At 40.7% G+C, this 57,671-nt stretch carries 43 protein-coding genes (2 of these 43 cut by a window edge); 18 read left to right on the plus strand and 25 right to left on the minus strand.

The features are described 5' to 3' along the window. A protein-coding gene (locus CWB65_RS00290; RefSeq protein WP_138739548.1) for a catalase crosses the window boundary here: on the minus strand, positions 1–532 show its beginning. 1,001 nt of this gene lie to the left of the window's left edge; the window shows 532 of its 1,533 coding nt (coding positions 1–532); it begins with the start codon at positions 530–532; its stop codon lies beyond the left edge, outside the window. Positions 533–896: 364 nt separating this feature from the next. On the opposite strand from CWB65_RS00290, the gene CWB65_RS00295 reads away from it, so the two are divergent. From CWB65_RS00295 to CWB65_RS00315, 5 genes are all read left to right on the plus strand, one after another. Further along, positions 897–1,565: an HAD family hydrolase gene (locus tag CWB65_RS00295; protein ID WP_008128555.1), complete on the plus strand. Its 669-nt coding sequence runs from the start codon at positions 897–899 to the stop codon at positions 1,563–1,565. A gap of 134 nt (positions 1,566–1,699) precedes the next feature. Then, on the plus strand, positions 1,700–3,421 hold the full coding sequence (locus CWB65_RS00300) for a purine-cytosine permease family protein (protein ID WP_039037534.1): 1,722 nt from the start codon (positions 1,700–1,702) through the stop codon (positions 3,419–3,421). 40 nt (positions 3,422–3,461) lie between these two features. Continuing rightward, positions 3,462–4,982: a mannitol dehydrogenase family protein gene (locus CWB65_RS00305; RefSeq protein WP_138739549.1), complete on the plus strand. Its 1,521-nt coding sequence runs from the start codon at positions 3,462–3,464 to the stop codon at positions 4,980–4,982. Positions 4,983–4,984: 2 nt separating this feature from the next. Next, a complete protein-coding gene (locus tag CWB65_RS00310; RefSeq protein ID WP_008128560.1) occupies positions 4,985–5,902 on the plus strand; it encodes a carbohydrate kinase family protein in 918 nt (305 codons plus the stop codon). A 301-nt stretch (positions 5,903–6,203) separates the two neighbouring features. Continuing rightward, the gene (locus tag CWB65_RS00315; protein WP_006792628.1) at positions 6,204–7,670 is read left to right on the plus strand and encodes a carbon starvation CstA family protein; all 1,467 of its coding nucleotides are present in this window, start codon (positions 6,204–6,206) and stop codon (positions 7,668–7,670) included. A gap of 67 nt (positions 7,671–7,737) precedes the next feature. On the opposite strand, the gene CWB65_RS00320 is transcribed toward CWB65_RS00315, so the two are convergent. Next, on the minus strand, positions 7,738–8,265 hold the full coding sequence (locus tag CWB65_RS00320; RefSeq protein ID WP_008128564.1) for a TetR/AcrR family transcriptional regulator: 528 nt from the start codon (positions 8,263–8,265) through the stop codon (positions 7,738–7,740). A 204-nt stretch (positions 8,266–8,469) separates the two neighbouring features. Between CWB65_RS00320 and CWB65_RS00325 the strand changes: the two genes are divergently transcribed. The 4 genes from CWB65_RS00325 (at position 8,470) to CWB65_RS00340 (ending at position 10,921) form a co-directional block, all read left to right on the plus strand. After that, on the plus strand, positions 8,470–9,093 hold the full coding sequence (locus tag CWB65_RS00325; protein ID WP_008128566.1) for a glutathione S-transferase family protein: 624 nt from the start codon (positions 8,470–8,472) through the stop codon (positions 9,091–9,093). A 77-nt stretch (positions 9,094–9,170) separates the two neighbouring features. Next, on the plus strand, positions 9,171–9,863 hold the full coding sequence (locus CWB65_RS00330; RefSeq protein ID WP_008128569.1) for a cupin domain-containing protein: 693 nt from the start codon (positions 9,171–9,173) through the stop codon (positions 9,861–9,863). Positions 9,864–9,966: 103 nt separating this feature from the next. After that, positions 9,967–10,347: a SpoIIAA family protein gene (locus CWB65_RS00335; RefSeq protein WP_008128571.1), complete on the plus strand. Its 381-nt coding sequence runs from the start codon at positions 9,967–9,969 to the stop codon at positions 10,345–10,347. 169 nt (positions 10,348–10,516) lie between these two features. Then, entirely contained in the window at positions 10,517–10,921 is a 405-nt protein-coding gene (locus CWB65_RS00340; RefSeq protein WP_006792633.1) for a hypothetical protein, read from the plus strand. A 95-nt stretch (positions 10,922–11,016) separates the two neighbouring features. Here CWB65_RS00340 and CWB65_RS00345 read toward each other — a convergent pair whose 3' ends face one another. The 3 genes from CWB65_RS00345 to CWB65_RS00355 form a co-directional block, all read right to left on the minus strand. Further along, on the minus strand, positions 11,017–11,964 hold the full coding sequence (locus CWB65_RS00345; protein WP_138739550.1) for a carbohydrate kinase family protein: 948 nt from the start codon (positions 11,962–11,964) through the stop codon (positions 11,017–11,019). Positions 11,965–12,091: 127 nt separating this feature from the next. Next, positions 12,092–14,488 (minus strand): TonB-dependent siderophore receptor, encoded by a 2,397-nt coding sequence (locus CWB65_RS00350; RefSeq protein WP_138739551.1) that lies wholly within the window; start codon positions 14,486–14,488, stop codon positions 12,092–12,094. A gap of 167 nt (positions 14,489–14,655) precedes the next feature. Beyond that, entirely contained in the window at positions 14,656–15,885 is a 1,230-nt protein-coding gene (locus CWB65_RS00355) for an MFS transporter (RefSeq protein WP_138739552.1), read from the minus strand. A 176-nt stretch (positions 15,886–16,061) separates the two neighbouring features. Here CWB65_RS00355 and gtfA point away from each other — a divergent pair, with 176 nt between their 5' ends. After that, positions 16,062–17,531 (plus strand): sucrose phosphorylase, encoded by a 1,470-nt coding sequence (gene gtfA, locus CWB65_RS00360; RefSeq protein ID WP_138739553.1) that lies wholly within the window; start codon positions 16,062–16,064, stop codon positions 17,529–17,531. Positions 17,532–17,583: 52 nt separating this feature from the next. On the opposite strand, the gene CWB65_RS00365 is transcribed toward gtfA, so the two are convergent. Then, positions 17,584–18,615 (minus strand): LacI family DNA-binding transcriptional regulator, encoded by a 1,032-nt coding sequence (locus CWB65_RS00365; RefSeq protein WP_138739554.1) that lies wholly within the window; start codon positions 18,613–18,615, stop codon positions 17,584–17,586. Positions 18,616–18,841: 226 nt separating this feature from the next. Here CWB65_RS00365 and CWB65_RS00370 point away from each other — a divergent pair, with 226 nt between their 5' ends. Both CWB65_RS00370 and CWB65_RS00375 read left to right on the plus strand, forming a co-directional pair. Continuing rightward, entirely contained in the window at positions 18,842–19,144 is a 303-nt protein-coding gene (locus tag CWB65_RS00370) for a hypothetical protein (protein WP_138739555.1), read from the plus strand. Between the two features lie 24 nt (positions 19,145–19,168). Then, positions 19,169–19,585, plus strand: a complete 417-nt coding sequence (locus tag CWB65_RS00375; RefSeq protein WP_249365002.1) for a nuclear transport factor 2 family protein — start codon at positions 19,169–19,171, stop codon at positions 19,583–19,585. A 54-nt stretch (positions 19,586–19,639) separates the two neighbouring features. Here the strand turns inward: CWB65_RS00375 and CWB65_RS00380 are convergent, their stop codons facing one another. Continuing rightward, positions 19,640–21,301, minus strand: coding sequence for an asparagine synthase-related protein (locus tag CWB65_RS00380; RefSeq protein WP_138739556.1), 1,662 nt, complete (start codon positions 21,299–21,301; stop codon positions 19,640–19,642). A 203-nt stretch (positions 21,302–21,504) separates the two neighbouring features. Here CWB65_RS00380 and CWB65_RS00385 point away from each other — a divergent pair, with 203 nt between their 5' ends. Both CWB65_RS00385 and CWB65_RS00390 read left to right on the plus strand, forming a co-directional pair. Next, positions 21,505–21,804: a hypothetical protein gene (locus tag CWB65_RS00385; protein ID WP_138739557.1), complete on the plus strand. Its 300-nt coding sequence runs from the start codon at positions 21,505–21,507 to the stop codon at positions 21,802–21,804. 111 nt (positions 21,805–21,915) lie between these two features. Next, positions 21,916–23,382, plus strand: coding sequence for a S41 family peptidase (locus tag CWB65_RS00390; protein WP_138739732.1), 1,467 nt, complete (start codon positions 21,916–21,918; stop codon positions 23,380–23,382). Positions 23,383–23,474: 92 nt separating this feature from the next. On the opposite strand, the gene CWB65_RS00395 is transcribed toward CWB65_RS00390, so the two are convergent. The 10 genes from CWB65_RS00395 to CWB65_RS00440 all read right to left on the minus strand — a co-directional run bounded on the left by CWB65_RS00395 (position 23,475) and on the right by CWB65_RS00440 (position 40,119). Then, entirely contained in the window at positions 23,475–26,468 is a 2,994-nt protein-coding gene (locus CWB65_RS00395; RefSeq protein ID WP_138739558.1) for a TonB-dependent receptor, read from the minus strand. A gap of 74 nt (positions 26,469–26,542) precedes the next feature. Further along, on the minus strand, positions 26,543–29,206 hold the full coding sequence (locus CWB65_RS00400) for a glycoside hydrolase family 16 protein (protein ID WP_138739559.1): 2,664 nt from the start codon (positions 29,204–29,206) through the stop codon (positions 26,543–26,545). Between the two features lie 240 nt (positions 29,207–29,446). After that, the gene (locus CWB65_RS00405) at positions 29,447–30,259 is read right to left on the minus strand and encodes a sterol desaturase family protein (RefSeq protein WP_138739560.1); all 813 of its coding nucleotides are present in this window, start codon (positions 30,257–30,259) and stop codon (positions 29,447–29,449) included. Then, on the minus strand, positions 30,252–30,896 hold the full coding sequence (locus tag CWB65_RS00410; protein ID WP_138739561.1) for a CDP-alcohol phosphatidyltransferase family protein: 645 nt from the start codon (positions 30,894–30,896) through the stop codon (positions 30,252–30,254). Before CWB65_RS00410 ends, CWB65_RS00405 begins: the two co-directional genes overlap by 8 nt. A gap of 27 nt (positions 30,897–30,923) precedes the next feature. Continuing rightward, positions 30,924–31,562 carry an ATP-binding cassette domain-containing protein gene (locus tag CWB65_RS00415; RefSeq protein WP_138739562.1) on the minus strand — a complete coding sequence of 213 codons (639 nt, stop codon included), beginning with the start codon at positions 31,560–31,562 and terminating at the stop codon, positions 30,924–30,926. Positions 31,563–31,584: 22 nt separating this feature from the next. Next, positions 31,585–33,339 (minus strand): ABC transporter permease, encoded by a 1,755-nt coding sequence (locus tag CWB65_RS00420; RefSeq protein WP_138739563.1) that lies wholly within the window; start codon positions 33,337–33,339, stop codon positions 31,585–31,587. Next, positions 33,336–34,613, minus strand: a complete 1,278-nt coding sequence (locus CWB65_RS00425; RefSeq protein WP_138739564.1) for an ABC transporter substrate-binding protein — start codon at positions 34,611–34,613, stop codon at positions 33,336–33,338. Before CWB65_RS00425 ends, CWB65_RS00420 begins: the two co-directional genes overlap by 4 nt. Further along, positions 34,600–35,418: a DUF547 domain-containing protein gene (locus CWB65_RS00430; RefSeq protein WP_138739565.1), complete on the minus strand. Its 819-nt coding sequence runs from the start codon at positions 35,416–35,418 to the stop codon at positions 34,600–34,602. The genes CWB65_RS00425 and CWB65_RS00430 overlap by 14 nt, the downstream gene beginning before the upstream one ends. Position 35,419: 1 nt before the next feature. Beyond that, positions 35,420–37,573, minus strand: a complete 2,154-nt coding sequence (locus CWB65_RS00435; protein ID WP_138739566.1) for a dihydrolipoyl dehydrogenase family protein — start codon at positions 37,571–37,573, stop codon at positions 35,420–35,422. 191 nt (positions 37,574–37,764) lie between these two features. After that, positions 37,765–40,119: a TonB-dependent receptor gene (locus CWB65_RS00440; RefSeq protein WP_138739567.1), complete on the minus strand. Its 2,355-nt coding sequence runs from the start codon at positions 40,117–40,119 to the stop codon at positions 37,765–37,767. 245 nt (positions 40,120–40,364) lie between these two features. On the opposite strand from CWB65_RS00440, the gene CWB65_RS00445 reads away from it, so the two are divergent. Further along, the gene (locus CWB65_RS00445; protein WP_138739568.1) at positions 40,365–40,778 is read left to right on the plus strand and encodes a hypothetical protein; all 414 of its coding nucleotides are present in this window, start codon (positions 40,365–40,367) and stop codon (positions 40,776–40,778) included. A gap of 85 nt (positions 40,779–40,863) precedes the next feature. Here CWB65_RS00445 and CWB65_RS00450 read toward each other — a convergent pair whose 3' ends face one another. From CWB65_RS00450 to CWB65_RS00480, 7 genes are all read right to left on the minus strand, one after another. Next, positions 40,864–41,289: a hemerythrin domain-containing protein gene (locus CWB65_RS00450; protein ID WP_006792655.1), complete on the minus strand. Its 426-nt coding sequence runs from the start codon at positions 41,287–41,289 to the stop codon at positions 40,864–40,866. 247 nt (positions 41,290–41,536) lie between these two features. Further along, positions 41,537–43,456, minus strand: a complete 1,920-nt coding sequence (locus CWB65_RS00455) for a tetratricopeptide repeat-containing diguanylate cyclase (RefSeq protein ID WP_138739569.1) — start codon at positions 43,454–43,456, stop codon at positions 41,537–41,539. Positions 43,457–43,740: 284 nt separating this feature from the next. Next, complete coding sequence (locus CWB65_RS00460; RefSeq protein ID WP_138739570.1) at positions 43,741–45,393, minus strand: RluA family pseudouridine synthase; 1,653 nt, start codon at positions 45,391–45,393, stop codon at positions 43,741–43,743. Between the two features lie 139 nt (positions 45,394–45,532). Further along, a complete protein-coding gene (locus CWB65_RS00465; protein WP_138739571.1) occupies positions 45,533–47,581 on the minus strand; it encodes a S9 family peptidase in 2,049 nt (682 codons plus the stop codon). Between the two features lie 145 nt (positions 47,582–47,726). Next, positions 47,727–48,953, minus strand: a complete 1,227-nt coding sequence (locus CWB65_RS00470) for a threonine/serine exporter family protein (protein ID WP_138739572.1) — start codon at positions 48,951–48,953, stop codon at positions 47,727–47,729. A gap of 107 nt (positions 48,954–49,060) precedes the next feature. Continuing rightward, entirely contained in the window at positions 49,061–50,290 is a 1,230-nt protein-coding gene (locus CWB65_RS00475) for a glycosyltransferase (protein WP_138739573.1), read from the minus strand. Further along, positions 50,287–51,291, minus strand: coding sequence for a LacI family DNA-binding transcriptional regulator (locus tag CWB65_RS00480; protein WP_138739574.1), 1,005 nt, complete (start codon positions 51,289–51,291; stop codon positions 50,287–50,289). Before CWB65_RS00480 ends, CWB65_RS00475 begins: the two co-directional genes overlap by 4 nt. 164 nt (positions 51,292–51,455) lie before the next feature. Between CWB65_RS00480 and CWB65_RS00485 the strand changes: the two genes are divergently transcribed. Beyond that, positions 51,456–53,918 (plus strand): alpha/beta hydrolase family protein, encoded by a 2,463-nt coding sequence (locus tag CWB65_RS00485; protein WP_138739575.1) that lies wholly within the window; start codon positions 51,456–51,458, stop codon positions 53,916–53,918. Between the two features lie 71 nt (positions 53,919–53,989). After that, the gene (locus CWB65_RS00490; protein ID WP_008129686.1) at positions 53,990–54,607 is read left to right on the plus strand and encodes a LysE family translocator; all 618 of its coding nucleotides are present in this window, start codon (positions 53,990–53,992) and stop codon (positions 54,605–54,607) included. Between the two features lie 52 nt (positions 54,608–54,659). On the opposite strand, the gene uvrA is transcribed toward CWB65_RS00490, so the two are convergent. Beyond that, positions 54,660–57,242, minus strand: a complete 2,583-nt coding sequence (gene uvrA, locus CWB65_RS00495) for an excinuclease ABC subunit UvrA (protein WP_138739576.1) — start codon at positions 57,240–57,242, stop codon at positions 54,660–54,662. Positions 57,243–57,435: 193 nt separating this feature from the next. Between uvrA and CWB65_RS00500 the strand changes: the two genes are divergently transcribed. After that, a protein-coding gene (locus CWB65_RS00500; protein WP_138739733.1) for a hypothetical protein crosses the window boundary here: on the plus strand, positions 57,436–57,671 show its 5' portion. It continues 169 nt past the right edge of the window; only the first 236 of its 405 coding nucleotides appear in the window; the start codon lies at positions 57,436–57,438; its stop codon lies beyond the right edge, outside the window.

The raw sequence follows: 57,671 nt of genomic DNA on the forward strand, positions 1-57,671 counted from the left end.
CTACCGGAGATGGCTTTAACGAGTGAACCATATCTGGGAATTTAATCGCGTCACGAATAAAGAACACAGGTAAGTTGTTACCTACTAAATCCCAATTACCTTGGTCTGTGTAAAATTTTGTAGCAAAACCACGAGGATCACGCAGCGTTTCAGGGCTACCTTTTGAGTGAATTACTGATGAAAAACGAACAAATACGTCTGTTTCTTTACCTGCTTCTGCAAATGGCGCCGCAATTGTTAAATCGTCTAGTTCTTTTGAGGCTACAAACACGCCGTGTGCGCCAGTTCCTCGCGCATGCACTACACGTTCAGGGATACGCTCGCGTGCAAAACGTTGCAGCTTTTGAATAAGGTGTACGTCTTCAAGCAATACACTGCCGCGCTCACCGGCGGTCATTGAGTTTTGATTATCGCCAACAGCTGCGCCGTTGTCTTTTGTAAGAGTGGTAACCGCACTTGCAGGTAATGCCACTGCAAGGGCTAATGCGCTTAAAGTTAATTTAGTTTTTGTTGTGTTTATTTGAGTTTTCATTGTCAACCTCATTATTTAAAAGTGCCGGCAGTGTTGCTGGCTGTTTAACTGTTAACGAGTGTATGGGTTAAATTTATTTCGGTAAAATTGATTGTTTAGATTACAACAATCAAAAAAGTAGATTGGCATCTGCAGTAAATACACTTGTTGTGAATACGGCATGCGATTTTAGTCGTAACAGCTAAAATCAAAACTAATGAAAATCAACAGCTTTTTTATTGAGGTGTTGATTATTTGAACTATGTGGCGGGTTTTTAAGTTCACAACGTGTTGACATATTATAATAATAAAGAGGATATGCTCACTCTTTGGGCTTATGCTCAGGTTTGTGTTTGCATAAAACTAAATGCAATAAGGTAAAAAAATGAACCCTAAAATTGAACTGGTTATTTTTGACTGTGATGGCGTTGTAATTGATAGCGAAGTTTTAAGTGCGCAAGTGCTCATCGATATGCTTGTTGATAAAGCGGTGTTTATTGACCGTGCTTATGTACAAGAACATTTTTTAGGGTGCAATTTTAAAGCGGTTACTCAAAAGATAGCTGATGCATTTAATGTTGAATTGCCTGAGCGATTTGAAGCTGATTATAGAAACGCACTTTTACATGAGTTTGAAACAGCCCTAATGCCCACAAATGGCATTAAAGAGGTATTGGCTAATTTAGCTACACCTAGCTGTATAGCAACTAGTAGTAGCCCTGCACGAACAGAAAAGGCATTAAGCGTCGTTAAATTGAGTCATTATTTTGATGAGGTGTTTACTTCAAGTGAAGTAAAAAATGGCAAACCTGCGCCGGATTTATTTTTACACGCCGCTAAAAAAATGGGGGTTAACCCAGCCCATTGCTTGGTAATAGAAGACTCTATAGCGGGCGTGAGTGCGGCGCTTGCCGCAAACATGCAAGTACTTCATTACAGCGGTGGAGGGCATATGCAAGGAGCTGTTAATTTTGTTCACAAGGCATACCCCGAGGTTGCTCATTTAACAGCTTGGAAAGCGTTTTATGAAATGTATCCAACCCTAAAAATATAAAAACAGCGTTGATTTAGTCCCACACTGACATGAATGACGTTGTTTAAGAATTTTCGAGGTTGTGTGCTTAGCCGCACACACAACTAAATGCACGTTTTTGTGATTATTATCGTGTTAAAACAATAGGAAGTACCATGGCAACGAGTCCACACACACACACATTTAAAGATGTAAACGAAGAGCAACTTCCCGTTGCTAATAATAAGCTTCATGGTTGGAAGCATTTTGCCGGATTATACGCGGGTGAGCATGTTGCAGCCACTGAGTTTGTTATTGGTGCAACATTTGTTGCACTGGGTGCATCAACCATCGACATTTTACTAGGTCTATTAATTGGTAATTTATTAGCAATGTGTTCTTGGTGGCTAATTACAGCGCCAATTGCAGTAGAGACGCGTTTAAGTTTATATAATTATTTGAACAAAATTGCTGGTAACTCAATGACTAAGCTCTATAACTGGGCTAACGTCATTATTTTTAGTGTTATATCGGCTGCGATGATTACGGTATCGTCCACTGCGGTTCGATTTTTATTTGATATTCCCGCACAGTTAGATTGGTACCCAAATAGTTTAGCGTTTGTGGGTATTGTTTTAGCCGTTGGCTCTATTGTTGTATTTGTGGCTATGTATGGTTTTTCTACTGTAGCTGACTTTTCTAAAATTTGTGCACCTTGGCTATTTGTTATTTTTATAGCGGGCTCGTTTGCACTTTTCCCTGAACTTTCAAATCATGTAATTGGGTCAACCACTTTAACCAGCTTTAGTGACTTTATGACCATTGGCGACTCATCCATATGGACAGGTACGAATGCAGAAGGGGAGCAGGGAATTGGCCTACTAGAGGTAATTGGTTTTGCGTGGGCTGCTAACTCTATTACTCACTTTGGTTTAATTGATATGGCGATTTTTAGATTCGCCAAGCGCAAAAGCTATGGTTTGTTCTCGGGCGTAGGCATGTTTTTTGGTCATTACTTAGCGTGGATCTCTGCCGGTATTATGGGTGCAGGTGTTGCGGTATTACTTAAAACAACTATTTCATCACTCGATCCGGGCGATGTGGCTTACCACGCATTAGGTTGGACTGGGTTTGTTATTGTAATTATTGCCGGTTGGACTACTGCTAACGCAAACCTTTATCGTGCGGGGCTTGCGGCGCAATCTATTTTTGTAAACCACTCTCGTGAGCGCACAACCGCTATTGTAGGGATTGTGACCGTAGTTATTGCATGTTTCCCGTTCGTATTTTCTCAAATGCTACCTTTACTTACTTACGCTGGCTTATTGGTTGTGCCTGTTGGGGCGATTGTATTTGCCGAGCATGTATTATTTCCTAAAATTGGCTTAACGCGCTACTGGGCTAAATACAAAAACATAACTCGAAGTGTGCCGGCCATTGCGTCTTGGGCGTTAGCGTTAGTGTTTGGCTTTGGTTTAAATGCGCTAGATGTTATGTCGTTTTATTACTTATTTATACCTACCTGGTTTTTTACCATTGTTGTTTACACGCTGTTAGCGAAAAAGTATGGCGCTGGTGAAGACTACAAACAACATATAGCTGCCGAGGAACAAGAGCAACGTGATATTAAAGCGTATCAAGCAGCGCAGGCGAAAGACATTCCAAAACCTGTAGTTGATGGTTCCATGTTTACTAAAGTGCTTAATGCGGTTTCGACTATTTCACTTGTCATTATTTGTATATTTGCAAGCCAAGTCATGTTTTTTAGCGACACAATGAGCATATATAGCGCAAACAAATTGCAGTTTGAGATAGCGTGTTTCATCTGTACGGTTATCTATTTTGTTACCGCTTATTGGTCATTAAAACGCCATAAAGCGCTCAATGCTGCATTGTAATTTACACGTTTTTTAATTTTTGTTTTAGTAAGGCCGCACCATGACACAACATCACACTAATGCCCTTGTTAAAGGGCTAAACCAACAAAGCTTGGCATATATGCCAAGCCATGTAGACACCCCTAGCTACGACCGCAGAAAAGTAAAAGCAGGTATAGTTCACATTGGCGTTGGCGGTTTTCACCGTGCTCACCAAGCCATGTATATTAATGAGTTATTAAAAACGCCAGGTTCTGAGCAATGGGGTATTTGTGGTGTAGGCTTGCTTGAAGCAAATCGTGTACTTCGCGATGTATTAAAGCAGCAAGACTACCTTTACACATTAACGGTAAGACACCCAAATGGGACAATAGACAATACCGTTATAGGTTCTATGATTGATTTTTTGTTTGCGCCTGAAAACAAACAAGCTGTTATTAATAAGCTCGCACACCCTGATACTAAAATTGTGTCTTTAACTATTACTGAAGGCGGATACAACTTTAACCCAGTAACGGGTGAGTTTGATTATGCAAACCCAGACATAATTAATGACATTAATAATCCAAACGATCCTATTACTGCATTTGGATATATAGCAGCTGCGTTGAAGCTACGTAAAGAACAAGGCCTTAATGCGTTTACAGTACAGTCTTGCGATAACATTCAACATAATGGCAATGTAACGCGCAAAATGTTACTCGCTTTTGCCGCAGAGCAAGATGCAGCATTAAGTGAATGGATTGCTGCTAATGTAATGTTTCCCAATGCTATGGTAGACCGAATTACGCCAGTATCTAAACAAAGTGATATTGAATACGTTGTTGATGCTTACGGTGTTAGCGATGAATGGCCAATAACGTGTGAATCGTTTACACAATGGGTAATTGAAGATTCATTTTGTGACGGGCGGCCAAATTGGGATAACGCTGGTGCTCAATTTGTAAAAGATGTAACCCCTTTTGAAACCATGAAAATTCGCTTATTAAATGCAGGCCACTCAGTACTGGGTTTACTGGGGTCTGTACATGGCTATGGCACAATTGACGAAACAGTATCAGATCCCTTATTTGCAAAGTACTTACGTGCGTTTATGGATAAAGAAGTAACGCCTAACCTAGAGCAATTAGAAGGCATTGATCTTGAAATCTACAAAGACACACTTATTGAGCGTTTTGCAAACCCTAATATTAAAGACAGCTTATCGCGTATTTGTTCGGAGAGTGCAGCTAAACTACCTAAGTTTTTAATTGCCACTATTAACGAAAACCTAGCGCAAGGGCGAGATGTATCACTAGCTACACTCGTTATTGCTGCATGGTGTTTTTATAGCGACAAAGGGGAAGATGAGCAAGGCAATACGCTTGAAGTCATTGATGCAATGCAAAGCGAGCTTCATGAAGCTGCTGCTAAAACGACGACTGATAACCTTGCATTTTTATCGCTAACAAGCTTATTTGGCGATTTAAACACGCAAAGCGCCTTTACGTCTCACTACAAAAACAATGTAGACGCGTTATACGCACCAGCAAGCAAAATAAAAGCAATTATGAAAAACGTGCTTGAGCCTAAAGGTAACTAATAATGAGCATTTTAATTGATTCTAAACAAGGTAAAGACGTAAGCGTAAGTTGTTTTGGCGAAGTGCTATGGGATTGTTTTGCAACAGGTAAACGCTTAGGTGGTGCACCATTAAACATGTGTGTGCGCATTAACTCATTAGGTATTAAAGCCGACATGATAAGCGCAGTAGGTAACGATGAATTAGGTACTGAGCTTCTTGGCGAAATTAAAGCAAAAGGCGTTAGTTGCGATTATATTGCCGTTAATAACGACAAAAAGACCAGCACCGTACAAGTTACTTTAGACAAAAGTGGTTCAGCCAGCTACGAAATAGTCGCTGATACGGCATGGGACAACATTACTCTTACTGATTCACTTATTGAAAAAGTAAAAGCCAGTGATGTATTTGTATTTGGCAGCCTAATTGGCCGCAGTGAAGCTTCACTTGCTACGCTAAACCAGCTAGTTGATGTAGCTAACTTTAAAGTGTTTGACGTAAATTTACGCGCCCCGCATTACACATTAGACACGCTAGTAGATTTAATGAATAAAGCAGATTTTATCAAGTTAAACGATGAAGAGCTTTACGAAATTGCCAAAGCAATGGGGTGTAAGTTCCATTCGCTTGAGCAAAACCTAGCATTTATTGCAGAGCAAACTAACACTGAATATTTATGTGTAACCAAAGGCAGTCACGGCGCACTGTTAACTGTTAAGGGCCAAAATTATTATAATTCAGGCTATTTAATTAGTGTTGTAGACACAGTGGGCGCTGGGGATTCATTCTTAGGTTCATTGATATATCAGTTATGTAGCAGCGATTGTGCTCAGTATGCGGTTGATTTTGCCTGTGCGATAGGGGCTATGGTTGCAGAAAGTGCAGGTGCTACACCTACATTGACTCATGAAAAAATTAACGAATTTATGCGTCCTCTTTAAAAAAATTGTGTGTTGAAAGCGGCTTAAGCAATATGCTTAGCCGCTTTTTTTTGCCTAAAAATAGTGTGGTAAACATACATTTTGAACGTTTAGACAGCGGTATTCGTCAGGTTTCTAAACGAGTTATCAAATTACTTCATAAAGTGAACAAATCATGAACGATTGCGACTAAGGTATTAGCTAAACGTCTAATTGTTTGTAATAAATAGCTTTGATATTGTTCCAAAGTTATTAAGTCACATTTATGCGAAGCGATACACACTGCGCTTCTAAATACCCATACAAAAGAGAAACGTGCTTTATGATTATCTTTTTTATTTGCCTCACCATATTAATTCTGGGATATAAGTTTTATAGCCCATTTGTAGAAAAACAAGCAGGCATGGATTCAACGGTTGATACACCACAAAAACGCTTTAGTGAAGGTGTTGATTACGTGGCTATTCACCCTGTTCGTGCTTTTTTAATTCAATTTTTAAATATTGCGGGTGTGGGTCCAATTTTTGGCCCTATACTGGGCGCTTTATATGGTCCGGTTGCGCTCGTATGGATTGTGTTAGGAAATGTATTAGGTGGCGCTGTTCACGACTTTTTCTCAGGTGTAATGAGTATAAAAGAAGACGGTAAAAGCTTACCTGAAATAGCTGGTCACTATTACAATGTTGTATTTAAAGGCTTTATGCTTATTTTCACCGCAATGCTGTTATTTTTTGTTGGTGTAGTATTCATAATGAGCCCAGCGGGTTTACTTAGTAACTTAAATTTATTTGAAGGTACATTTTTAGCCAATAATACTTTTTGGGTATTGGCTATTTTGGCTTATTACTTTTTAGCGACGCTGCTACCAATTGATAAGATCATTACACGTTTTTACCCTATTTTTGGTTTGTTAATGATTGTTATGACAGTCGCTGTTGCCGTGTCGTTACTTATTAACGCGCCACATTTACCGGTTGCTGGCGACTTTTTGGCGTATTTTGAAGCCGATCACGCGCATGACTTTTTAGCACCAAACCCCGACGGGTTACCAACTTGGCCCCTATTATTCATAACCATTACCTGTGGTGCTATTAGTGGTTTTCATTCAACGCAAGCACCTATTATTGCTCGTTGCTTAACAAACGAAAAATATGTACGCCCGGTGTACTACGGTGCCATGATGTGTGAAGGCATTGTTGGTTGTGTTTGGGCATTGGCTGGTATTGCGGCTTTCCCTGAAGGTTATGCTGGTTTAAAAGCAATGCTTGATCAAGGTGGTCCAGGCTTAGTTGTAAACCATATTGCAAATAGTTACTTAGGTGTATTTGGCGGTATTATGGCAATTATTGCGGTTGCTGTTTTCCCTATTACCTCAGGCGACACCGCATTTCGTTCACTGCGCTTAACGGTAGTTGATGCCTTTAATATTCCGCAAAGTATACGTAATCGCCTGTTGTTGGCTTTACCTATTCTAACTATTGCTTACTTTATGACCAAGTTGGATTTTTCATTAATTTGGCGTTACTTTGCGTTTTCAAATATGTTGCTTTCTACCAGTGTACTATGGCTTGCTACTAAGTATTTGTTTGACCGTGGCACCTTTCATTGGATTGCAAGTATACCTGCGGTTATTGCAACGGCTGTGACCTTGTCGTATATCACAACAGCTGCAATTGGCTTTAACTTATCGAGCGATTTAGGTAAACCCATAGGTGCAGGGGTCGCGGTGGTTGGCCTGATCATACTTGCCATCGTGCATGCTAAGCATAAAGCGAGCCCAGCAGTTTAAATTATTTCCGTGTAAAACTAAAAAGCGAGCTAATTAAGCTCGCTTTTTTATTCGTCAAATCGTCTGGTTAAATACTGTCTCGCGTTGCTAAATCAAAGTAGCTGTGATCGTCGAGTGTTTTACTGATCATCATCGCACCCTCAAGCATACTTACCGTTTGAATAGCTGCTTTTTGTGGGTTTATTTCACCGTTGACCGAATGCGCTGCGCTTAGCCAGGTTAAATTTTGAGTGAAAAAGCGCTTTACTTCTTCACGTACTTTTTCAGGTAAGCTGTCACTCTCGGCGCCAAGTAAACCGCATAAGCACATTTTTTTATCGGTCACCAATGCGCCCCTAAATAGCGACGTATAAAAGTCGATAGGATTTTTTCCTTGCGCTTTTAACTCAGCGGGTTCCCCTAATGAAAGCAAAAACGCATCAGTATATTGATGTGCAAGCTCTGCGCCTAAGTCGGCTTTAGTAGGGAAGTGATAATGTACACTGGCGCTTTTTATACCTACTTCGTTAGCAAGTTCTCTAAAGCTAAAATTGCTGTATCCGCCTAGGCGTACTTTATTCTCTGCCGCTTTGAGTAGGGCCTCTTTTTTGCTCATACATCTTCATCCTATTGTTGACCATAAAATTATCGACCAGTAGGTAGTTATTTTCAAGCCTTATTATTTTTATAAATAAAATATTAAGTTTCATGCGGTTAGCAACTACTCTGCTTATGTAGTTATTTTAAAGTTTGACTTAGTTTGGTATAAAGAATATAAATACCTATCAGTAGGTAGTTAAATTAAAAAAGGTCACACTCAATGAAAATTTATGATGTAGAAAACTTTCCAAACCCGCTTCGCATTCGTATTGCGCTAGCAGAAAAAAATGCGACAACTGAAGTTGAATTTATTGCGGTTGACTTGCTTAATGGTGAACACCGGACAGAGGCTTTTATAGCTAAAAACCCATTAGCTGGTGTGCCAGTATTAGAGCTTGATGACGGAACATTTATATCAGAATGCACAGCAATTACTGAATATATTGATGCTGCTTTTACAGGACCATCATTGATGGGCATTTCGGCAAAAGAGCGCGCAGTAATAAATATGATGCAAAAACGTGCTGAGTCTATGGTACTTGATGCTGTTGCAACGTATTTTCATCATGCTACTGATGGATTAGGCCCAGAGCTTGAAACATATCAAAATATTGCATGGGGCGAAAAGCAAGGTGAAAAGGCGCGTACTAACTTAAATTATTTTAACGATATACTTGCTAAATCAAGGTTTGTTGCGGGCGATAATTTTAGCATTGCCGATATAACTCTTTATGCTGGATTAGTGTTTGCTGGGTTTGCCAACATTGCGCTACCGAGTCATTTAACTCATTTGCTAGCGTGGCAAAAAGCAGTTGCAGCTCGACCAAGCGTAGCGGGCTTATAAGTAAAAGTGGGTTCAATAGGCCAATTAAACTCGGTATATTGAGTTTCATTGGCAAAACAAAAATTTAAGGGGCAAGCATGAAAATAGCAGCCGATTTTAGTCAGCGTATAGTGGTGAACAGTAATACATTACCGTGGGTAAAATCGCCTATGGCAGGCGTTGATAGGCGACCTCTTGATCGCATAGGCGATGAGGTTGCGCGTGCAACGAGTATTGTTCGTTATGCACCAGGTAGTGAGTTTTCGCCACATGTTCATACCGGCGGGGAAGAGTTTGTTGTGTTAGAAGGTGTTTTTCAGGATGAACATGGCGATTTTCCTGCTGGCTCGTACATTAGAAACCCGCCGCAATCACAACATAAGCCGGGTTCAAAAGAGGGATGTATTATTTTTGTTAAGCTTTGGCAGTTTCAGCCACAGGATAGAACACACGTTCGGTTGCAAACTCACTTTATGGGAAGCGTTGAACACTCAACACAACAAGGGGTTGCGGTAACACCTTTATACAAAGATGAGTTTGAGGAAGTTAGCTTAATTCATTTAGCGCCTAATGCGCAGTTTGTTTTAGATGCTGAGTGCGGAGCTGAGTTGTTAGTAATTGAAGGCGCCGTAACAGAAGGGCAAGATTTGCTTGAAAAAAGTAGCTGGTTGCGTACGCCTGTAAATTCTAATGTTTTAGCAAAAGCAGGCAAGCTGGGTGCGAAGTTATGGGTTAAAGAAGGGCATTTAAACGATGTAGATAACCAAATTGCACGAGTGCAGCAAGCTTAACTAACTTAAGCTCAGCTTAAATACGGTTTTGCTGATTTGCTTCATCATTGATTAATATAAAGTGCTTTATGCTCAAAACTTACTATAAGAATGAGCAAATGTAATGGTAAATTTAACTCCTAGTTTAACACTTGATATAGAAGGCGCTGGACGCGAAATTTTTATAACGTTAAAAGCCGTGGGTAATTTAAAGCACGCTGATTACAATGCAATCACCCCTAAAATTGAAGCCGCGCTTTTAAAGGTAAACAACCCGATTATTAATTTATTTATAGATGGCATTGAGTTAAAGGGCGTGGGTTTTAAATCGATATTTGACGATTTGAATTTAGGGATAAAGCATAATAAAGCGCTAAGTAAAGTAGCTATTTACGGTAATAAAACATGGCAAGCAACCGCTGCAAACATTGGGAATCGTATTATTTGTGGTGAAATGGCTTACTTTGAAAATGCCACTGCGGCAATTGATTGGCTTGAACACTAGTTTTAAATGGGCCTATTATTTTGGGTTTAGGCTAGTGTTATTAGACTAAAGTCTATAGGTTAGATTTCTTCACTTATTAGTTTTTTTTTATCGTTTGTCGGTTTTATAGGGATCCTCTAAAGTTCAGTTGTCGGCAACAAGCACGACTTAACTTAACAGGATTATGACCATGAAAACACTTATCAAAACTATCGCTCTTGGCTCACTATTAACATGTTCAGCTGCTGCAATGGCTGATCAAAGTGATTACAAATTAATGGTTATTGAAGCGCAAACCGCGCCGCAGCCACTTGAGCAATCTTTTAATAGCTGTGCACTTAATGTTAAGTCAAAAAACTATGCTGAAGCAGAACAAATTTGTACTAAAGCAATTGCACTATTACAAGATGCCGATGCCCCTAAATTTAAAGTTCGTCAGCTTACATCATTTGCATTAAGCAATCGTGGTGTAGCGCGCCTAAAAGCTAAAAACGAAACGGCCGGCCTTGCTGACCTATACGAAGCAAAACAACTATCTAACAACGATATGGTATCGCATAACTTAACGCGCGCTAAAGAAGAGCTTGCTTTATAGCACTCAGATTAACAATAGTTAAAAAAGCCCCTGTAGGTATTTATCTACAGGGGCTTTTTTAGATTAATTTTTAAAATGTTGCAGGGTGTGTTAGCTCAAAGTACATCGTCTAAAACGGGCAATGCAGGAAAAGCACCCTTTGATAAACAGGCTTTTGAGCCACAGCGAAGGCCAAAACTTAATGCGTCTTTAATTACTTGTTTATTATTGAGTTTGTCGCTTGGTAATAGCGTCTCGTTGTAATGATTTAAATGATATAACACACCTGCAATAAACGCGTCTCCGGCACTGGTTGTATCTATTGCATTAATAATCGGTGCAGCTTCACTTACGTTAAACGTTTTATGGTAAACAGTGGCAGGCTCGGGTCCATCGGTTAAGAAAATTAAACTAACGCCTAACTCTAATAGCGATTGTAAATATTCATCACCTGATTGACTGGTGTGTTCCGCTAAAAAATTTAACTCATCACGTGATAGTTTTATAATGTCGCAATGGGCGTAGCAGGCACGCACATTAGGCTCAATATCACGAATATTATGCCAAAGGCTGTATCGTAAATTTACGTCAAAGCTAACAAGTTTATTATGAATTTTTGCTTGTTTTAAAGCGCTCAATGTTGTGTTTGCAATGGCAATACTTGTTAGCGTATTTGAGCAAAAGTGTAGGGTACTTATTTCATCCCACTGAATTTGCTGTAAATGTTCAGGAGCAAGGAGTAGGTCGGCGGTGTTATGGCGGTAAAAATTAAAGCTGCGTTCGCCAGTTTCATCTAAGCTGACAATAACCATCGCTGTTTGCGCATTTTTTATAGTAAATAAATACTCGGTGCCGACATTATATTGCTTTAACGCGTCGGTAAGTTGTTTGGCAAAGTAATCATCACCCATACCACCACAAAAAGCTGCGTTTCCACCTAACTTTGCATAGCCTACTGCTACGTTTGCAGGTGCGCCACCAGGAATAGGTAAATACGCTGTGTTGTGTGAGTCTTGTGGCAACATATCAATAAGCAGCTCGCCAAGGCTTAGTAATTTGGTCATGTTATAAATCCTAAAAAACCTAGCAAGGCTAGGTTAAATGTAAGGGAGAGTAATAAAATTTAAGTTGAGTAGGGAATAAAGCGCTGAAATAAAACTGCATTTCAGCGCTCAACACACTCAGACTCGGTTAGTTAAACGCGTATTTAAGCGTTAGTGATGTTGTACGGCCATTAATTGTACGTGCGCGTATAATATCGTTTGCTGGTACAGAGCCTTCCTCTGCTTCTGTAATACCTACTGTATCAAATAGGTTATTTACATTCAGTGCTAGGCTAAGGTTTTCAGATAGGTCGTAGCTTACAAAGCCATTTACCTGTGTGTAACCATCGAATTTAAGGTCGTTATTATCTTGAGCGTAAGCGTCAGTTGTACCAATAAAGCTCAGACCTGCTGCCCCTTTCTCATAGCTGTAGCGAGCCATTAGTGAGTAAATTAAATCCGCTTGACGGCGTGGTGTGTTACCTACAACGTCAGGAGATAGTGCATCTTTAGCAATTTCAGCATCAGTCCACGTCAAGTTACCACGAAAATCCCACGCATCCATGAAGTACGTTGATTCAAGTTCAATACCTTTGGCTTCGTACTCACGGTCGAAGAACTTTTGTGATGTTGCTTCAAAGTTTTGTTCTTCAGTTTCTGCGTAGAACGCTGTTGCAAATACCGATAGCGAGTCAAAACGCTTTTTAACACCAAACTCAAATTGATTTACTTCATCAATTGCATCTTCATCAGCTACTGAGCCATCTGAGCGTACTTTACCAAATAAAAGACGATCAGCGTTTGCACGTCCGCCTTTACTGATACGCGCAAATGTTGCAAGGCTAGGGTCTATTTGGTAGTTGGCACCAATTGAGTAAGACGAGTAGCTCCAGTCGTAATTTACTGGGCTTGAGTTAGCATGATCAATACCGACAACATTCTGCTCGGGTACTGAAATAACACCATCACGGTTCATATCAACAGTAGATGTTACTGCTCCTGCGTAGTTGCCGCGTGCTTCACCGCTGTCGTAACGCGCACTTGCATCAATGCTTAAGTCACCAAGTTTAGTTGAGAAAGCAACATAGGGTGCACGTGTGTCGTATTCAGTGTCGTAGTCGCGCTGACAACAGTTACCCCAAAATGGCGTGCCGTATGCGTATAAACCATTTTCTGAAAACTCAGTGCCGTCGGCAGCCGTTACATTTAACAGTGCTGCGTTGTCACCTTTAAGCTCCATAACGTAAGAGTTCCACAACCACGACATCGCTATGTTTTGCGTTGATGCGTAGTAACCAAACGTAAGGCTTGTGTCATCGTCAAACGATTTTGTTAGTTTAAAGTCGTTAACAATAGAGTCAAAGTCATTCATTGTTACGTCAAACGTATGAATGCGCATAGCTAAATCGCCATTGAATGCGTCACCTGTGTTTGCATTGCTCAGTGTTGCGCCTGCTCCGCCAATGCTTGCAGCCATTGCCGATGCATCGCCTACTTCAGCTGGAATAATAGAATTAAAGTTTCCGCCAACTGACGATTTACGAAAACGGTTTTCAATACGCCAATCGTTGTCTAAGTCGAATACAGCTTCAAAGCCAATAGAATCAACATTTGGGTTCATACCATCGCGAATGTCACCATTGCTAATTTGGTTTTGACCATTTAAGCGAACTGTTTTAGTGAATAGTGCTGAATGCGGTGTATCTGACTGAGAATCAAACCCAGGAACTGAATCACCATTTGAGTACATTGGCATTGGAAGGTAACCAACGCTTTTGTCGTCTAAGTGCTTGTAGTAAAGACGCACATAGCCGTTTTCGAAATCTTTAGTCAAATTAGCTTTTATTTGACCACCTTTATTTGATGTGTAACCCGTTTCACGTGGGCCTTCACCTTGGCGTACAAAGCCACCTACATGAAAGCGAACGCTGTCGGTTAAATAAGTACCGTATTCAAAATCAGTACGTACACTGTCAAAATCTAGGCCAACAGTGGTTGCAACGCTGCCCGATTCGTTTTCGCCGTTTTTAGAGATAAAGTTGATGATACCGCCCGGTGCATTACTTGCTGCTGTAGACGCTGAACCACCACGAATTGACTCAACCGTTTGTACCGTGTTGTCAAGGCGCATAAAAATATCAGCATTACCAAAAGCGATGTCACCGTATTGCAGTACAGGTAAACCGTCTTCTTGTAACTGTAAAAATTTAGCGCCACCTGATGCAACAGGTAGACCACGAACTGCAATGTTTGCATTACCTTCACCGCCAGTAGATTCTGAACGGATACCCGGAATGATTCTAAATGCCTCAGCGGTAGAGCGAGGTGTTGAAACTTGAACTTGTTCAAGCGAAACACTGCTTACAGATACGCTTGAAGCCATAATTGTTGTACGGCGTGGAACACCGGTTACAACGATTGTTTCAAGTCCTTTGTTTTGTGATGCTTCTGGCTGTGTAGTTTCTGCTTCTTGAGCATTAATGCCTTGGCTTACTGCAAGTGCTAATGCACTGATTAAATATAAAGGAGTGTTGTGTGTTGTCATGTGAACGCCTCGTTATGTTGAACCTAAATGGTTATTTATTTTTACTTAATCGATTAAGTAAAAATAACAAAATTTTTACAAGATGCAAATTATTTTATTATTAATTTGCTCTTTTTTTACTCACCCATTGATTTTTAGGGTAATTTTTTTGTTAAATAATTATCAAATTAATTAGTAACTACGTTATTTTGCTCTAAAGCTGATGCTGATGGGTCACGAAAATAATTAAATAGCATAGCCAAAAATAAAATAACTGCAAAACCAGTTGCTAAGTAAAAACCGTAACGCACATGACCAAAGTAATCACTGATCATGCCCATCAAAAGCGGGGCTAATGCTGCTGACAATGCGGTAAAAAATAATATAACGCCGGCTACAGCACCATGTTGTTGAACAGGGAAACAGGAAATGCCCTTAGAGTTTAAAGTAGGGTAAACCATTGACATAAATAAACCTGAAAGCGGAAGCAATCCAACGGCCCAATCTACACCGCCAATTAATGTGCCTACATAACATAGTGCTATGCCAAGGCTTAGGTAGGTCATTACGCCTTGCCAGCTAAAGCGATTTAGTAACCATACCGCTATAAAACGACCCGCCGCGCGAAGTATAAAGAATATGGTTAATGCGTAGGTTGCAAGTAATGGCCATGAACCAGTGTAATCTTGTAATAGTGTTGGCATCCATACATAAATAGCCACTTCGGTTGCAACGTATAGTGCGATAGCCATTGAAAAGCCCAGTGCATAAGGGTTTTTAATCATTTTCATGGTGGTGGCAAGTGAAGCGGGTTTTTCGGTTGTTTTTACAACTGGCGGATAATCTGCGCGCCACGCCAGAAGCGCAAGGATCAAACACATAACACCAGCAATAATGTAAAGGTATGTCCAGCTAACATTTTGAACGAGTAAAACACCTACCAGTGCAGGACCAACAATAGCACCTATTCCAAAAAAGCCTTCTACCTTGTTCATTGTTTTGGTGTGTTCTTCGTTACTGTGTGAAATATCACCCAATAAAGCTAATGCACCTGTTTTAAATAAACCGATTGCCAAACCAATACAGCAAAGAAGTACCAAGAAAAAATTAAAACTAGAACTTACTGCAAATAAAAAACAACTCGCAGAAAAAATGAGTAACCCCAGCATAATGGTTTGCTTTCGTCCAAGGCTGTCGGCTAAAAAGCCTAAAAATAGTCCACTAAAAGCAATTAAAGCCATTGGCGCATAATGAAAGGCACTGGCTTGGGTCATACTTAAGCCAAAGTCTTTTATAAGCTCAGGGATGATCATGCCGACCGCATCAGAGGTCATGGCAAACATAAAAAACATCATGTATGTGAGCCAGCGTATTTGTCGCAACGGATCGCTGCTTACTTGTGTGTGTGGTTTTGTCATTTTATTTAATCCTCGTTAAATGCAGACTAATACGCGCTAAGTCAGTTAGTTACTTAGTGAAGTATTATTCATGCAACGATATTTGTATGTAAAATTTTTAAAAATTACTTGTAAATTTTCACTCTCTAGTTAAAGATATATCTTAATCGATTAAGATTCAACATGGTAATCACACAATGATGCAAAACAAAGTTCAATTGATCACATATGCTGATCGAATCACTGGCCAAGACATTAATGCACTCACTACACTTTTAAATGGATCTTTAAAAGGCGTATTTGGCGGTGTGCATTTGTTGCCATTTTATAACCCAATTGACGGCAGTGATGCTGGCTTTGACCCAATAGACCATAGTGAAGTAGATTCAAGAATAGGTTCTTGGGAAGACATTAAAGCGCTTGGTAACAACCATGATTTAATGGCCGACTTAATTGTTAACCATGTTTCGGCGCAATCTTTTCAGTTTCAGGATGTGCTTGCTAAAGGTAAAGCCTCTAAATTTTGGGATTTGTTTTTAACCAAAGAAGACGTATTTCCAAATGGTATGAGCGACGCAGAGCAAAAAGCAATTTATCGTCCTCGCCCTGGTAGTTGTTTTACACCAATGAAATGTGGTGATGGCGAAACGTACGATTTTTGGACTACGTTTACCGATAATCAAATTGACATTAATGTAAAGGTAGAGGCTGGCGTTGCGTATTTAAATAATGTACTCACCAAGTTCTCTGCTAATAATGTAAATATTATTCGCTTAGATGCAGCGGGTTACGCTATTAAGCAAGCGGGTACTAACTGTTTTATGCTAGATGAAACGTTTGGTTACTTAGATAACTTATCTAAGCAAGCAAATGAATTAGGTATGGAAACAATTGCTGAAATACACAGCCATTATCAAACTCAGGTTGAAGTGGCTAAACGCGTAAACATGGTTTATGACTTTGCACTGCCGCCGCTTATTTTACATAGCTTGTTTAATAACGATGTTGATGCACTTTTGAAGTGGCTAAAAATATCACCACGTAACTGTTTAACTGTACTCGATACACATGACGGCATAGGCATTATTGACGCTGGGCCAATGGGCGACAAACCAGGTTTATTAAACGCTGAGCAAATTGATAACCTTGTAGAAACCATGCATGCAAACAGTAATAACGAAAGCCGACAAGCAACTGGGGCTGCAGCCAGTAATGTTGATTTGTACCAAGTTAACTGTACTTATTACAACGCATTGGGGGCAAAAGATTTTGATTATTTATTGTCTCGCGCCATTCAGTTTTTTGCACCAGGTGTCCCACAAGTTTACTACGGCGGTTTATTTGCATGCGAAAACGACATGGAGCTTTTAGCCAAAACAAATGTTGGCCGTGATATTAACCGCCCATATTTAAATGCAGATAAAATAAGCGAATCACTTGATAAGCCCGTTGTAAAAGGCTTAATTGAACTGATTAAAATTCGTAACGAACACCCTGCGTTCTCTGGTGAGTTTTCAGCGCAAGGTGAAGGCGGTATGTGTTGTTTAACGTGGCAACTTGGTGAGCAATCTATTTCATTAAGTGTAGATTTTGAAGCAAGAACCGCCCTTATAACGCAAGTAAATGGTGATGAAGAAACATCGATAAGTTTAGATTCTTTATTGTAACGAATAGAGTTTTGCTTAACAAAAAGCCAAGCTAGTTAGCTTGGCTTTTTTATTAACTGCTGGCACCAATGTCGAGTTCGTAGCTGACTTCTTGTATTTTGTTTTCTTTAGAAATAAATAAGTTTGCAGCAATTACGCCTTTTTCTTCACTGTTTTGATGAATAGTACTTAACCTAGGCACGAACCGTGCTGCTTCATCAATCCCATCAAATCCAACAATACGTAGGTCTTTTCCAATTTTTATACCTTGCTTGATTGCCTCTCGCATTGTGGCGAGTGCAATTAAATCACTCATACAGATAATAACGTTAGGGCGAGGTGAAGCTGATAATACTTCTTTTGCAGCTATATTAGCAAAGCGCTCACTGCTTTCAGGTATGTTCCAAATGCGGTCGTCAGCAACACTGATATTTGCCTCAACTAATGCACGTTGATAGCCACGTAAACGCTGATGAGATATTGACTCTCCGGTTTGAAACTCGTGATGTTCATAAACGCGGCATAATACGTTTTCATCGAGAAGTCTTAGCCCTAGAATGGCGACTTTATCGTTTATATTGTGCAAAACATGCTTGGCAATTTCGTAGCTAGCTTGTTCGTTATTAATATTAACCGACGCATTGCGGTTAATGTCAAAATCGACTGTGACGACGTGTTTTGGCGTAGTTTTAAGTTGTTCTACTAATGCGTGGTTACGAGGGCGACCGTAGCAAATAAAACCATCTACAAAATCAACAACACTATTGAGGTTATTGTTACTACCAGAGAGCAATAAAACGTTAATATTGTTTTTTTCGAGTACAGAAGTCACGCCTCGCATAAAGCTGCTGGCAACTGGGTCTGATACCATGTATTCAACGCTGTCGGGTAGCACCAAAGCGACAATGTTAAATGTACCGCTTCTTAATGATTGCGCTGCTTTATTTGGGCCAAAGTAACCAAGTTCTTTACAGGCTTTGAGTATCGCTTCTCGGCGTTTTTCAGAGAGCTGATCTGGTCGATTAAATGCATTAGATACCGTTGCATTAGACACACCTAACTCTTTAGCAATACTTTTTAGGGTCCATCGAATTTGTTTACTCATTAACTACTCTTTGCCGTAAAACTACACTACACAAATTAACATATTGAGCTGTTTAACATAATAAAAAATTTGGGTTTTATCGTTAATATATGTATTGATTTGGTTAATAAGGAGGTTGCGTTATTATGTTTGGACGTGTTTTACACAAAAATTATTAATTAAAGTTCGTGTTTTTAATTTAGGCTTGATTGAATACTTACTTTTAGAGTATTGAGGAGCTAAGCAAATGATTATAAAAATTGTTATTTTGCTATGGGCATTATTTATGGCTCGCGCAGTAATTGCTGAATATAAATATTATCAAGCAGTTAAAATGTTTGAGCCTGAAATATGGCAAGCGCTTGGGCAGCCAAAATTTTTAATGATTCCCATAATGTTCGTCTCAGGGGATGGTTTAAATCACTTAAAAGGTGCGACCGATAAAAGAGTGTGTAGGCTTGCTATTAAGCATCGCCAAGCTGGTAAGCTGTTTATATTTTATGTTGTGTTTGTTTTGCTTGCTAGTATTGTATTTTTTAAGTTTTCGTAGTCATTTTCAAGGATGTTTATTGTTATGAAAGCTGCCTCAATGCTAATGTTATTTAGCCTCTTTTATGCGAGTGATGCGTCAGCGTGCTCGGCAAGTACCGATCCTGAACAAGTAGTGCAAGCGCAACTAGAGGCTTATAACGCACGAAATATAGCGCTATTTGCAAGCTGTCACTCGGCAGATATAAAAATTAAAAATAGCCAAGAAGGCGCTCCTGACATTATTGGGCAAGAAAGCTTAAGCAAAGCGTATCAGTTTTTAAAAACAGCGCCAAAATCATTTAAAGTGATTCTTGAAAATCGAATTGTGAATGGGCCTGTGGTTGTTGATTATGAGCGGTTAACTGGGCTTGGTGGGGGTCGAGATGATATGTTTACCGTTGCGGTGTATGAAGTGCGTAATGGCAAAATTGTTAGCGTATGGTTCCCACCAACTAAATAACAACAGCTTGCTTAAAACACCTTGAGTAGAGGCCTACAGCAAGGTGTTTTAATGTTACCACTTAAGCATATTTTCAATAACCTTTAGCTTATCGTTATAGCTTCTAATGCCACAAGCATGCAGTAAGGCAACCGCACTAAACGAGGCTAGGTTAACTAACTGCTTATGTTGGCTTGTCATTAACTGAGTGAAAATATGGTACACCTTAGTGGGTTTAAACTGCTTGGGGCGTTTAATTTGCCACTGATCAATACCTTCTTTTGGTAATAAACATGGAACATGGCCAGGGTATGCTTGCCAAGGCGAATCTAGGGCTTCGGGGAATGCATAGCGTAAAAAATCATGATAAAAGCGATGCTTTCTTACTTGTGACGTTGGCTGCGACAAAACATGTCGAAGTACTTTCCAGGAATAAAAGGGCAGGCAAAAATCCATTTGATACTCGTCCACTTTATCGAATGGAATGGCTAAATGGTGATGCTGATCGTTAAGTAATAAAAACAGGTAGTAAGCTTTTTCAAGAGGAATATCCCCAAACTCTTTTAATGACGTTACGATATTAGCTTTTAGTCTGGCTTGCATTTTATCAGCGTTATGGATTATTGATTTGGGGATATAAGCAAATTGTTGCGATAAATAAGCGTCAGCAAGGCGCTCAGGTTCTTGTGTTAATGCCGCTTCGTAAACTTCATCTGAGTAGTAAATAACACCCAGCCCAACACTGCCTCCATTGCCAGACCATGCTAAACGAGGACGTGTTACTTTAGGGTGGTCTGGATGTTTGCCGTTTAACCAATGCTCGCCTAGTCTGTCTTCAATTGTTTTTGCCTGCGTATCGTTAACACGAATAACATCAAGCTCAATTTTTTGGCTTTTTGCGAACGCCGTTGCGCAGTATAAGTCTTGTGTTTGATGCTGTGAAAAATTAAGCGCGGTGATGTTTACATTTTGCCTTTTAAGTAAGCACGCAATCAACCTTGAGTCTAATCCACCCGATAGCGTAGTAAGCACGTGATTATCGTTATCAATATATTTGTTCACATTGTTAGATAGGTCTTGCTTTAAGCTATGCAGTGTTTTTTCGTAATTATCATTATTTTTAGTAAGGCTGCTCCAGTCAAAATACTGTGTTTTAGTAACCCCGTTAGATGATGCTTCTAGGCGAGTTCCTGGGCGAATGCACGAAATTTCGTTGTAATGGGTATGCTCAAATAGGTAATAGCCAAGTGTTGCATATTCCATCATTCCTTCGTGATTACAGGTAAGTGGTAAGCCTAAGTTTTTGAGTAAGCTATATTGGGTACTAAAAATAAAAGCACCTTCATAATACATATAGTAAAAAGGGCGAACCCCAAGGGAATCGGTAACTAAGTTTAATACATTCGTAACCTTGTTATACCGTGCCATACAAAAAACACCTTCACATTCTGTAAGCATTGCATTGGTATAATGTGAGTTTAGGGTGTTTAAATCATTATTTCGGTTCGCGCTTAAAAGTGGGTGACCAACCAGTGTTGCAATATGCGAATCTGTTTGCAAAAAAGTATGTGGGCCAAAGGTTTCATAATCTAAACTAGCCAAGTAAAGAGCCTGTTCATGTACTTCGTTTATTGTGCCACTGTTTACTTTAGCATCTTCAGCTTTAAATTTATTAATAATAAAATCATGATGTTGAGTTAGCCCAGATGCACAATAAATTCCAAAAAATTTCGCCATAACCCGTACCTGTAAGTCGTTTTGTTATTAATTAGGTATCAAGGTTTGTACCAAGATTAATTAATACTTTGCTAGAGATTCGCAGTACTAATTGAATTTTACTTTTTAGGTACAAATTAATTGCCTTAAAACATAAAACTATATAACTTATTAAGGTGCATACATCCTATAAAAGTAAATTTATCAATCAGCAGGAAAGCCGAATGAACAATAAAATACTCAAATCATCTACTGCTACGTACCAAAGCGGTGTGGTAAAAGCCGATGGCAAATTTTATGTAACGCAAGATGAGGTACGTTTTGAGCCATACAATGAACGTGCCGGTTTAGGGCCTTATACTTTAACACGCAGCGCAATCGTAAAAATTGAAAAATCGGTAGGTACAGGAGCTGGCATTTTACCACTAACAAGTGATGCAATAACAATCACATTAGAAAATGAAGATACTTATGATTTTATTATAGCAAACCCTGATGAATGGATTCATTTACTCAAGCATTAATTAATCAGTAAAGCTGGTATTTAGGCATAATTATTTTAAGTGTGTGTTAAGTTAAATAGCATCAATAGTTTCCTGCTTTAATTATTAAAAAACAACAAAAGGATTTGAATGATGGTTAAAATATCTATGCTAAAACTTTCTACTAGCTGCTTAATTATATCCTTTATGGGCTTTGCAAATAGCGCAGTATCACCGAAAACGGATAAGCAATGGCAAACAGTGACAGAAAACGATATTCGCGCTGCTTATAGCATTACCGCAAAAAATCACCCCGGTATGTTTGATGTTAATAACATTTCGTTTCCTGATTTATTAAAACAAGCAAAAGCAGAGGCGCTTGCTCTGTCTAAGCAAATGAGTGGGCCGCAAGCGCATGCAGCGGCAATTGCACGTTTTAGCACGGTGTTACAAGATGGTCATGCTGGTGCGTTTTCAAGCATCGACAGGCCTGCGCGACGCTGGCCCGGTTTTAGTGCTTTATGGCGAGGTGATGCCCTAAAAGTGTATTACAGTGAAATTAGCACTATTAAAAAAGGGGATATTGTAAGCCAATGTGATGGGCAAAGTACTGAAGCTTTGATGCGCAAAAGAGTGTTTAAATTTCATGGGCAAGTTGCTCAACCGGGGCATTGGTGGCAGCAAGGTTGGCGTTTACTAACGGATGTAGGGAATCCATTTTTAGTCCCCCTAAAAGAATGCGAGTTTGTTAAACCCAATGGCAATACCTATAAACAGGTTTTAAATTGGTTTGTAAGGCCTAAATCAGTCAGTAAGCATTTAGAAAATGCCTACAATGGTGATGAACTTCCCATTGATTTAATCTGGCCTGAAAAAAACATTGCGTGGATTGCTATGCCCAGCTTTTCAGTAAATGATAAACAAGCAGCTGACTACAAAAAAGTGTTCGATAAAATACAACAGCAACGGAGCAAGCTACTTGCTGCAAAAGCCGTGGTGTTAGATTTGCGTCATAACCAAGGTGGCTCATCTTATTGGAGCTCACAAATAGCCAAAGAATTATGGGGTAAAAAAGTAGTAGAACAAAAAACAGCTGGTACTACTCAAAACGAGCAAGTGTGGTGGAGAGCTTCAAAGGATAATACTGACTATGTAGAGTCTTTATTAGACGTTGTAAAAGATCAGCCTGAACTGCTAAAAATTGTTAAAACTGTAGCTGCGGGCATGGCTTTATCGCTTAAAAGTGGTGATCCATTTTATGTAGAACGAGAGTCTACTACGCTAAATATCCTACCAGAAGAGCCGTTAGTGAGTGACTTTAAAACCAAGGTGTTTGTTATAGTGCCGCCGCAATGCGCTAGTGCTTGTTTAGATGCGCTTGATAAGTTTAAGCTTTTTGAAAATACCACGTTGTTTGGTGCACCCAGTAGCGCTGACTCGATGTATATGGAGGTACGTTTAGCCGATTTACCTTCAGGCTTAGGTAAAGTTGTAGTGCCAAATAAAGTATATGTAAATAGAGCGCGAGGGGCAGGTGATTTTTACAAGCCAGATATTGCGTATAACGGCGTTGATTGGACAACGAATATACTATTAGAGCAGATTAAGCGCATCCCATAGCTCAAAAATAAAAAGACCCCCAGGCATTGGATTGTCCAACTATTGGGGGTCACTCCACTTTAGAGCGGTTTTTATTTGGTATTTATTTAAGTTTAGTTACCCATTGAGTATCTAAAACCAAATGCATAACGCGGTCCGTATTGTGCAGCGCTTAAGAACTGGCTTTCAAAACGACTGAACGAACGCTCTGTCTCGTTTGTTAAATTAACGCCTTCAAAGAATACGGTAGTGCTTTCATTCACTTCGTAGTTAACGCTAATGTCCCACTGTAAATATTCTTCAGCATATTGTGGAGGAGCCGTAGCACCCGAATCCGGTAGGCCTTGCGCAATTAGGTATTCATCACGCCATGCACCAGTAATTTTAACTGATAAGCCATCTTTTTCGTAAAAACCTTGTAGATTGGCAGAATCACTCAGACCAGCTAATACAGCTTGAGATGCAAGGTAATAGTTGTCGTACTCTACATCACCGTCAACAATAGTGGCATTAAAACCAGCGCCAAAACCTGACTCGCCGAATAAGTGCTGTATCGCAAACTCAACACCATTTACTTTACGAGAACCTACGTTTTCTGGTGAGTTGATTGTCCACTCTATTAATGGATCAGTTGCTGAGTCAGGAAGTACACGGTTGTTTTCGCCAATTCCTACGCCATTTGCCACAATCTCATTATAGATAGCAGAGTCAGTTGCCTGCTCGCCACGTCCTTCAATTGCGGTTACTGCATTGTTCCAGCGTTGACCTAAATAAACATCATGCAGGCCTTCAAACGTGGTCGTTACTTGCGTGTTATCAATCCAATTATCTACATCTTTCCAGAACATACCCACTGCAGCGTAGCTACCTTCACTGTAGTAATATTCAAGGCTAAGATCGAAGTTTGTTGATTTAAACGGTTGTAAATTTGGGTTACCACGGCTACCGCTTCTTGAATTTAACTTAGGTGATGGTGTTAGGCTTAAGTTACCAAGCATATCGCCAAGGGTAGGGCGTGTGATTGTTTGGCCCCAAGATACACGTGACACTAAGTTATCAGAAAGGTCGACTTTTACATCTATCATAGGTAGAAGAAGATCGTAATTACCTTGGTAATCAACCTCAACTAATTCGCCGCCACTGGCAAATTCAGTTAGCCATTCAGAACCACCTGCCCAATATACTTGCTGAGCAACACGGCTTTTAGCTGGGCTTACAATATCAGTTTCTTCGTAGCGAAGACCTAAATTTACAAAAACGTCGTAGTCGCTAACGTTAAATACCCAATTTGTAGACAGGTAAACACTGATTGTTTCTTCTTCTACTTTGTTAGTTGGGAAGCCATCAAAAGTACCTATTTGGTAAACATCACTGCCTATTACGTCTTCAGTTAAAAAAGCGCTTTGGCGAGCAAATGCTTCATCAAGATCATAAGTGTAAGCATAGCCTGGCGCTACACCGTTAGGACCAAATGAAAACTCGTCAAGAAAGCCACTTAAATCAACTCGCTCGAACATACTATCTGGGAATATCTCAGCAAATGTACCGTTATTAAAGCCTGGTGCATTGGCATTATTAGAGCCACCCCAGCCACTAAGTGTTTGCTTAGTGTATGCAGCACCAAATTTTACTGTTTCTAAACCAATGTCAGTGTAAGTAAATAGTTTACCGTCTAGTTGTACTTGAGATACTTCTGATTCACCGGGTGTTCTTGTAAATATACTAAAGTTAGAGCCAATTTGGTTTGGGTCAACTTCTTGCGTGCCGTTATTCCAATTTACATTAAAACCAGGTACGTCACCTTCACGGAAAGAGTACTCTTTAGTTGAAATGTCTGCCGAGCCTAAAATGATTCGTGCGTTAGCGCCTAAGCCAGGATCTTTACCATTATCGGTCGTTGTTTTAGATGTGTGAGCATCAAAGTTAAAGCTCAGGTTTTCGGTTGCTAACCACTCAACGTTAATACCTGTTGCTTTTGAATCTACTTCTGATGTTTCACGAAATGCAGTAAATGATGCATCGTCACCTGCAGAGTTGTAATAAACAGCTGTGCCATTTTCATCAAGTTCATAAGCATTGGCATTACCACCAAACGATCCGTTCCAAATACCCCAAGACAATGAGTTATTACCGGTTGTTGCTTGTGAAATCGTATGATCAAGCGTAAAGGTTAGGTTATCTGTTGGCGCAAACTGAAATGTTGCTTGCGCATTTAAGCGCTCGCGCTGAATGTCATCTTTTGCAAAACTAATTTCTTGCGGAAAGAAAGCGGCTGAAACAAATTCACCATTTTCCCCAGCGTTTGGGTCAAAGAATTGTTTAGCCGGGTTACCTTCAGCATCCATTGGGCGGTTATCAACAATATTAGCTGCATCAACCGAGAGATTTGGATTAACTAACCAAGAGCGAACATTTGCTGCTTGTCGTTGAAAATCACGACGATGATATGAAAAGTTAGCCGACACACCAAAACGCTCGTCATCAAAGGTATTACTGTAGATACCTGCAATTTCAGGTGTTACTTTATCGCCTTCTTCTACAGATGTATCGTGAATACCTTTAGCCATAAAAGAAAAGCGCTCACCAGGCTTTTGTAATGGTTTAGCGGTAACAATATTGACAGTTGCACCCAATCCACCGGTTGGTGAATCAGCGCGTGCAGTTTTCATTACTTCAAGTGAACTTACACCTTCTGATGATAAGTTTTCAAAGTTAAATGAACGTGTAAAACCTGTTCCCGCCATTTGGCGACCATTAAGTGTTACCAAGTTAAACGATGGACCAAAACCACGAACAGTAATTTGGCTACCTTCACCGTTTGATCGGCTGACAGATACGCCAGTAATTCGTTGTAATGATTCTGCTAAGTTTGTATCTGGGAACTTACCCATTTCTTCAGCTGAGATGGCGTCAACTACACCAGAAGCATCTCGTTTTACATCCATTGAACGGATTAATGATCCGCGAATACCTTTTACTTCAATGATTTCTAGTTCAGGTTCAGCAGTATTTTCTTCTGCTGCATAGGCTAAATTAAATGTACTTGCAGCGATGATAAGTGACACAGAAGCTGCTAACTGGCTCTTTTTAAAAGTGAATGTGTTCATAATTGCTCTGCTTTTCTAAATTTATTACAGTTAGTGGGTGCCTATTTAAAGGCACCTACCATTCAATGGTTGTTCTACGGGTTTGCGATAATTACGTTATCGATACGATAAACCGCGCCTTCACCCGTACCCCATGCTGGGAAAACCATTAACACGTTGATATCACTGATGTCTAAACCGGCGTCAAAAAGTGATTGCAATGTAAATGTGTACGTTTGCCATTGACCAATAATCGGTACTTGACCTTCAACACTTTCTGCAAGAGGAAGCTCCACTGCAGACGCAGCGCCAGTTGATTCAATTTTAAATAACCATTGAGCGTCTGTTGCGTTAGGTGGAGTCACCATTTTCATTTCAAATTGTACAACCCCATTTGCAAGGATAGTCGAGGCATCAAAAGAAACACCTTCATCGGCTAAAAAGCCCATAACAGTTGGCGCTGAACCAATTACAAATTCAGCAACGGTACCGTGATCGCTATCGTCTGTTTCCTCAGTAGGTGTTGAACCACCACAACAATCCCATATGCTCCATTGCTCTGCAGCAGTATCTTGGAATATTGTAATTTCACTTCCTGCAGTAGATGCTGCACTTGGGTCATAAATTTTAGCGTTATCTACACGGTAAACTGCGCCTTCACCCGTTCCCCATGCTGGGAAAATCATAACAACATCTATCGCGCTAACATCTAAACCTGCACCTGCTAGGTCGGCTAAGGTGTAAGTGTAAGTTTTCCATTCACCTGCAACTGGCGCGTCACCTGCGTCTGTTAACGGAAGCTCTACCGCTGAGTCACCCTCATTAGATTCAATTTTCATTAACCAAGTTGACTCAGGGTTATTAGGGTTTGACATTACTTTTAGTTCAAACTGCAGAACGCCATTTTCTAAAATACTAGTCGCATCGAATGGTGTGCCGCTTCCGCCTGCAGAAGTGCGTGTGTTAAAGCCCATTACTGTAGGTGCTTCACCAATGCTAAACTCTGCAGTTAAACCGTGTTCTTCGTCGTCTAATGCTTCAACTGGTGTTGAACCACCACAGCAATCCCACATAGGCCAATCTAAACTTTGTCCGTTGTCGAATAAAACAACCTCAGGAGAAGCACCCAAGTCACCTTCAATTGCTACATTAGTAATAAGGTACTCAGCACCTTCACCTGTTTGCCATGCCGGGAATACCATAAGCACATCAATTGCGCTTAAATCTAGGCCTTTTTCTTGAAGTAGTGATAATGGAAAGGTATATGTTTGCCATTGACCAGTTACAGGTGTTACACCTTCATTGCTTTCACTTAATGGTACGTCGCCTGTATTTGGGCCACCGTCACCTGCTTCTGCTTTAAGTATCCATGTAGTATCCGACGTTGGAGGCGTTACCACTTTCATGTCAAACGTTAAACGGCCGTTTACTTCAAGTAATGGAGATGCATCAAATGGAGACGATGTTCCTGTAAAGTCGTCTGGAAAGTGACCGCCGCGAGTAGAGAAGCCAAGCACAGTTCCGTTGTTATCGTTTATATTAAATTTAACTGCGTCACCTTTGTCTGCATCAGTAATAACCTCTGGTACAGTGCCGCCACAACAATCCCATGCAATCCAGTTAGCGTCTAGGCTACCGTTAAATACATCAAGGTTTCGGGCTACGCCGTCGCTAGGTGGGGTAGGTACAGGTGCTGCACCTTCTACAAGTGCGTCGTCTAGGCTGTCGTAACCTGGGCGAACTGTTTCACAGCCTTTGCCTGTGCTTGGGTCTGATGCACATTCGTATACTCGAACGTAATCAATTTCAAAGCTTTGTCCTTGTGCAAATGCGTCTGCATCAATACCTAGGTTGTTAACGTTTTCAGGCCAATCTCCACCCACTGCATGGTTTAATATAAGGTAGAAATCTTTATCGAAAGGGGCGTTATCCCAATGTGTTGTAAGTTCGCCGCTTCCTTGTTCAAAGTATTCCGCAAACCAGCCTTTGTGCTTAAGGCCAACAGCTTCGTCTTTTGAATTGTAACGAACTTCAGAACGACGTTGTGTAGCGTAAAGGTAATCATCTACATACCAGCGGATTTCACCTTCTTGCCACTCAATAGCGTAAGTATGAAAATCATCAGCTGGGTTCATATCTTCAGGTAACAAATAAGCTTTACCTGAGCTAGAGTTATTTGGCCACTCACGACCGTAATGAAGAGTACCGTGCACGTAAGATTCAATAGTGCCATCTTCAGCGGCTACTTTTAGATTTACAGCTTCTAAAATATCAATTTCACCAGAACGTGGCCAAGTGCCATACTCTTCATCAGTTGGCATCATCCAAAATGCAGGCCAGCTACCCTGACCAGACGGTAATTTTGCGCGCATTTCAAAGCGGCCGTATGTAAAGTCTGCGTTGTAACGGGTATTTAAGCGGGCTGATGTGTAAGGTTTAGCTGCGCCTTCTTCTGCAGGGAGTGCGACGATGTTCAGCATGCCGTCTTTGATAAAGGCATTTTCTTCGTTATCGGTATAACATTGCTTTTCGTTGTTACCACCACCAGCACAGTTTAATTCAAAGTTCCATTTGTTTGTATCAATGCTAGTGCCGTCAAATTCGTCATTCCATACCATGCGCCAATCTGAGACTGGCTCTGAAGAATTAACGACTTCTGTATTCGTGTTTGTTGTTGCAGCGTCACCACCACAGCCGGCCAAAGACGCTAATGAAATAGCTGCCAAAAGGCGTGTAATGCGTGTTGTTTCAATGTTCATAACTGAACCCCGTTCAACTGATAATTGTCAGAATATGTGTTTAAGTTTAGTTGATTTTATAGCTTTTATACTTTCTGTAAGCGCTTACATTTGTGTGTGCAATTGTAAGCGCTTACAAATAGTATTGTGCAGTTGTGATTTGGTCAACATATTTGTCTAAATTATTTACAATTAATTTACTGTTTAACGAATAAATAGTAGTTCTAAAATCATTAAACTGCATAATTTTGTTTAATGATTTTATTTTTTAAGAGGATAGTTGTTACTTTTTTGAAATGGCATGGTTAACAAAGCCCAAAGAGAGGCGTTTTGCTTTTCGCTTGGGTATTCTTTTAGGCCTACATCTATGTCGTTATCGGTTTTTTGCGCTTCATTTTTGTAACTACCAAACAGTTTATCCCACCAAATAACGCTAAATCCATAGTTTGAATTGGTTTCGTTCACGCGTTGGCTATGATGAATACGATGTAGTATTTGGGTCATTAATATTAACCGAAGGGGCTTTTCTATTGCATTTGGCAAGCGAATATTCGCATGGTTAAACAGCGCTAATCCATTAAGTGCTATTTCAAATATTAATACTGCAATAGCGGGTACCCCTAAAGCAGTAACGGCAATCAATTTTATAAGTATGCTAAGTACAATTTCGATAGGGTGAAAACGCAAGCCGGTACTGGTATCAATATGTGCATCAGCGTGGTGTACGCGGTGCAAACGCCACAAAATAGGCACCTGATGAAAAAGCCGATGCTGCCAGTAAATAAGTATATCAAGCAGTAGCATGCTTAAAATAATAGCAACACTACTTGGTGTGGCTATTTGATTAAATAAACCGATACCGTGCTCTTGATTATAAAGCGCTACGGCAGTTAAACCTATTGGCACACTTAAGCGCGCAATTAATGATGAAGCAAACACCAGTCCAAAATTGGCCAACCACCGGGTGCTGCTTTTTATCGGCGATTTGCGGGCAGGCATACGCCATTCTAGCAGCATCATAATAATCAAAATGCTAAAAAAGAACCCTAATCGCCACCAAATTTCATTACTCATTGGCTTGTGTAACCTCATCAGCTTCTTGGCGTTTAAGCGTGTTATAACCACCATGTATACGTGTAAAAATAGTAATAGCGCACGCAGTGGCAAAAATACTCGCCATTAGGGCAAAGTGCTGCGGCCAAATACAAAAGGCAATAAACAGCGCGATGGTTTCTGTGCCTTCGGTTAAACCATTTAAATAGTAAAAGCTTTTGTATTTAAACTGGGGTTTTTCGAGCTTAAATTTTTCGGCGGCTATGGCAAAGGCTAAAAAGCTTGAGCCTGTGCCTATAAAAGTGGCGAGTAATATGCTACCAGCAATGGCGTTTTGCTCGGGGTTTGCCAAAATAAAACCTAGCGGAATTGCCGCATAAAATAAAAAATCGAGGGTAATATCTAAAAAACCGCCAGCGCTTGAACTTAAATTTGCATGGCGTGCCAACGCGCCATCTAGCCCATCTAAAATACGATTTAAAGCAATAGCTGTTAACGCTGCGTACCACATTTCAAACGTAATTAATGGCACAGCTAATAGGCCTATTAAAAAGCCTGCCACAGTAAGTTGGTCGGGCGTTATACCACGCTTGTGCATTAACGCCACAACAGGGGTTAACAGTGGCTTTATTACTGGGGTGATGTATTTGTCTAACATGCTGGGTGCCTTGTGCTTTTTGTACGTTTACTTGGCTAAATTTAAGGTGATCAGTTTGCCGTTTGCGGCCTCTGCATCGCTATGATCGTGGGTGACCATAATAGCGGGCAATTTATGCTCGCGTATTTGGCTAAAAACCAGCTGGCGCGTATCTACTCTTAATTGGGTATCGAGCTTGCTAAAGGGTTCATCAAGCAAAATCGCTTTTGGCTCGCTTAATAGCATACGTAATAAAGCAACACGGGCTTGTTGCCCACCAGAGAGGTTGTCGGGGTGGCGATTAGCCATACCTTTTAATCCAACTTGTTCAAGGGCGTGCTCTATTTTTTCAAGGCGCTGTTTTTTATTGCCTTTAGGCATAGCAAAGGCAATGTTACCGCTTACCGACAAATGCGAAAATAATAACGCATCTTGATAAAGCACGCCTATGTGGCGTAAATGTGCGGGTAAGTTATTAATATTTTCGCCGTTAAGCCACACTTCGCCATTTGCGCTAAAGCCGTTGGGTAATGTGCCGGTAAGCCAGTTTAATAAACTTGATTTACCACTGCCTGATGGCCCCATAATAGTAAGTATTTCGCCGCCTTTTACTTGCTCGTTTAAGCTCAGTAATTGCTCGTGTTGACGATAAAGCTCACAATTTTTAATCTCTAAAGATGACTGCATTAAAAACCTTTTAATTTATGGGTTAGCGATGTGCGCTTTTAAAAAAGTACTTAGGTAACACCCACGCCAGTATAAAGCCAATGAGTGGCAATGCCATTTGCATAATGGCATACACCGCACTGGTGCGCCTACTTGCGCCATTAGCAAGGGTAACCGCTTCGGTTGTTATGGTTGCTATGCGCCCGCCACCGGCTAAAAGCGTGGGGAGGTATTGGCCAAAGCTAATGGCTAAACCAAGTGCCGCCGCAATTAAAATAGGAGCAAATAACTGGGGTAATTTTACTTGTAAAAACACTTTGCAGGGCGTTGCGCCAAGGCTTGCTGCTACATGAGCAAAGCGAGGGTCTAATCGCCTATAACTGCTCGCAAGCGATAAAAACACATACGGCAGTACAAACAATAAATGGGTAAATACCACATTAAAAAACGCGGCCTGGTTATTTACTAGTTGTTGCAGCCACACTAGGCCAAATAAAAACGCAATACTTGGTACAAGCAACGGTAAATAAATAATTAAGCTGGTAAAGCGCGACATGGGTTTTGCACTTAACTGCTCTGACTCTAAGCACAAAAGAGTAATAATAATGGCAAATAACGTAGTAACTAGCCCTATAGCAAGGGTATTATAAAGCGGGCTTTGCATTTGCATTAGCGCACTTTTAAAGTGAAGTAGCGTGAGCTGATCGGGCAGTGCCGCCGGAAAACGCCAAAATCCGGCAACCGACCACATAATTAAGCCAATTAACGAGAGCAAAATAAAGCCAATTACAAATACTGTTAATACGGTTGTTATTTTTTGCCAATATACGCCGCCATATTCTCGCTCGCCATTGGTGAGTAAATCACTAAATAATGCTTTTATCGCTTTTTCGCCGCCAAGCCAAAGTGCTAGCAAACCGCCAGTAAGTACAAGCTGCAATAACGCCCCCGCAGAGGCTTTAATACGCAGGTTTAAATCTACATCGTTAAACCAGTGCATAATAGCTACAGCCAATGTGGGTGGTGTATTTGGACCCAAAATAAGTGGCATTTCTACACTTGCACTGGCATAAGCCAATACGGCTAAAATGGGGAGGCGCAATAATGGGTAAAGGCTTGGTAGTACCACTTTAAAAAAAGCAGTCATAGGGCAGTAGCCTAAATTAAGCGCTACTTTATGTTGTTGGCGCAGTTTTTTGCCAAGCTCAGGTTGGGCAAGCACACCTAGCGCCATTAACAGTAAAAAAGGCAGCTCTTTAAGGGTTAAACCTAAAATTATACTAATACCAAACGCGTCATGCGGAAACATGCCGTTAGGCGCAAGTTCCCACCCACTAAACCAAGGCGATACTAAACGCGAGATCATGCCCGAAGGAGCAATTAAAAAACCAACCGCAATAGCAGCTGCTGCGTGGGGTATTACGAGTATTGGGCTCAGTAAACGCTGAATACGGTTAAGCCACGGGCTATTAAAAAATGCCGCTAAAATCATTAACGTAATGATAAAGGCAAGTAAGGTACTTATTAATCCGCTGCCAACACTTAGCATAACCATGTGTGTTAGGCCGGGTGTTTGCATAAGCATAGTAAAGCCATGTAGGCCAAGTGTTGTTTGCTCAAGTACTGGCGCATAGCCAAAAGCGGGCAGTAGCACGCTAATTAGGCCGCCTATTACCGGCAAAATTAGTAATGCCAGTAAAAAGCGTGGGCTTAATGTAACTAATTTACTAAACATATCGGCGCTTTTATGTGGTTTATGCGTTGGGCTTGCTGCTAACTTATTTGAAACAACACTCATTGGCTTACTCCAAAACGTGTTTGCCAACCTTCCATAATAGCGTTTACCCAGCTTGGGTGAGGCTCACTTAGCGTGCGTTTAATACTATTCAAAGGCAGCGCGCTTGGATGTGGTTGCGTTGTGTTAAATAAGGCTTGCTGCTGTGGTGTTAGCGTTGACTGAATAAGTACACTTTTATCGCCCCATATAGGCGCTTTTTGTTTTTGAGCTTGCGCCTCTGGACTTAATAAAAAATTAGCCACTAACTGCGCACTTTGCTGGTGGCTTGCATTATAAGGTATGGCTACAAAGTGGGTGTTACTTAAACTGCCATCTTGCATTGCATAACTGCGAATACTTTTAGGTAAATCATAACGTTTAACAGCGGCGGGGACTTCGGGCGCTGAAAACGTAAACGCTATGCTTAGCTCTGTGTCGCTTACTAAGCGGCGCATTTGTGCACCACTTTGCATAAAATGGCTGCCATCGCGCCAAAGTGTTGGGTGCAGTTTATTTAAAAAGTCCCATAATGGGTTTAATACTTGGGCTGTATTTTGTGCAGTAGCAGGCTGATTTAACTGTGCTTTAAGTGTGTCATCACTTTGTTGATGTAGCATAACAAGCGCGTATTTTAAAAAGCTCATGCCTAAAAAGTCAGGCGGCTTTGGGTAGCTAAAGCGCCCTGGATTTTGTGCGCTCCAGTTAAGTAATTGGTTTAGGGTTGTTGGTAGTGTGTTATTTGCAGTGCCGTCAATTACTAAACTGTCGTAGTAAAAGGTGAGTGAAGCTTGGCCCCAAGGAGCTTCCATCCCGTTGGTGGGTATTCCAAAATCAAAATTAACAGCGGGGTTATTGCTAGGGTCGGTGTAGCTAAAATTAGGCAGCTTATTAGCCCATTGTTTAAGTAATAATGAGTGCTCGCTCATGGTGGCAAAGTTAGCACCGTTTATCCAAATTAAATCTACGCTGCCTTTATCGTTATTGTTTGCTGCTTTTTCGGCAAGTACGCGGCTTACTGCTTCACTGGTATCGCTTAGCTTTACATGTACTAAGTTTATGTTGTATTTGGCTTTTACTTGCTGCGCAGCCCATTGAATATACGCATTTATTTGCGCATCGCCGCCCCACGCATAAAAATATACGCTTTGGCCTTTGCCTAAGCTTTCAACTTGCTGCCAACGGCTTTGTAATTGTGTACTTGCTAGGCTTTTAAAGCTAATAACAAGGCAAATGCAAAACGCGACACAGCAAAAGCTGTATCGCGATAATGTTTGCCAAAATTTATTGGCGAGCATTTAAATCCCAGTTGTAGTCTAAGAATTTAACTTTCATGTCGTTATTTTTAAGCCCTTTTTGCTGATCGGGTATCAGTTTTAGTGCTTTAGGGTATTGCATAAAAAACTGTTGCAGCGTATACGCACCTTTAAAGCCTTGTTCAAAATCATCGCCGTACCACTTAAATATTGAAGACACACTTAGCGTGTTATCTTGCGCTATATTGCGGGTCATGTCTGATAAAAAACGTACCGTTTGCGCTTGCAATTGTCTTTCTAAATCAGTGGCTGTGTAGGCTTCTTCACGTAGTGCTGGGCAGCCAATACTTGCGCAATTTACAGCAAAGTGAATACGTGGGTCGTTGTATTTACCACTGCCACGTATTAAACCATGTTCTATATCATCAAGGCTGCGAGTTTTACCAAGTAATGGCACAAACTCTTTGCTCCATGGTGAGCTAAAAAAGCTGCCTAAATCTTTAATTGACTTAAGATCTGGGTATTTTGTTAATATAAGCTCAACAGTAAAGGCGTTATATGCGTTAATTAAAAACGCCAGCTGCTTAGGTTTTTCCCATGTATCAAACTCATTTTGCGTAACAGCCGATAGCGAATCTAAATAGGTTTTAAGCTCGCTGTGCTTAGCTTTTATTGCTGAATAATCAACCTCTGTGCTGTGGCCATGATTAATAGCTACAACATGGTTGTTTAATAATGTATTCCAGCTGTCGTGCATATTTTGAGCTTGGGCCGAAAATGACGTTGCAAACGATGTTGCAAGCAAAGCAGACCCTAACAATAGCGCTTTTAAAGGTGTTTTAAACATATTAGCCTCTGCGCCATGTGTGGTATTTTTCAAGCATGTTAAGTACTTTTTCAGGTGCGTGAGCGCGTTTCCACTCGCCTGCTGCGTACTTGTTACCTTCAGCCCAAGTAGGGTAGCTGTGAATAGTGCCTAGTATTTTGTTAAGGCCTAAACCGTGTTTCATTGCTAGTACAAACTCAGCAATTAAATCGCCAGCGTGCTCAGATACCACTGTAACACCGAGTATTTTGTCTTTGCCTTTTGGTGTAATTACTTTAATGAAGCCTTTGGTGGCGCTGTCGGTAATGGCGCGGTCTAGCTCTTCAAATTCAAAGCGAGTGATTTCATAGTCAATGCCTTTATCAATAGCGTCTTGCTCGTTTAAGCCAACACGTGCTACTTCTGGGTCAATAAACGTAGTCCACGGAATAACACGGTAATCGACTTTAAACTTTTTAAGATTACCAAATAAGCCATTTACAGCTGCGTACCAACCCTGATGAGCGGCTACGTGCGTAAACTGATACGGACCTACAATATCGCCAGCGGCAAAAATGTTAGGGTAAAGCGTTTCAAGGTATTCGTTAGTGACTACAGTACGGTTGGTTTCTATGCCAAGTTCTTCAAGGCCGTAACCTTTAAGACGAGCGCTTCGGCCCACAGCACATAGTAGCTCATCGTATTCAATATCGATTTCGGTATCGTTATGTTTTACCATAATGAACTTTTTGCCATCGCGCTCTTCACAGCGTAGTGCTTGATGCGAGGTTAAAATGTTTACGCCGCTTTCTGTTAGCGCTTCGTGAGCAAAGGTAGACACTTCTAGGTCTTCTTTGATCATGATGCGTTCGCTCATCTCAATTTGCGTAACGCTTGATCCTAAGCGTGCAAAACTTTGTGCAAGTTCGCACCCAATTGGGCCGCCGCCAAGTACAACAAGCTTTTTAGGGGCTTCTTCAAGCTCTGCAAATTTAGTCCATAACGTATCGCTTGTTACATAGCCAGTTTCTTCAATACCAGGTAATGGCGGTACAAATGGGCGTGCGCCAGTGGCAATAACAATAGTACGGGCGGTTAATGTTTGTGTGCCGCCATCGTTAAGTTTAATTTCTACAGTCCACGGGTCTAATAATTTACCGTAGCCTTTTACAACATCTACGCCTAGGTTTGTGTAGCGCTCAACGCTGTCGTGTGGTGCTACGTCGGCAATTACTTTATGTACACGTGCCATTACTTTTTTAAACGAAAACTGCGGTGTGGCGTTTTCTAAGCCGTAGTGTTCACCGTGGCGAATTTGCTCAGCAATTTTAGCGCTTTTAATAACGGCTTTACTTGGCACACACCCGTAGTTTAAACAGTCGCCGCCCATTTCGCCGGCTTCAATTAGGGTTACTTTGGCTTTAACCGCTGCTGCAATATAGCTTGTCACTAAGCCGCCAGCACCTGCGCCAATAACAATCATGTTACGGTCGAACTTTTTAGGCTTGGTGTAATTTTTGTATACGCGACGTTTTTTAAACACGTTTAGGATTCCTTTAGCAATGAATGGGAACACACCCAATAAAGCGAACGATAAAATAAGATCGAGCGATAAAATGCCTGATAAGCTTTCAATTTGCGCAAGTTGCGTACCCGCGTTTACAAATACAAAAGTACCTGCGAGCATACCTACCTGACTTACCCAGTAGAAGGTCCACGATTTAATTGCAGTAACACCCATTAGTAAGTTAATTAAAAAGAACGGGAATACGGGTACTAAACGAAGGGTAAATAAGTAAAACCCACCTTCTTTTTCAACGCCTGCGTCAATAGCGTCTAAGCGCTCAGGAAAACGTTGTTTAATTGTATCGCGCAGTAAATAACGCGATACTAAAAAGGCAAGCGTAGCACCTACCGTAGAGGCAAACGAGGCAACCAATAAGCCTTCAACTAAGCCAAATAATGCACCTGCGGCCAGTGTTAATATAGCCGCACCCGGTAAAGAGAGAGCCGTTACTACCACATAAAGCAAAAAGAAGCCGCCAATAACAAGCAACGGCGACTGTGCTTTGTACTGATCAAATTGATCCATTGACCCTTTTAAGCCATCAAGTGTTAGTAACTGGTGTAAATTAAAATGAAAGAACGCGCCAATAGCAGCGGCGGCAATCACTATTAATAATAATTTTTTTATCATGTTCTCTCTCTTAATTAGGGCCTATTAACCTTTTTGGATTGCACTAGGTAAATCCTTTGGGCTGCGCCTGCTTAGCAGTAATTTTACTTTAAAACGCCTATGAGGGATGACCACACCACATAGGCTTTACCTCGTTTTATAAGAAGCAAATTTATGTACATTTAACCTTTAAAGCTAAATATTCATAAATTTTAAAACTTATGGGTCAGAGTCAGCTTGGCATTTATTGGCAATTCAGGGAATGCTAAGGTTGCGCCAAAGTAGCCGCCTTCAAAAACAGGACGCCAATTTTTTTGGTTTGTGATGTTATTTACATCTAAACGTAACTTAGTACTAGGCGTAAATGCATAGCTAGTATTTACGTTTAGCGTGTACTGATCACGAATTTTAACTGTTTGTAAAAAGTCTAATGGGTAACTCTTTGTATATAGACCTGAAAAACCAGTTTGCCATTTCGAGGTAATTGAATAATTACCATTAAAACTAAACGATTGCTCTGGAATACCTTGTACTTGACTGTTTGACGGTGCAAATGGTGTAAAGCTTGGCGCGCCAACGCCCGTACCAGCAATAATGTCTGGGCGTGAGTTATCAAACGCATCAGCGACTTGAGCGGAATCTTGGCTGCTTGCAGAGTTATCGTAGCGGGCATCTATGTAGCTGTAGCCCGCACTTAGCCAATAAGGGTAAGCATCGTAAAATACTTGGCTTTCAAAGCCCGTGGTACGAATACCCGTATTGCTGCCATCGCGATTACGTAAACTACGGCGCTGGCTAAATACCGCGCCATCAGCGTACCAGTCGCTGTTGGTTGGGGCGTATTTTAAACCAAATTCTACGAGTGTGTTTTCTGTTGCAAAGTTTTGTGCACTAATCACGTTGCCGCCACCCAGCACATTACCGCCAGCCATACTGTTTGATGTGGCCTCGTTATAACTTGCAGCACCGTAGCCTGTGAAATCAGCGTTTAGTTTGTAATTAAAGCTTACCTGACCTGACTGAAGTGTGTCGTTAATGCTATCACTTGCTGCAGTTTGGCCTTGTGGTGCAATAGGATCACGTGCTTCTACATCATAATAATCTACCCGGTAACCTACGCTTGTATGAAGTTTATCTGTCCAATCCGAGTCTTGCTGAATAGCAAAACCTGTTTGCCATGAACGAGAGTCAGTGGTGTCTGATAGGTTAAAGTCGCCGCTACCGTCGTTATCTATATCGTACTGTGCACCAGGTGATACGAACACACCCGGGCGAAGCTCAACCAAACGTGCCTTTTGTGCGTCTGTTAAAGGAATGCGGCGATTTGATAATGGGCCAGTTAAATCAATAGGTAAGTCGGCCTCTGTGGTGAACTGGCTGTAGCCAAGCACTTTGTTATATCGTACGTCAAAAGCAAAAATAGTTTGTTGTTCGTCGTTCCAACTATACGTTAGTTCTGTTCGATTTTGCGCCGTGTCGGCGCCGTCAATAATTTCAACAAAGCTATTTTGGGCAATCTCTTCACGCTGTAAATGTTGAAAGTAGGTGATGTTTTTAAGTGAGGCATTTGCACTTAGCTCACGTTTATAAATACTGTGAATTAAATAGGTTGTAGCTTCGTTTTGGTTATCAGGGTCAGTAAGTACAGTGCTGCGATCAATGTTTACTTGCCCAGTAGGCGACACAATCGAACCCGCCGCCGGTACTGTACTGCCATTTGCTTGCACGCCTTGGCCAGTAATATAAAGGCCATCATCAATTAAAGCTTGGGTAGGGCGGTTAATACCGGCGTTGTCGGTAAATTCGACTTGGTATAGCTCAAAGTTAATATCCCAAGTGCTTTTATCGTCTGGCAAAATGCGTAGTGCTGCAAATAAACTGTCGCTTTTAGTACCTGAATAATCGTAGTAGCTGCCATGGTCAAGATGTTCATAGCTTACTCTAAACCCAACTTTGTCTTTAATAATTGGCGCAGTGTAATCTATTTGCGCACTGTATTGGTCCCAACGACCGGCCGATAAACTCGCTTTGCCTTTACTTTCGTCCGTTGATGCTACTTTTGACTGTAAGTTAACAAATCCACCGTTGCGTTGGCTTGAACCAAACAAAACCGGCGGTGCGCCTTTTACTACATCTATTTGTTCGACAGAATTGAACGATAACGGCACGCCAAACCCATTGTTACCTGCTTGACGACGTGTACCATCTTGAAAAAGTTCACCCAATTGACCGCGAATAGTAGGTAAACTTGGCGCGCCAAAGCCACTTGCAGAGTATGTGTTTGGGCTTAGTGCTAATACATCTTGTAAAGTAGTAATGTTAAGCTGTTCTATAAGTTCGCTTGAAATAGGCGTAACTGAGCGTGCTATGTCTTGAAGTGCTAAGTTATCACCAAAAGGACCGTCAATTGTTTCATTTTTAACAGAAAGTCCTTGAGACTTTATAACTTGACCAGCCACTTCTATGTGTTCAATCGAATCTTTTGCTTGCGTTTTTTCAGCTGCAAAAGCAACAAGGGGAGTGTTTAATATGGTGGCTAACGATAGTGCTAAGTATGCGTGTTTCAAGTGGTGTCTCTCTAGTGTAATTAGTTATTGGCGATAAAGACCGAAAGGAATAAAAATATCTTTCAATTAAAGTATAACTTTTTAATTTTTAGAATGGATGCATGCAAATTATTCTTATTTTAGTCTTAAGTTTTAAGTGTTGTTGAATACCTACTTGGATTAAATCTAAATAGTTTGAAATTAATCATACCTTATACGGTCTTGTTCAGTTCTTGGTTTATTTATATATTTTTAAAGGAAATGTTATGACGGGTTCTTTAAGTAGTGATGTTCAAAATCGTTTGCAGTGGTCACTTTTATCTTTGCGTGTAGGTGTGTTTATTGTAATGGTTATGTGGACGTTCGATAAGTTTGTTAACCCTGCACATAGCGCACGTATTTTTGAGCATTTTTATGGGATTAGTGGCTCTACAGATATGGTGGCTTACATTATTGGTGCGGTGCAGCTAGTTCTTGTTTTAGCGTTTTTAGCAGGTATTAAAAAACGTATTACTTACGGTATTATTTTCATAATGCACGGACTATCAACGCTGTCATCTTACAATCAGTACATTGATGGCTTTAATAACTTATTATTTTTTACTGCGTGGCCAATGTGGGCAGCGTGTTTTGCGCTTTATTTATTACGGGATCAAGACGTAAAATATACTATTAAATAAAACAGCCAAACAAAAAAATGGTTATAAGCCAATTAGCTTATAACCAAAAGTACACAGGGAGGTGTATGAATTCTCACTTTTACGATTAATGCATTGCGTCGTTGTATTTGTCGCCTAAGCGCTCTTTTTGCCCTTCAGACAGCGCTTTACCTGCTAGTTGAAATACTTCATGTTCTTCTTCATCTAAGTGATGATGCACTAAATGGTGTAGTTTTTTAGCTTCTACTAACCATGCTGATGAGCTCATTTCGGTGTCTTCAAGTTGTTCAATTAGTTCATCAATTTCATGATGCTCTGCAACACTGTGGCGTGCTTTTTCTTGCGTTAGATCTTCACAAATTAATGGATTATAAAAGTAGCGCTCTTCAAATTTTGCATGTTCTTCTAGCTCTGTTTTTAGCTCATCCATTAAGCTATGACGTTTTTTTGTGTCGCCCTTGGTTTGAATAAGCGCGTCAACTAGTTTGCGTTGTTTGTCATGGTCATTACGTAGTGCTTCAAAAATATTCATAAATCATCCTAATCAATTACGTTGCTTAATAACTAATAAGCAAACGCAGTGCCAGATTTTAAGTTGTTGAAATTAATGATTTTATAGGTTTTAGGCTATATTTTTGGATTGTTTGTGTATTTTTTACAGACGAGAGGGTGAAATAATTTCTTACTTTTAATACGAGCTAATACTTCACGTGCAGCTATTTACAATTAGCTTGTTAAAAACATATTTGGGGGTATGTGTTTGTTAAGCTTTAATACGCCTAGGGCTGCTCAACATTAACCTGATTGCGGCCACTTTGTTTGGCTTTATAAAGAAGCTCATCAGCATGTATGATCAGTTTTTCAAGTGAGCGGTTAGAGGAGGAGCTAATTGCTGCACCTGCGCTAAACGTAATCGTTTCTACGTTTTTTAAGCCTTGTATTTCACTACAATAATTAATTAGCGCATTAGCAATAGAATCGAATGTTGCTTCAACACTTTTTTTATCTACTGTGTTTAAAACAAATAACCATTCCTCACCACCATAGCGACCAAATTGGTCGTCATCAGCAAGTGTATTTTGTGCTGCACGGGCAAAAGCTTTAAGAACGGAGTCACCCACATCGTGGCCGTAAGTGTCGTTAATGTGCTTAAACAAATCTAGATCGACAATGGCAATTGTAGCATTGCTTTGCTTAAGTTTTTGAGCCGCTTTTTGCATAATACCGCGTCGATTTAAACTGCTAGTTAAGTAGTCAGTCAGCGCAATGTTATAATATTTTTTACGTTGTAGTACTTGTTTATAAATAAGTAATAACGACATAATAACTAAAATAAACGCAATTGTTGCGCTTAACCGCCAAATTATTTTTTGTTGATACTCTTCTTTGGCGAGTAATTCGTTAATGTTTTTGTCGTATTCTAGTTGGAGTATTTTTTCTTCTTTTTCTTTTACTTCAAATTTTATTTGCAGTGTTTTAATGTTTGTTTCGCTGGTGGCTTCGTAATGCTTTTTCATAAATGTAAGCATTTGCTCCATTGCGTCAAATGCATCGTCTGTTTTGTTGAGGCTTCGTTTTAACTGGTATCGCTTTTGAAGGTAATCGGCTTTATAAATGCTGCGGCTAAAATCATCGATCATCGAAAATACTTCATCGTTCATTTTATCGGCTTTTTCAAGTAAACCTTGTTTTTTATAAATATCTAGCATCAATATCATCGATGCGAGTTTCATATCACCTATTCCGGCTAGGTGGGCAACCTCAATATTTTTTGTGGCTAAGGCTAGCGCATCTTCGTAGTTTTCTTGTTTGTATAAAATATTAGCAATTGAATACTGAGCAAAAGACAGTCCTTTTTGCATGTTAACAGATTCAAAGTAAGAGAGTGCTTTGTCTAGATAAATGAGGGATTCGTTTGGTTTATTTATTTCAAGTAATACATTGCCCAAGCTCCAGTAAGCTTTAGCTGTATATAAGCCATCTTGAGTTTGCTGATATGCGATCAGCGCTTTTTTAGCGTATGTTATTGCTTTTTCTTTGTTTTCTAAATAATTATACGCATCGGCTATCTTCCTGTAAAAATAGCCTTGCGATGCAATATCGTTGTTTTGCATCGCCAGTTCTAATCCGTCGAGTGCCACGCTCAAGGTTTTTTTCAGTTCATCTGTTTCGGTATAAAAGTATGCAAAGGCTCTTAAAATAATGATTTTTTCAGCCGGTGTAGATTGAGAAAATCGCGTTTTTAGTTGATTAACAACATCGTTTGCCTTTTGGAGTTCTTTTTGTAGGCTAAGCAGTTTTAATTGTGACTCCAAAAATAGCAGTAATACGTCAGGTTGTTTAGATAATTGCTGATTTGATAAGTAAACAGTGAGGTGTTTATCTAATTTTTCGTACTTTTCTTCCCTAAAAAGCAGTTCGGCATAAATGGCTGCAGCTTCTAAATGCAAAGCGTCATTCTGTTTTAATTTACTTTGCTCGTAAGCTTGAGTGATTTGTTTTTTGTTTTGCAGGTAATCAAGTTTATCTGTTCTTACACTTTTAATTAGCGCCCGAACGTCTTGCTGACTGAGCTCAGGGGTAGTGGAATTGTTTGAATAAGCAATACTTTGAAAGGCGGCGAGTAAAAAAAACACAACAACAAGCTGTTTAACCAACACCGATAGGTAACTTGCTTTAAATTGCATGTTATTAGTCATATTAAGCCCTTACTAACTTGATACGTGTAGCTTTTTTGAAAAACGTAGGGTTAGTTAAATTTTGGCTATACCTTAACCATATACTTTTAGTAATCAAAAACTTAAGCAGGTTGTAGCCTTGAGAGACGTTTATATCTAGCATTTTCAATCTATATTAAGTATTGGTTAACCATTAATTATCCAATTACATTACCATAAAAGTTATTTTATAAAAATATCTACGCCTATAATCCTAGTATAAGCGTGATAGCAGCCTTATTTATGGTGGTTTTAGTATTTATCTTTTAAAAATCAGCATCAATTTTAAACTCTAAGCGCTCGTGATTAATCGGGTGCGTGAATGCTAGATACTCAGCATGCAGGTGTAACCGGTCTGCTTTTTTACCATAATGTGTATCACCAATAATAGGGGTGTTTAAACCTAATACATGTGCGCAGTGCACACGCAGTTGATGTGTGCGCCCTGTTTTAGGGTAGAGCTGCAAGCGAGTTGTGTTGTTTTTTCGCTCAAGTACTTGCCATGTTGTAAGTGCAGGCTTTCCTTTTTGGTAACACACTTTTTGACGCGGCTTATCATCAAAATCTGGTGTTAGTGGTAACTCTATAGTACCGCTTTCTTGTTCTATATTCCCGTCAACTAAAGCAACGTAGCGCTTTTCTATTGTGCGCTCAATAAATTGTTTTTGAATGGCTTTATGTGCCCGTTTATTTAGGGCAATAATTAATAGTCCTGAGGTTGACATATCCAATCGGTGCACAATAAGTGGGCCTGTAGCTTCTGGAAATTGTGTTTTCATACGCAAGAATACAGAGTCGTCTATGGTAATGCCCGGGACCGATAAAAACTCTGCCGGTTTATTCACTATGACCAAATCGTCATCTTGGTAAACAACAGTAAGCTCTTTACCTTGTGCAGGGTTATTCAACAGTGGGCTAGGTTCTACATTTAAGCCTTTTAGCATGTGGCCTAAAATAGGCTGACACTTACTAAAGCAAGATGGGTAGTAGTTTTTATGCTGCCTAACCGCAGATTTAGGCGGGGCTCCCCACCAAAATTCACCCATGGCTATAGGTGTTAAGTTATGTTTAAACGCATATTGAAGTAATTTAGGGGCTGCACAGTCACCTGCCCCCGATGCCGGCGTATGCTCAGGTAATTTGGCAAAAATAGCATTGAGGTCTTCTATTTCGCCATCAATATTAAGAAATTGATATTGAGCAAATAGTATTTTTTGTAAGCTTTTGGAGAGCGTTTTACGGCGTTTTTTTAAATGTTCAAGTTCATCGTTTATTTTGCTATGCGCTTGTTCAAGTGTGACTAGCTGTGTTTGCCATTTTTGCTTTAATGCCTGAAGCTGCTTTTTTTCTTCAATGCTTTGTGTTGCTAGCTTTTTTTTGAGTTGTTGAATTTTGGTTTTACTCGATTTTTTTTCAGCGTCGCTGCGTTGTTTTTTACGCTTTTTTCTGCTTTTTTGCATTAAAGCATGCTGCGCTTGCAGCTCTTTTTCAAATCCTTCGTTGGCGGTAGCTAATAATTGGCTAATGCTCTTTAGCTGCTCACTGTTTTCAAGTTCGTTTATTTGCGCGTTTATGTCATTTATTATTTTGCTTTTAGCTAAGTAATTTTCATCGTTTAATTGCATACTTGAAATAGGGGGCACAAAGTTAATATTTTCCTTGTTTGCGTCAACTTGCCCTGAGTAGGCTGCTAAAAAGCCCAGTTCGTTTTGCTCATTTTTAACCACTAACACGCCAAACATTTTACCCGCGTTTTCAGCTTTTAAATGTGGCAGTGTTTCGAGCTGCTGTTGCAATTGTTCGCTTGCTGCAATAGTTAACGGGTGTGGCTCGTAAAAAAAGGGGTAAGTAAACTGTTCCGGTAAAGGAATAGTGGAAACAGGTTGAGCATATGGGGTAAAACAAGGGCTGTTAGACATAGCGGTCGAATCATGAAATTGAGGCGAAGAATTAATTTAGATTTTATCACAGCATGAGCTTGCTAGGGGATATTGGTTCTACAAATAATAAAAAAAGGCCAGCAACAATGCCGGCCTTGATATTTTAACTTACCACAAATTATTTATTGGCATCTTTTACTGCTTTAAGTTTTGCTGCGTGGTCTATTTCGTAATCAGGCATGTCTTTTTTACCCTCTATTAAATAGTTATCCATCCAACGCATTAAACGTAAGCTGTAGTCGTATTGTGCTGCCACTTTACGGTTGCCGTGGCCTTCACCCGGGTAATAAACAAGGCGTACATCTTTACCTTGTACTTTCATGTAGCGGTAAAGCTCCATTGACTGTGCAGGGTGCACGCGTGGATCGTCTTTACCGTGCATAATAAGCAACGGTGTTTCTGACTGACCAGCCCAGTAAATTGGGCTGCGCTCTAAATACCATTGCCATTTATCCCACGGGTATGAACGGGCATGCACTAAGTGCATTTCGTTTGAAATATCAGTGGTACCAAACTTAGAAAGTTGGTTAGTGACACCCACAAACATAACACTTGCTGCAAAATGTTCAGTTAGTTTTGTTGCACCCCAAGCAGAGGCGTAACCGCCGTAAGAACCACCTGTGATACCAACACGTTTGCTGTCAACTAGACCCATGTCGACTAAATGGTTTTTAAAGTCCACTAGGTCGTCAAACTCTTTACCAGCGTAATCGTTTTGCCCTAGCTTTGAATAATCAACGCCTTTACCTGTAGAACCACGATAGTTTGGATAAAATACCGCGTACCCACGTGCAGCACCCATTTGGCCAGGGCGAGAGTAATTGGTGATCCACCCATCTTTGTCGTGACTTTCTGGGCCGCCATGTACTGACATTATAAGTGGGTAGCGTGTGCCTTTTTTGTAATCGAGCGGGTATACAAGTACGCCGTCTAGTTCAACGCCATCACGCGCTTTAAGTTTAATCGTTTCTTGTTTAGCAAAACGTTTATCGTTCAGCCAGCTGTTTGAGTCTGTTAAACGCTTTGCTTTTTTACTACGCACAATAAACACTTCGTTAGGATGCTTAGCACTGTTACCACGAAGTGCCAATGTTTTATCTGAGTCAGAAACACTTAACTGCGTTGCAATAAATTGGCCTTCATCAACTAGCTTTTTGTATTTGTTAGAGCCTGCTTTGATACTGGCAACAAAGCTTTGCGTACCTACATTGGCAATAAAGTTAAGCGTGTTACGCTTATGCGACCATTCAAAATCAACGACGTGGCCCATAAAGTTAGGTAGCCACTCAGTGATTTTTGCGGTTTCAGTGTCAGCAATAAATAAGCGGCCAGTTGCTGGGTCGTGCTGATCTTCTGCGCCTAAAATAGCGACGTATTTACCATCATGCGACAGCTCTGCATCGCCCAATTTACCCTGTGTTTTAAACGATAAGGTTACTTTTTCGTTAGCAATATCGTAAAGGTGCCACATTGATTTAGTATAGCGATCGTCAATAAGTGCTGTAGGTTGAGTTTTAACGAGTAGCTTGTCACTGTCGGCTGACCAGTTAACATCGCTTACATAGCTATCAATGTTTATGGCTGTTGGCGATAATGGTTTATCTTCTTTGGCCAAATCAACAACAAAGAGTTGTTTGTTTTTTAAACCTAGTTCGTATACTTCTGCTTTAAAACCAAGTTTTTTTAATTCTTTATCTGATTTGTCGGCAGCGGGCATCGCTAATAACGCAAGCTGTTTATTGTCTGGGCTTAGTTGATAACTTGAAATAGAAGTCCCTTTTAACGACATAACTGCTTGTGCTTGTCCGCCATCAACAGGAATTTGGTAAAGCGAAGTAAATTTATCGTCTTTAAGCTTTGCTAAAAAGTAAATTGTTTTGCTGTCGTTTGACCATTGTAGGCTTTTAATATTAACCGAGCCGGTAATAAATGGGCGTTCAACACCTTCATCGTCTACAACGTAAAGTTCGCTGTAATTGCTGCCATTTTCGTCAACGTAAAGTTTGCGTGGTAACGAGCGTGTAAATGCAACGCTTTCACCATCTGGGCTAATACTTGTTTGTATTACCGATTTTACTTTTGGAATGTCTTCAACTGTGATTGCTGATTGCGCAAATGCAAGGCTGCTTGAAAGCCCGATTGCTAGCGCTAAGCTTGTCTTAAGCATTGTTATATCCTTTATTTTTAAAATCCAGATTAGTATAACAAGCTAAGGTTAATAAACTAAAAAATGCGATTAATGCTCAAAAGAGGGCGTTAAATGAAGGTGATAAAATAAATAATGAATAGCGCGGAATGTACCGCGCTGCTTTTTATAAACTTTTTTTAGGCGGTAAGGCAACGTTTGCAAATATAAGCCCGGCTACAAGCGACATAAATATTAAAAATGTTTGCTGGCCTATATGCTCTGCATATATGAAGTCTTGGCCTTCAATAAGTGAATTTAAGCCAATGTAGGTTTTGCTACCTGGGACTAATACAATCAAGCCCTGCATTGCCACAATTGAAGCCGGCGCATTAGCAACACGGTTAAATAAATTACTAAAAATACCCACCGATAACGCGCCAACAAATGTACCCAATGTGTAATCTAAATACATTGCTGACCCAATACTTGTGCCATAGGCTATAAAGCCTGATGCAATAGACCAACCCGCATGTTTTAGTTTGGTTCTAAATATAACTATTAGGCTGCTACACAGTAAAAATATAGCGAGCCAAGGTGTCCAGCTGGGTAAAGGCTCCGGTTGAACAAAGTCTGCTTGGCCAAAAAGTGCAAAGCCAATGCCTATACCTATAAAGCCACCAAAATAGAGTTTAAACAGCAACATAAATGAGTCCATTACTCTTGCTGTACCCGAGACCAAGTGGCGAGCTGCAAGCTCTGCCAATCCAAGTGCAAGCGCAAGGCCCGGTATAAATACAATAATGGCAGAAAGCACCACTAAGCGTATGTTTACTTCGGGTGTTATATAAACGCTTACAGCACAGGCCATAATTGCTGAAACAATAGCAACAAGTGGTTCAAGCATATGCGCTACACGTTTAGAGCGCATAGACCACAATACAAACATATACACCACAAGGGTGAGTAACGCAGACCAAATTACATCGGTCCAACTGGTGCCCATAAGCATTGCAAATGCGCCGCCCGAGGTTGCAAATGCAATACCTGTCGTTAATTTATTGTAAGGGTTAGGGGCATCAAAAATTATATCTAGCTGTTGGTCTACTTCTTGAAGAGACAATTCTTCATTAAGCATTTTATTTACAAGGTCGTCGGCATCGGCAAGTGATCCTAAATCATGATCGCCTGGGTCAACTCGTGCCACATGCGTATACTCATCTTCATGGCCGTCGGTCCAAATAACAAAGGTGACCGAGGTGGGCGACATAACAAACGACGATTTGAGGCCTAAGTATGTGGCGACTTCCATTAAGTGTGCTTCTAGGCGGTAGGCAGGCGTACCGTATTTATGAAGCATTTTACCCAACTTAACGATAAATTTGCGTTTTTCTGTAAAGGTTGCAGTTTTCAAATCTTATTTAGGCCAGTGTGTAAATAAATTAGCTAAAAGTATAGGCTAAAACGCCCATATGTAATGGGCGCGATTTTAAAGACTAATTGGTGCGTGTCTAGTCATTTTTAATCTAATTTTTTATTTTTCTCCGCTATCCATTGCGCCATGTATTGTGTGCTTCGCATTGTGTGATGTTTGAGCATTTGTCCGGTAAAGTTTTTTTCACGATGCGTGCTTAAATCGCTGCTTATTGCATCTATTTTATTAATGAGCGCCGCGCTTAATTTTACTTTGTCGAATACGGTGTTAAGTAGCGTATTGCCAGCTTGCTGGGCATGATTAAAATCGGTTTCATTGGTATAAAGCTCAACAGCTGCATTTGCAAAGTCTTCGGTATTATTAGCCACTTTACCAGACCAAGGTAAATCGTTGTGCATGCCCTCTACACCAATACTGGTGGTAACGCTGGGTGTTTGCATTATCATGGCTTCAAGTAATTTACCTTTAATCCCTGCGCCAAACCTAAGAGGGGCTAAACATACGCGCGCACTTTGCATTACATCATAGGCGTTATCGGCCCAGCCTTTTATTAAAAAACCCGTTTTAGGGTTATTAAGTGCTGTGGCTTTAGGTGGCGGGTAAGAGCCATAAATATGTAGTTCTGCTTTTGGTAATTGCTTGCGAATAAGCGGCCATATTTTTTGTAAGTAAAGTACTGCATCCCAGTTTGGCGCATGCCTAAAATTACCTATCGTCATAAAGTGCTGACGTTCATCAAAGCTTTTTGTGGTTTCGGGCAACGAGGTTAAATCGACCATAAACGGTAAATGGTGTAATAAGCTTGGTTCGACCTTAAATACGCTATTGAGTAATTCCATTTCGTAGCTTGAAATAATTAGGCTTAGGTCGCAACGCAAAATAGCCGCTATTTCGCGTTTAGCTATGTCTGAATGTAAATCGCTGGTTGTAAATTCACGCTCGCCTTTGTGCGCTTCATGGCGTGCGTTTCGCAGGCACTGTAAATCTTCGGTATCGAGAATCTTAATGGCATTGGGGCAATGCTTATCAACGCGCCAACCAAATTGTTCTTCCATCATAAACCGGTCAAACATTACAATATCTGGGTTATAGGCTTTAACGTATTCGTCAAAGCTTTCGCAATTAAGGGCAATGCTTTGGCTTGTTATACCAAAGTCGTCAAGGTTTACCATGTGCTCTGTGCGTTGAGCGGGAGTAGCAAACTCCACTTGCCAGTTTTGTGCTGTAAATGCGTTCAATAATGACATCATGTGCGTACCCGCAGCGGATGAGTTGGGCTCTGGCCATACGTAGCCAATTACCAGCACTTTTTTCATTGGCTAGACTCTTTAATTTGTAAGTTAACATTTACCAGTGTTTTAACCGGTGGGGCTGTATTTTGTAATAGTTCTTGTAGTACTAAAAGGCAACGTTTCGCGATTTCATGCGTGCTGATTGCAACACTCGTTAATGTGTCGTCAAGTAAGGCGCTATTTTTAACTTGCTGACAGCTTACTACTTTAATGCGTTGATTAGCTGCTAAGTTTAATGTGTTAATGCTTGCTAGCACGCCGTGGGCGATAATGTCATTCGCACACACAATGGCGTTAATAGCAGGGGTGCTTTTATAAGCCTGTGCAAAAGCATTTTTGGCACTAAGAGCGGAATTTTCACCACATTCGATTGCGTTTAGTGGCGATATACTGTGTTGTGCACATGCGGTATTAAAGCCGTGTTGAAGTGTTAAGCAGCTGCTTAATTGTAAATTGCTGCCTATAAACGCAATGTTTGTAACCCCTTGAGAAAGTAAATGCATGCTAACTATATGGCTAGCTTTTTTGTAGTCGGGTAACACACAAGGTGCATTACTAAATGCAAGCTCTTGCATTAAGGTAACAACGCTATGCTGAGAACTTAATGTGTCTAACCATTGGGTGCATGTATTAGTCACAGGGCAAATTATAAATCCTGCGGCGTTGTATTCTTTTAGTTTATTAATTGCCTGTGTTTGCTGCTCAACGTTATTGTTACTGCTAACAATAACGGCCTGAAAACCTTCATTGTTTAATGTTAGCTCAAGCTCGTTGGCCAACTGTGCCATAACAGGGTCAGTTAAATCATTTATAACCACAGCGATTAAATTAGAGCGCTTTGAACGCATAGCTGCGGCATCGCGGTTATAAACGTAGCCTAATTCATCAATTGCTTTTAATACTTTTTGTTTGCTTTTATCGCTGACTTTTTTACTTTGAGTCAGCACCAAAGACACCGTTGACTTAGACACACCTGCAAGGTCGGCAACATCAAAAATTGTGACAGATTTAGCTTTGTTATGCATAGTAGTGTTTGTCGCAGTGATAAATTAAAAACGCATTAGTGTAGCTTAAACTGGGCTGTTAAGTCATCTTTTGCCATGTGTTGAGCCACCTTAATGCTTTATGAACAAAGCAAAACGTGTTTATATACACTTAATTGTGTAAAAAATAACAAAAGGATAAAAACATGAACGCTTTTAGGCTGTTAGTTGCCTTTATTTGTTGTGTTGTATTACTACCATTTAGTCATGCAGAGCAGGGCTACCAAACTCCTTCGCCTGATTTAGCGGCAGTGGTAGATGCTAAATTGGCGCCCACAAGTTACTTATCAAGTGATGGTCAGTGGCTTGCGCTATTTGAACGCAGGCGTGTTGTATCGCTTGATGAGCTTGCAATTGAAGAGTTAAAGCTTGCGGGGATTAAACTAAACCCGGCTAATTTTTCACGCACACGGGTGCGCGCAAATTTTAGTGCTGTAGAACTTAAACATGTGCAAAGTGGCACTGTTATTAATATTAATAACTTACCAAATGGTATTATTCGCTCGCCTAAGTGGTCTTCAAATAGCAAATACTTGGCGTTTATTGTTGAACAAACAAACGAAGCAAATTTATGGCTTTATAGTGTTGAAAGTAAACAAGCAAAAATGCTTTCAAGTGCTGCGTTAAATTCAGTTTTAACGGCATCGCCATACCAATGGTTACCAGACAGCACAGCCATTATTGCAAACCTAGCTGTAAATGTGGGTAAACCACGACTAGAAAACAACAGCCAAAATGTTGTGCCAGTTATTCAGCAAAGTACTGGTGAAAAAGCCCCCGCACGCACGTATCAAAATTTATTAACGAGCCCATTTGATGAAGCTCAATTTAAGTTTTTTGGCCAAGGCCAGTTGGCTTACATTACCCTTGATGGAAAAGCCCAAGCTATTGGCAGTCCTGCACTTTTTAAATCGTTTTCGGTGTCGCCCGACTCGACTAATATTTTGGTGGCGGGAATTAACGAGCCGTTTTCGTATCAAGTGCCTTACAGCCGCTTTGCGACAACGTGGCAAATATGGGGTATGCGTGGTTTTGCATTAGCCGAGCTTGCTAAGCAACCTTTGGCCGATAATATTCCACAAGGTTACGACAGTGTACGTACAGGAAGACGTAATTTTGAATGGCGAGCAGACCAGGGTGCTGAAGTTATTTGGGCAGAAGCGCAAGATGGCGGCGACATGAAAACTGACGTACCGCACCATGACTACATTTATAGCCTACGTGCACCGTTTAAACGCGCGCCAAAGTTATTTGCAAAAGTAGAACGTCGTTATGCGGGTATGGAGTGGGCTAATAACGACATTGCTATGCTGAGCGATTGGCGCTTTAGCGACCGTCAATTGCGTACGTATGTTATTCAGCCACGTAATGCCGATAGTAACCGTGTGCTGTTTTCAGAGCGCAGTTATAACGATGCTTATAAAGATCCCGGTAATGCTATTTACGAGCGTAACGATTTAGGCGCTAATGTAATTAAAGTGGTTGGTGGGCGTTATATTTACCTGCGTGGCAATGGTGCGTCAGAACAAGGTAACATCCCGTTTTTAGACAGGTACGATGTAAAAACAAATAGCAGCAAGCGTTTATGGCAATCTAAAGCGCCTTATTACGAGCGTGTAAGGGCGCTGCTTGATGACGAAGGCGAACGCTTTATTACTGTTCGTGAGTCTAAAACTGAGCAGCCTAACTTTTTCATTCGTGATTTAGATGACGATTCGTTAACCCAACTAACGCAATTTGAACACCCATACCCTGCTTTTAAAGGGGTAACAAAAGAACAAGTGCGTTACACGCGCGACGACGGTGTTGAGCTTTCTGGCACGTTATATTTACCACCAGGGTACGACAAAACACAAGGCACTTTGCCTGTGCTTATGTGGGCTTACCCGCTTGAATACAAAGACAAAGCAGTAGCGTCGCAAGTTCGCGAGTCGCCTTACGAGTTTACGTATATTGGTTACTGGGGCCCAATGCCGTACCTTGCCAAAGGTATTGCCGTATTTGACGATCCTAAAATGCCCATTGTTGGTATTGATGGCAGCGAGCCAAATGATCACTTCAGAAAACAGCTGGTTTCTAGCGCCAAAGCAGCAGTAGATGTGTTAGTTAATAAAGGGATTGCTGATAAAGACAAAATAGCCATAGCAGGGCATTCATACGGTGCATTTATGGTTGCTAACTTATTGGCGCATAGTGATTTATTTAAAACAGGTATTGCTCGAAGTGGTGCGTATAACCGTACGTTAACACCATTTGGTTTTCAGGGGGAAGAACGTGATTTTTGGCAGGCGCAAAGTGTATACGCTAATATGTCGCCGTTTTTTCACGCCGAAAAAATCGATGAGCCAATGCTCATGATACACGGTAAAGAGGATCCTAATTCAGGCACTTTTCCAATGCAAAGTGAGCGCATGTATGCCGCGCTTAAAGGCTTAGGAAAAGATGCCCGTTTAGTTATGCTGCCTTACGAAGCTCATGGCTACCGCGCACGTAAAAGCTTATTACATGTATTGTGGGAGCAAGAGCAGTGGCTAGATAAGTATTTGTTAAATGATACACCACAGCCAGTAGAGGTCGTTAGCGAGCCTGCTGTTAATACCCAGCAATAACAATACACATAGGTAAGCAACAGCGCGGCTACTTATAGCCGCGTTTTTGTTATGAATACGAGAGTAAATTAATGATTGATGTAGCAGCACTGGCAGTTTTTATTCCTACGTTCTTTTTTGTATCTATCACACCGGGTATGTGTATGACGCTTGCCATGACATTAGGTATGAGCATCGGTGTGCGCCGCACCCTGTGGATGATGATAGGTGAGCTGTTAGGGGTTGCAAGTGTAGCTATTGCGGCGGTACTTGGGGTTGCAAGTGTCATGCTAAATTATCCTGATGCGTTCGCTATTTTAAAATGGGTCGGTGGTGCCTACTTAATTTATATAGGTATAAATATGTGGCGCGCCAAAGGTAAAATGTCGGTTAATACACATAGCCCAAGTGATGTAAGTAGGCAGTCGCTTTTTACGCAAGGGTTTATTACCGCTGTTGCTAACCCAAAAGGGTGGGCGTTTATGATCTCACTATTGCCGCCGTTTATTAATGTTGACCAGGCTGTTGCGCCACAGTTATTTATTTTACTTAGCGTAATTATGATAACCGAATTTGTAAGTATGTTAGCGTATGCAACAGGTGGTAAAAGCCTGCGCTTGTTTTTAGCCCGAGGCGATAATATTAAATGGATGAACCGAATTGCAGGTAGTTTAATGATGCTTGTAGGTGTTTGGTTAGCCTTAGATTAATAATAAAGAGCCCGTGGCTCTTTATTATTTTGCGCATAACGACTATTAATTTTTAATTAGAACCTGCGTGATTTAACTGCGCTTTTAAAAATGGTGCCGTTTTACTTTTTTGTGATTCAGCGACCCTTTCAGGTTTTCCTTGTGCAACTATTACCCCGCCTTCGTCGCCAGCTCCTGGGCCAATATCAATAACCCAATCACTGTTACTGGCTACTTGCATATCGTGCTCAACCATAATGACGGTGTTGCCAGCATCAACTAAGCCATTTAACTGCGCCATTAGCATGGCTACATCTTTTGGGTGTAGGCCTGTGGTTGGTTCATCTAAAATATAAAGCGTATCGCCTCGCTGTGTTCGTTGTAGTTCAGTGGCAAGTTTAATACGCTGGGCTTCACCGCCCGAAAGTTCAGTAGCAGGTTGCCCTAAACGTAAATAGCCAAGGCCCACTTGTAAAAGCGCATTGAGCGCGCGCAAAACAGCGGGTTCATCGGTAAAAAATGTATGCGCTGACTCAACGGTTAAATTAAGCACATCGGCAATGGTTTTCTCTTTATAGGTAATGTCGAGTGTTTTTTGGTTATAGCGCTTACCATTACACACAGGGCAAGGTGAATACACGCTGGGTAAAAATAACAGCTCTACGCTTACAAAGCCTACGCCTTCACAGTTTTCGCAGCGGCCTTTTTTAACATTAAACGAAAAGCGACCGGCATCGTATTTTCGCTCTTTTGCCTCTTTGGTATTGGCAAATAGCTTACGTACTTGATCGAATAAGCCCGTGTAAGTGGCAAGGTTTGAGCGAGGTGTACGGCCAATGGCTTTTTGATCAACCGTTATTAGGCGCTTTATGTGTTCAATGCCCTGAGTTATTTTCCCGTCGGTTGCTACGTTGAGCTCTTGCTCGAGTAACTCTGCTTCGTCGGTAGGTATTTGTGGCTGCGATTTTTGCCCCAGTGCATCATAAACCAGGTCAACAAGCGCTTGGCTAACTAAGCTTGATTTACCTGAGCCAGATACCCCTGTAACACTTGTAATAACCCCAAGCGGAAATTCTACATTAAGCTTTTGTAAGTTATTACGTTCAACATTTTTAAGCGCTAGCCACGCTTTAGGTTGGCGTTGCTTGTTTTGTATGTGAGCCTGCTGGGTTTGGTTATTTTTAAATAAATACTGGCTAGTGTGTGAGCTACTAATTTGCTTTAGGCCTTCAACGGGGCCGCTATAAAGTATGTTACCGCCATGGGAGCCCGCATTTGGCCCAACATCGACTACCCAGTCGGCATGTCGAATAACACTTACGTCGTGCTCAACCACAAATACAGAGTTACCAGCAGCTATTAGTTCATCTAATGCGCTTAAAAGTGCTTGTGTATCGGCAGGGTGTAAACCAGCAGAAGGTTCATCTAATACATACACAACACCAAATAATTTTGAGCGAAGTTGCGTTGCTAGCCGCAAACGTTGTAACTCCCCTGGTGATAACGATGGGGTGGTGCGCTCAAGCGATAAATACCCTAGGCCAAGTTTAGTCAGTGATTCTATACGTTTAATAATATCGCTTGTAATACGCTTAGTGACGATGGCTTTTTCTGGGTTTGTAGCGTTACTTTTAGAAGGTGGATTAGCGGCAAATCTTAATTTATCTGCAAGTTCGTTCAATGTTAACTGCGAAATTTCGCCTATATCAAGGCCTGCGACTTTAACCGATAACGACTCTTTTTTAAGCTTTTTACCTTTACAGCTTGGGCATGGGGATATTTGCATAAACTGCGACACTCGTTTTTTTATACGAGGACTTTGTGTTGTAGCAAAAGATTTAAGAACAAAGCGCTTAGCACTGGTAAAAGTACCTTTATACCGAGGTTTTTCGCCATTTTTAATGGCGTTTTTAACTTCTAAAATAGTGTAGTCTGGGTAAACAGGCACAGTGGGGGTATCGTCTGAAAATAAAATCCAATCGCGTGCTTTTTGCGGTAACTCATACCATGGTATGTCGATGTCGTAACCAAGTGATACCAGTATGCGACTTAAGTTTTTACCTTGCCATGCTGGTGGCCAAGCTTCTATTGCGCCTTCGCGTATCGTTTTTGTATTGTCGGGCACAAGTAGTTGTTCGGTTACCTCAAAAGTGCGGCCAATGCCCGAACACTGTGGGCATGCACCTTCGGGGGTATTTGGAGAAAACGCATCGGCATACAAAATGCTCTGCCCTTTAGGGTATTCGCCAGCGCGTGAGTAAAGCATTCGCAGCGCTTTAGAAATAGTAGTTACGCTGCCAACCGATGAACGAACAGAAGGCGCACCGCGCTGTTGCTGCATTGCTACTGCTGGTGGCAGCCCTTCAATTGAATCTACATCGGGTTCGCCAACCTGATCGATTAACCTACGTGCATAAGGCGACACCGAATCAAGGTAACGATGCTGCGATTCAGCAAATAATGTTCCAAAGGCGAGCGATGATTTACCCGAGCCCGATATACCAGTAAACACCACAAGCGAATTACGGGGCAGGTTTACATCCACATTTTTTAAGTTATGAACACGTGCGCCTCTTACTTGAATGCTGTGCTCAGTGTTTAATAAAGCCAATTGCGAATGTTCAATCGCGCCTGAACTGTTAAATGTGGTTGCCATGTAATTTTCTCCGTTTAATCGCCATGTTTATTAGGTGAAATTAAAGCTAAGATTACACAAGCAACGCTGAATGAGCGCTTAGTGAGCATTACTGTATTTGTTGTGTATGTTTACATAATAGGTAAATGCTGAGAGTATGCTTAACTATGTAGACTATACAAACGTCAATAAACGCTCGAAGGGGGTTATTAATATGGTTAAAGCATGGATTTTAATGTTGATTTTACTGTCGTCTTCGGTATTGGCAAATACTGAGAACGTAATAAACGTAGACAGAGCCATACCTAATAGCTTGCATTTAGCATTTCCAAACGATGCTAACATTACGCCTAAAAAAGGCGACTTCAATGTTTTAAATTACATATTAATGAGTAATAACGAGGGGGAACGCTGGGCAGTAATAACACTCACTAATTTATCGACGGGCAA

It is taken from the genome of Pseudoalteromonas sp. S554, assembly GCF_005930865.1.
Taxonomy (GTDB): domain Bacteria; phylum Pseudomonadota; class Gammaproteobacteria; order Enterobacterales; family Alteromonadaceae; genus Pseudoalteromonas; species Pseudoalteromonas marina.

What these genes read in the sequence shown, in the direction of transcription:
- CWB65_RS00295 (WP_008128555.1), top strand. Translation starts at nt 897, where the DNA reads ATGAACCCTAAAATTGAACTGGTTATTTTTGACTGTGATGGCGTTGTA.
- CWB65_RS00300 (WP_039037534.1), top strand. Translation starts at nt 1,700, where the DNA reads ATGGCAACGAGTCCACACACACACACATTTAAAGATGTAAACGAAGAG.
- CWB65_RS00305 (WP_138739549.1), top strand. Translation starts at nt 3,462, where the DNA reads ATGACACAACATCACACTAATGCCCTTGTTAAAGGGCTAAACCAACAA.
- CWB65_RS00310 (WP_008128560.1), top strand. Translation starts at nt 4,985, where the DNA reads ATGAGCATTTTAATTGATTCTAAACAAGGTAAAGACGTAAGCGTAAGT.
- CWB65_RS00315 (WP_006792628.1), top strand. Translation starts at nt 6,204, where the DNA reads ATGATTATCTTTTTTATTTGCCTCACCATATTAATTCTGGGATATAAG.
- CWB65_RS00320 (WP_008128564.1), bottom strand. Translation starts at nt 8,265, where the DNA reads ATGAGCAAAAAAGAGGCCCTACTCAAAGCGGCAGAGAATAAAGTACGC.
- CWB65_RS00325 (WP_008128566.1), top strand. Translation starts at nt 8,470, where the DNA reads ATGAAAATTTATGATGTAGAAAACTTTCCAAACCCGCTTCGCATTCGT.
- CWB65_RS00330 (WP_008128569.1), top strand. Translation starts at nt 9,171, where the DNA reads ATGAAAATAGCAGCCGATTTTAGTCAGCGTATAGTGGTGAACAGTAAT.
- CWB65_RS00335 (WP_008128571.1), top strand. Translation starts at nt 9,967, where the DNA reads ATGGTAAATTTAACTCCTAGTTTAACACTTGATATAGAAGGCGCTGGA.
- CWB65_RS00340 (WP_006792633.1), top strand. Translation starts at nt 10,517, where the DNA reads ATGAAAACACTTATCAAAACTATCGCTCTTGGCTCACTATTAACATGT.
- CWB65_RS00345 (WP_138739550.1), bottom strand. Translation starts at nt 11,964, where the DNA reads ATGACCAAATTACTAAGCCTTGGCGAGCTGCTTATTGATATGTTGCCA.
- CWB65_RS00350 (WP_138739551.1), bottom strand. Translation starts at nt 14,488, where the DNA reads ATGACAACACACAACACTCCTTTATATTTAATCAGTGCATTAGCACTT.
- CWB65_RS00355 (WP_138739552.1), bottom strand. Translation starts at nt 15,885, where the DNA reads ATGACAAAACCACACACACAAGTAAGCAGCGATCCGTTGCGACAAATA.
- gtfA (WP_138739553.1), top strand. Translation starts at nt 16,062, where the DNA reads ATGATGCAAAACAAAGTTCAATTGATCACATATGCTGATCGAATCACT.
- CWB65_RS00365 (WP_138739554.1), bottom strand. Translation starts at nt 18,615, where the DNA reads ATGAGTAAACAAATTCGATGGACCCTAAAAAGTATTGCTAAAGAGTTA.
- CWB65_RS00370 (WP_138739555.1), top strand. Translation starts at nt 18,842, where the DNA reads ATGATTATAAAAATTGTTATTTTGCTATGGGCATTATTTATGGCTCGC.
- CWB65_RS00375 (WP_249365002.1), top strand. Translation starts at nt 19,169, where the DNA reads ATGAAAGCTGCCTCAATGCTAATGTTATTTAGCCTCTTTTATGCGAGT.
- CWB65_RS00380 (WP_138739556.1), bottom strand. Translation starts at nt 21,301, where the DNA reads ATGGCGAAATTTTTTGGAATTTATTGTGCATCTGGGCTAACTCAACAT.
- CWB65_RS00385 (WP_138739557.1), top strand. Translation starts at nt 21,505, where the DNA reads ATGAACAATAAAATACTCAAATCATCTACTGCTACGTACCAAAGCGGT.
- CWB65_RS00390 (WP_138739732.1), top strand. Translation starts at nt 21,916, where the DNA reads ATGGTTAAAATATCTATGCTAAAACTTTCTACTAGCTGCTTAATTATA.
- CWB65_RS00395 (WP_138739558.1), bottom strand. Translation starts at nt 26,468, where the DNA reads ATGAACACATTCACTTTTAAAAAGAGCCAGTTAGCAGCTTCTGTGTCA.
- CWB65_RS00400 (WP_138739559.1), bottom strand. Translation starts at nt 29,206, where the DNA reads ATGAACATTGAAACAACACGCATTACACGCCTTTTGGCAGCTATTTCA.
- CWB65_RS00405 (WP_138739560.1), bottom strand. Translation starts at nt 30,259, where the DNA reads ATGAGTAATGAAATTTGGTGGCGATTAGGGTTCTTTTTTAGCATTTTG.
- CWB65_RS00410 (WP_138739561.1), bottom strand. Translation starts at nt 30,896, where the DNA reads ATGTTAGACAAATACATCACCCCAGTAATAAAGCCACTGTTAACCCCT.
- CWB65_RS00415 (WP_138739562.1), bottom strand. Translation starts at nt 31,562, where the DNA reads ATGCAGTCATCTTTAGAGATTAAAAATTGTGAGCTTTATCGTCAACAC.
- CWB65_RS00420 (WP_138739563.1), bottom strand. Translation starts at nt 33,339, where the DNA reads ATGAGTGTTGTTTCAAATAAGTTAGCAGCAAGCCCAACGCATAAACCA.
- CWB65_RS00425 (WP_138739564.1), bottom strand. Translation starts at nt 34,613, where the DNA reads ATGCTCGCCAATAAATTTTGGCAAACATTATCGCGATACAGCTTTTGC.
- CWB65_RS00430 (WP_138739565.1), bottom strand. Translation starts at nt 35,418, where the DNA reads ATGTTTAAAACACCTTTAAAAGCGCTATTGTTAGGGTCTGCTTTGCTT.
- CWB65_RS00435 (WP_138739566.1), bottom strand. Translation starts at nt 37,573, where the DNA reads ATGATAAAAAAATTATTATTAATAGTGATTGCCGCCGCTGCTATTGGC.
- CWB65_RS00445 (WP_138739568.1), top strand. Translation starts at nt 40,365, where the DNA reads ATGACGGGTTCTTTAAGTAGTGATGTTCAAAATCGTTTGCAGTGGTCA.
- CWB65_RS00450 (WP_006792655.1), bottom strand. Translation starts at nt 41,289, where the DNA reads ATGAATATTTTTGAAGCACTACGTAATGACCATGACAAACAACGCAAA.
- CWB65_RS00455 (WP_138739569.1), bottom strand. Translation starts at nt 43,456, where the DNA reads ATGACTAATAACATGCAATTTAAAGCAAGTTACCTATCGGTGTTGGTT.
- CWB65_RS00460 (WP_138739570.1), bottom strand. Translation starts at nt 45,393, where the DNA reads ATGTCTAACAGCCCTTGTTTTACCCCATATGCTCAACCTGTTTCCACT.
- CWB65_RS00465 (WP_138739571.1), bottom strand. Translation starts at nt 47,581, where the DNA reads ATGCTTAAGACAAGCTTAGCGCTAGCAATCGGGCTTTCAAGCAGCCTT.
- CWB65_RS00475 (WP_138739573.1), bottom strand. Translation starts at nt 50,290, where the DNA reads ATGAAAAAAGTGCTGGTAATTGGCTACGTATGGCCAGAGCCCAACTCA.
- CWB65_RS00480 (WP_138739574.1), bottom strand. Translation starts at nt 51,291, where the DNA reads ATGCATAACAAAGCTAAATCTGTCACAATTTTTGATGTTGCCGACCTT.
- CWB65_RS00485 (WP_138739575.1), top strand. Translation starts at nt 51,456, where the DNA reads ATGAACGCTTTTAGGCTGTTAGTTGCCTTTATTTGTTGTGTTGTATTA.
- CWB65_RS00490 (WP_008129686.1), top strand. Translation starts at nt 53,990, where the DNA reads ATGATTGATGTAGCAGCACTGGCAGTTTTTATTCCTACGTTCTTTTTT.
- uvrA (WP_138739576.1), bottom strand. Translation starts at nt 57,242, where the DNA reads ATGGCAACCACATTTAACAGTTCAGGCGCGATTGAACATTCGCAATTG.